Annotated in this window: 58 protein-coding genes and 1 pseudogene (1 of these 59 only partly in view); 47 read left to right on the forward strand and 12 right to left on the reverse strand. The window is 39.2% G+C overall.

The window, feature by feature from the left end:
• Nucleotides 1–89: 89 nt before the first annotated feature.
• Nucleotides 90–1,712: a di-heme oxidoredictase family protein gene (locus tag HJP15_RS00230; protein ID WP_054454078.1), complete on the forward strand. Its 1,623-nt coding sequence runs from the start codon at nt 90–92 to the stop codon at nt 1,710–1,712.
• A gap of 82 nt (nt 1,713–1,794) precedes the next feature.
• Here HJP15_RS00230 and HJP15_RS00235 read toward each other — a convergent pair whose 3' ends face one another.
• Nucleotides 1,795–2,763, reverse strand: a complete 969-nt coding sequence (locus HJP15_RS00235; RefSeq protein WP_235575749.1) for an ABC transporter substrate-binding protein — start codon at nt 2,761–2,763, stop codon at nt 1,795–1,797.
• A 415-nt stretch (nt 2,764–3,178) separates the two neighbouring features.
• On the opposite strand from HJP15_RS00235, the gene HJP15_RS00240 reads away from it, so the two are divergent.
• Nucleotides 3,179–3,568, forward strand: coding sequence for a cytochrome b562 (locus tag HJP15_RS00240; protein WP_170172792.1), 390 nt, complete (start codon nt 3,179–3,181; stop codon nt 3,566–3,568).
• A gap of 102 nt (nt 3,569–3,670) precedes the next feature.
• On the opposite strand, the gene ykgO is transcribed toward HJP15_RS00240, so the two are convergent.
• Together ykgO and HJP15_RS00250 are read right to left on the reverse strand one after the other, a co-directional pair.
• On the reverse strand, nt 3,671–3,811 hold the full coding sequence (gene ykgO / locus HJP15_RS00245) for a type B 50S ribosomal protein L36 (protein WP_054203874.1): 141 nt from the start codon (nt 3,809–3,811) through the stop codon (nt 3,671–3,673).
• A gap of 2 nt (nt 3,812–3,813) precedes the next feature.
• Nucleotides 3,814–4,065 (reverse strand): type B 50S ribosomal protein L31, encoded by a 252-nt coding sequence (locus HJP15_RS00250; RefSeq protein WP_054203873.1) that lies wholly within the window; start codon nt 4,063–4,065, stop codon nt 3,814–3,816.
• 256 nt (nt 4,066–4,321) lie between these two features.
• Here HJP15_RS00250 and HJP15_RS00255 point away from each other — a divergent pair, with 256 nt between their 5' ends.
• Entirely contained in the window at nt 4,322–4,606 is a 285-nt protein-coding gene (locus HJP15_RS00255) for a hypothetical protein (RefSeq protein WP_054203872.1), read from the forward strand.
• Nucleotides 4,607–4,617: 11 nt separating this feature from the next.
• On the opposite strand, the gene HJP15_RS00260 is transcribed toward HJP15_RS00255, so the two are convergent.
• Nucleotides 4,618–5,505, reverse strand: a complete 888-nt coding sequence (locus HJP15_RS00260) for a LysR family transcriptional regulator (protein ID WP_170172793.1) — start codon at nt 5,503–5,505, stop codon at nt 4,618–4,620.
• A gap of 125 nt (nt 5,506–5,630) precedes the next feature.
• Between HJP15_RS00260 and HJP15_RS00265 the strand changes: the two genes are divergently transcribed.
• The 8 genes from HJP15_RS00265 to HJP15_RS00300 all read left to right on the forward strand — a co-directional run bounded on the left by HJP15_RS00265 (nt 5,631) and on the right by HJP15_RS00300 (nt 14,778).
• The gene (locus HJP15_RS00265) at nt 5,631–6,797 is read left to right on the forward strand and encodes an MFS transporter (protein WP_054454084.1); all 1,167 of its coding nucleotides are present in this window, start codon (nt 5,631–5,633) and stop codon (nt 6,795–6,797) included.
• A gap of 483 nt (nt 6,798–7,280) precedes the next feature.
• Complete coding sequence (locus tag HJP15_RS00270; RefSeq protein WP_170172794.1) at nt 7,281–7,517, forward strand: hypothetical protein; 237 nt, start codon at nt 7,281–7,283, stop codon at nt 7,515–7,517.
• A 621-nt stretch (nt 7,518–8,138) separates the two neighbouring features.
• A complete protein-coding gene (locus HJP15_RS00275; protein WP_170172795.1) occupies nt 8,139–8,825 on the forward strand; it encodes a response regulator transcription factor in 687 nt (228 codons plus the stop codon).
• Complete coding sequence (locus HJP15_RS00280) at nt 8,822–10,159, forward strand: sensor histidine kinase (protein ID WP_170172796.1); 1,338 nt, start codon at nt 8,822–8,824, stop codon at nt 10,157–10,159. Before HJP15_RS00275 ends, HJP15_RS00280 begins: the two co-directional genes overlap by 4 nt.
• An 89-nt stretch (nt 10,160–10,248) precedes the next feature.
• Nucleotides 10,249–12,390, forward strand: coding sequence for a TonB-dependent receptor domain-containing protein (locus HJP15_RS00285; RefSeq protein ID WP_054203867.1), 2,142 nt, complete (start codon nt 10,249–10,251; stop codon nt 12,388–12,390).
• Between the two features lie 201 nt (nt 12,391–12,591).
• Nucleotides 12,592–12,888, forward strand: a complete 297-nt coding sequence (locus HJP15_RS00290; RefSeq protein WP_054203866.1) for a hypothetical protein — start codon at nt 12,592–12,594, stop codon at nt 12,886–12,888.
• Nucleotides 12,889–12,908: 20 nt separating this feature from the next.
• Nucleotides 12,909–14,423: a PepSY-associated TM helix domain-containing protein gene (locus tag HJP15_RS00295; protein WP_054203865.1), complete on the forward strand. Its 1,515-nt coding sequence runs from the start codon at nt 12,909–12,911 to the stop codon at nt 14,421–14,423.
• Between the two features lie 37 nt (nt 14,424–14,460).
• Nucleotides 14,461–14,778 (forward strand): DUF3325 domain-containing protein, encoded by a 318-nt coding sequence (locus HJP15_RS00300; RefSeq protein ID WP_170172797.1) that lies wholly within the window; start codon nt 14,461–14,463, stop codon nt 14,776–14,778.
• Between the two features lie 51 nt (nt 14,779–14,829).
• On the opposite strand, the pseudogene HJP15_RS00305 reads toward HJP15_RS00300, so the two are convergent.
• A pseudogene (locus HJP15_RS00305) lies at nt 14,830–15,236 on the reverse strand (cation diffusion facilitator family transporter); the annotation flags it as partial.
• 184 nt (nt 15,237–15,420) lie between these two features.
• Between HJP15_RS00305 and HJP15_RS00310 the strand changes: the two are divergent.
• From HJP15_RS00310 to HJP15_RS00345, 8 genes are all read left to right on the forward strand, one after another.
• A complete protein-coding gene (locus HJP15_RS00310; protein WP_157601466.1) occupies nt 15,421–15,801 on the forward strand; it encodes a hypothetical protein in 381 nt (126 codons plus the stop codon).
• 53 nt (nt 15,802–15,854) lie between these two features.
• Complete coding sequence (locus HJP15_RS00315) at nt 15,855–17,114, forward strand: TolC family protein (RefSeq protein WP_170172798.1); 1,260 nt, start codon at nt 15,855–15,857, stop codon at nt 17,112–17,114.
• Nucleotides 17,111–18,376 (forward strand): efflux RND transporter periplasmic adaptor subunit, encoded by a 1,266-nt coding sequence (locus HJP15_RS00320; RefSeq protein WP_170172799.1) that lies wholly within the window; start codon nt 17,111–17,113, stop codon nt 18,374–18,376. The genes HJP15_RS00315 and HJP15_RS00320 overlap by 4 nt, the downstream gene beginning before the upstream one ends.
• An 11-nt stretch (nt 18,377–18,387) precedes the next feature.
• The gene (locus HJP15_RS00325) at nt 18,388–21,534 is read left to right on the forward strand and encodes an efflux RND transporter permease subunit (protein WP_170172800.1); all 3,147 of its coding nucleotides are present in this window, start codon (nt 18,388–18,390) and stop codon (nt 21,532–21,534) included.
• Nucleotides 21,535–21,891: 357 nt separating this feature from the next.
• On the forward strand, nt 21,892–22,239 hold the full coding sequence (locus HJP15_RS00330; protein ID WP_231658974.1) for a hypothetical protein: 348 nt from the start codon (nt 21,892–21,894) through the stop codon (nt 22,237–22,239).
• A 549-nt stretch (nt 22,240–22,788) separates the two neighbouring features.
• Nucleotides 22,789–23,481, forward strand: coding sequence for a hypothetical protein (locus tag HJP15_RS00335; protein ID WP_170172801.1), 693 nt, complete (start codon nt 22,789–22,791; stop codon nt 23,479–23,481).
• A gap of 177 nt (nt 23,482–23,658) precedes the next feature.
• Entirely contained in the window at nt 23,659–24,177 is a 519-nt protein-coding gene (locus tag HJP15_RS00340) for an SEL1-like repeat protein (RefSeq protein ID WP_054203856.1), read from the forward strand.
• 475 nt (nt 24,178–24,652) lie between these two features.
• The gene (locus tag HJP15_RS00345) at nt 24,653–25,042 is read left to right on the forward strand and encodes a hypothetical protein (protein WP_170172802.1); all 390 of its coding nucleotides are present in this window, start codon (nt 24,653–24,655) and stop codon (nt 25,040–25,042) included.
• 81 nt (nt 25,043–25,123) lie between these two features.
• On the opposite strand, the gene HJP15_RS00350 is transcribed toward HJP15_RS00345, so the two are convergent.
• Nucleotides 25,124–27,178, reverse strand: coding sequence for a fused MFS/spermidine synthase (locus tag HJP15_RS00350; RefSeq protein WP_170172803.1), 2,055 nt, complete (start codon nt 27,176–27,178; stop codon nt 25,124–25,126).
• A gap of 283 nt (nt 27,179–27,461) precedes the next feature.
• Nucleotides 27,462–28,115 carry a DUF6058 family natural product biosynthesis protein gene (locus tag HJP15_RS00355; protein WP_170172804.1) on the reverse strand — a complete coding sequence of 218 codons (654 nt, stop codon included), beginning with the start codon at nt 28,113–28,115 and terminating at the stop codon, nt 27,462–27,464.
• Between the two features lie 170 nt (nt 28,116–28,285).
• Between HJP15_RS00355 and dapA the strand changes: the two genes are divergently transcribed.
• The gene (gene dapA / locus HJP15_RS00360) at nt 28,286–29,200 is read left to right on the forward strand and encodes a 4-hydroxy-tetrahydrodipicolinate synthase (RefSeq protein WP_054203852.1); all 915 of its coding nucleotides are present in this window, start codon (nt 28,286–28,288) and stop codon (nt 29,198–29,200) included.
• A gap of 50 nt (nt 29,201–29,250) precedes the next feature.
• Here the strand turns inward: dapA and darH are convergent, their stop codons facing one another.
• From darH to HJP15_RS00380, 4 genes are read right to left on the reverse strand one after another with little or no spacing between them, the layout of a single operon-like run.
• A complete protein-coding gene (gene darH / locus HJP15_RS00365; protein ID WP_054203851.1) occupies nt 29,251–30,255 on the reverse strand; it encodes a BtrH-related acyltransferase DarH in 1,005 nt (334 codons plus the stop codon).
• Between the two features lie 10 nt (nt 30,256–30,265).
• Nucleotides 30,266–30,667, reverse strand: a complete 402-nt coding sequence (locus HJP15_RS00370; RefSeq protein ID WP_170172805.1) for a DarG family dialkylresorcinol biosynthesis protein — start codon at nt 30,665–30,667, stop codon at nt 30,266–30,268.
• 13 nt (nt 30,668–30,680) lie between these two features.
• Nucleotides 30,681–31,835 carry a beta-ketoacyl-ACP synthase III gene (locus tag HJP15_RS00375; protein ID WP_054454717.1) on the reverse strand — a complete coding sequence of 385 codons (1,155 nt, stop codon included), beginning with the start codon at nt 31,833–31,835 and terminating at the stop codon, nt 30,681–30,683.
• Between the two features lie 9 nt (nt 31,836–31,844).
• Nucleotides 31,845–32,765, reverse strand: a complete 921-nt coding sequence (locus tag HJP15_RS00380) for a hypothetical protein (protein ID WP_054203848.1) — start codon at nt 32,763–32,765, stop codon at nt 31,845–31,847.
• Nucleotides 32,766–32,845: 80 nt separating this feature from the next.
• Here HJP15_RS00380 and HJP15_RS00385 point away from each other — a divergent pair, with 80 nt between their 5' ends.
• Nucleotides 32,846–33,295, forward strand: coding sequence for a DUF2141 domain-containing protein (locus tag HJP15_RS00385; protein WP_054203847.1), 450 nt, complete (start codon nt 32,846–32,848; stop codon nt 33,293–33,295).
• Between the two features lie 44 nt (nt 33,296–33,339).
• Here HJP15_RS00385 and HJP15_RS00390 read toward each other — a convergent pair whose 3' ends face one another.
• A complete protein-coding gene (locus HJP15_RS00390; RefSeq protein ID WP_170172806.1) occupies nt 33,340–34,158 on the reverse strand; it encodes a hypothetical protein in 819 nt (272 codons plus the stop codon).
• A 218-nt stretch (nt 34,159–34,376) separates the two neighbouring features.
• Here HJP15_RS00390 and HJP15_RS00395 point away from each other — a divergent pair, with 218 nt between their 5' ends.
• The 26 genes from HJP15_RS00395 to HJP15_RS00520 all read left to right on the forward strand — a co-directional run.
• Nucleotides 34,377–36,428: an NADPH-dependent 2,4-dienoyl-CoA reductase gene (locus tag HJP15_RS00395; protein WP_170172807.1), complete on the forward strand. Its 2,052-nt coding sequence runs from the start codon at nt 34,377–34,379 to the stop codon at nt 36,426–36,428.
• 68 nt (nt 36,429–36,496) lie between these two features.
• Nucleotides 36,497–37,420, forward strand: a complete 924-nt coding sequence (locus tag HJP15_RS00400; protein WP_170172808.1) for an ABC transporter ATP-binding protein — start codon at nt 36,497–36,499, stop codon at nt 37,418–37,420.
• The gene (locus tag HJP15_RS00405) at nt 37,414–38,577 is read left to right on the forward strand and encodes an ABC transporter permease (protein WP_170172809.1); all 1,164 of its coding nucleotides are present in this window, start codon (nt 37,414–37,416) and stop codon (nt 38,575–38,577) included. The genes HJP15_RS00400 and HJP15_RS00405 overlap by 7 nt, the downstream gene beginning before the upstream one ends.
• Complete coding sequence (locus HJP15_RS00410) at nt 38,568–38,840, forward strand: acyl carrier protein (protein ID WP_054203842.1); 273 nt, start codon at nt 38,568–38,570, stop codon at nt 38,838–38,840. Before HJP15_RS00405 ends, HJP15_RS00410 begins: the two co-directional genes overlap by 10 nt.
• On the forward strand, nt 38,840–39,958 hold the full coding sequence (locus HJP15_RS00415) for a beta-ketoacyl synthase N-terminal-like domain-containing protein (protein WP_054454712.1): 1,119 nt from the start codon (nt 38,840–38,842) through the stop codon (nt 39,956–39,958). The genes HJP15_RS00410 and HJP15_RS00415 overlap by 1 nt, the downstream gene beginning before the upstream one ends.
• Before the next feature lie 3 nt (nt 39,959–39,961).
• On the forward strand, nt 39,962–40,468 hold the full coding sequence (locus HJP15_RS00420) for a hypothetical protein (RefSeq protein WP_170172810.1): 507 nt from the start codon (nt 39,962–39,964) through the stop codon (nt 40,466–40,468).
• Nucleotides 40,469–40,564: 96 nt separating this feature from the next.
• Nucleotides 40,565–41,296 carry a beta-ketoacyl synthase chain length factor gene (locus HJP15_RS00425; RefSeq protein ID WP_054203839.1) on the forward strand — a complete coding sequence of 244 codons (732 nt, stop codon included), beginning with the start codon at nt 40,565–40,567 and terminating at the stop codon, nt 41,294–41,296.
• Entirely contained in the window at nt 41,293–42,069 is a 777-nt protein-coding gene (locus HJP15_RS00430) for a lysophospholipid acyltransferase family protein (protein WP_054203838.1), read from the forward strand. The genes HJP15_RS00425 and HJP15_RS00430 overlap by 4 nt, the downstream gene beginning before the upstream one ends.
• A complete protein-coding gene (locus HJP15_RS00435) occupies nt 42,062–42,319 on the forward strand; it encodes a phosphopantetheine-binding protein (RefSeq protein ID WP_054203837.1) in 258 nt (85 codons plus the stop codon). Before HJP15_RS00430 ends, HJP15_RS00435 begins: the two co-directional genes overlap by 8 nt.
• 54 nt (nt 42,320–42,373) lie before the next feature.
• Nucleotides 42,374–42,628: an acyl carrier protein gene (locus HJP15_RS00440; RefSeq protein WP_054203898.1), complete on the forward strand. Its 255-nt coding sequence runs from the start codon at nt 42,374–42,376 to the stop codon at nt 42,626–42,628.
• Nucleotides 42,628–43,194 carry a COG4648 family protein gene (locus tag HJP15_RS00445; protein ID WP_054203836.1) on the forward strand — a complete coding sequence of 189 codons (567 nt, stop codon included), beginning with the start codon at nt 42,628–42,630 and terminating at the stop codon, nt 43,192–43,194. The genes HJP15_RS00440 and HJP15_RS00445 overlap by 1 nt, the downstream gene beginning before the upstream one ends.
• On the forward strand, nt 43,178–44,518 hold the full coding sequence (locus tag HJP15_RS00450) for an AMP-binding protein (RefSeq protein ID WP_054203835.1): 1,341 nt from the start codon (nt 43,178–43,180) through the stop codon (nt 44,516–44,518). The genes HJP15_RS00445 and HJP15_RS00450 overlap by 17 nt, the downstream gene beginning before the upstream one ends.
• Nucleotides 44,511–44,867 (forward strand): ApeI family dehydratase, encoded by a 357-nt coding sequence (locus HJP15_RS00455; protein WP_170172811.1) that lies wholly within the window; start codon nt 44,511–44,513, stop codon nt 44,865–44,867. Before HJP15_RS00450 ends, HJP15_RS00455 begins: the two co-directional genes overlap by 8 nt.
• 12 nt (nt 44,868–44,879) lie before the next feature.
• Entirely contained in the window at nt 44,880–45,617 is a 738-nt protein-coding gene (locus HJP15_RS00460) for a glycosyltransferase family 2 protein (RefSeq protein ID WP_054203833.1), read from the forward strand.
• A gap of 9 nt (nt 45,618–45,626) precedes the next feature.
• Nucleotides 45,627–46,616, forward strand: a complete 990-nt coding sequence (locus tag HJP15_RS00465) for a lysophospholipid acyltransferase family protein (RefSeq protein WP_054203832.1) — start codon at nt 45,627–45,629, stop codon at nt 46,614–46,616.
• Between the two features lie 20 nt (nt 46,617–46,636).
• Nucleotides 46,637–48,199, forward strand: coding sequence for an HAL/PAL/TAL family ammonia-lyase (locus HJP15_RS00470; RefSeq protein ID WP_054203831.1), 1,563 nt, complete (start codon nt 46,637–46,639; stop codon nt 48,197–48,199).
• Nucleotides 48,200–48,201: 2 nt separating this feature from the next.
• Nucleotides 48,202–48,630: an acyl-CoA thioesterase gene (locus HJP15_RS00475; RefSeq protein WP_054203830.1), complete on the forward strand. Its 429-nt coding sequence runs from the start codon at nt 48,202–48,204 to the stop codon at nt 48,628–48,630.
• Entirely contained in the window at nt 48,620–49,186 is a 567-nt protein-coding gene (locus HJP15_RS00480) for a LolA-like protein (RefSeq protein WP_064435603.1), read from the forward strand. The genes HJP15_RS00475 and HJP15_RS00480 overlap by 11 nt, the downstream gene beginning before the upstream one ends.
• Nucleotides 49,164–51,509: an MMPL family transporter gene (locus HJP15_RS00485; RefSeq protein ID WP_170172812.1), complete on the forward strand. Its 2,346-nt coding sequence runs from the start codon at nt 49,164–49,166 to the stop codon at nt 51,507–51,509. The genes HJP15_RS00480 and HJP15_RS00485 overlap by 23 nt, the downstream gene beginning before the upstream one ends.
• Entirely contained in the window at nt 51,509–52,783 is a 1,275-nt protein-coding gene (locus HJP15_RS00490; RefSeq protein ID WP_064435602.1) for an NAD(P)/FAD-dependent oxidoreductase, read from the forward strand. Before HJP15_RS00485 ends, HJP15_RS00490 begins: the two co-directional genes overlap by 1 nt.
• An 84-nt stretch (nt 52,784–52,867) precedes the next feature.
• Nucleotides 52,868–53,359 (forward strand): DUF3261 domain-containing protein, encoded by a 492-nt coding sequence (locus HJP15_RS00495; RefSeq protein ID WP_054203826.1) that lies wholly within the window; start codon nt 52,868–52,870, stop codon nt 53,357–53,359.
• 1 nt (nt 53,360) lies between these two features.
• A complete protein-coding gene (locus tag HJP15_RS00500; protein ID WP_170172813.1) occupies nt 53,361–54,530 on the forward strand; it encodes a beta-ketoacyl-ACP synthase in 1,170 nt (389 codons plus the stop codon).
• Nucleotides 54,531–54,532: 2 nt separating this feature from the next.
• Nucleotides 54,533–54,988, forward strand: coding sequence for a hotdog family protein (locus tag HJP15_RS00505; RefSeq protein WP_170172814.1), 456 nt, complete (start codon nt 54,533–54,535; stop codon nt 54,986–54,988).
• Entirely contained in the window at nt 54,988–55,713 is a 726-nt protein-coding gene (gene fabG, locus HJP15_RS00510; RefSeq protein ID WP_064435599.1) for a 3-oxoacyl-ACP reductase FabG, read from the forward strand. Before HJP15_RS00505 ends, fabG begins: the two co-directional genes overlap by 1 nt.
• On the forward strand, nt 55,713–56,942 hold the full coding sequence (locus HJP15_RS00515) for a beta-ketoacyl-ACP synthase (RefSeq protein WP_064435598.1): 1,230 nt from the start codon (nt 55,713–55,715) through the stop codon (nt 56,940–56,942). The genes fabG and HJP15_RS00515 overlap by 1 nt, the downstream gene beginning before the upstream one ends.
• A gap of 1 nt (nt 56,943) precedes the next feature.
• Nucleotides 56,944–57,671 carry the 5' portion of a MipA/OmpV family protein gene (locus HJP15_RS00520; RefSeq protein ID WP_212760594.1) on the forward strand. Its footprint extends 76 nt past the window's final position, so only the first 728 of its 804 coding nucleotides appear in the window; its start codon is at nt 56,944–56,946; the stop codon falls past the right edge of the window.

The following is a 57,671-nucleotide window of genomic DNA, read 5'->3' on the forward strand; positions in this document are numbered from 1 at the left end:
CGCTCGCATCTTGAGGTGGCTTGTGTATAAATAAATGAAGAGGGAAGCAAATGCTTCCCTTTTTTGCTTAACATTAAAAAGAAACCGTCATGATAAAAGTAATTAAACCATATACACCTTTATTTTTCAGCTTAGCAATGCTGAGCGGGTGTGGTGGAGGTAGCAGTAGTAGTGATACAAATACTACTCCAGTAACCCCACCAATAGTTGAAGAGTTACCTTCGTACATAGATGTCAGCGCACTTGCCGGTGACGCAACAACGCATGATACAAATAATTCCGGGCATGGTTTTTCTACTCCTATGCCTAATTTATCGCCAGCAGAATTAAATTTACACCTTGATGGGGATACTGATTTTGAAACGGCGTTTACAACAGCACCAAATGATACGCACCCTGACTTAGATGGGGTGGGTCCGGTTTTTAATAATAATAACTGCAATGCCTGTCATCAACGTGATGGCCGCCCAAGTACCGTATTGCCAAGTACCCCCGATGGCAGAATTAAATTAGGCAGCGATGCCGGAATATTTTTACGTGTAAGCTTAGCTGATGGTGTATGCAATCAGCCAAATAGTACAAATGATTATTGTAAAAATACACCTGTCCCAGGTTTTGGCGATCAGCTGTTTCATCGCGGTGTATTACAAGCGCGAGAAGATTGGCAACAAAACCACTTTGGAGGCCAAGCAGATGTTTACTTAAGTTATAAATACACTGAATTCACATACCCAGATGGGCACACGGTGACTTTAAAGCAGCCAGTTTTTGAAGTCGATAATGCATGGGATTCACCAAGTAATTATTCATTGAGCGAATTAGCCAGTAGTGATGTTCAGTTTAGTGCACGCAACGGTATGCCGGTATTTGGTCTTGGCTTATTAGAAGCGATAACAGATGAAGATATTTTGGCATTAGAAGATCCAACAGATAGCAATAATGATGGCATTAAAGGTCAAGCCAATTGGGTATTTGATGCAGTAAAAGCACAGCAAGGAATTGATAATCCGGTGTCATTAGGGCGCTTTGGCTGGAAAGCCAGCACCCCCTCGGTACGTCAACAATCATTGGCGGCATTACGTGGCGATATGGGAGTAACAAATTCATTATTCGCACAAGAAAGTATTGCAAACACCTTGATGCATGACAGTTACCTATCACGTACTAACTATCAAGACACTGGCACAGATGCACAAGGTTTACCGGAAGCAAGTGATGAGTTTTCAAATGCGGTGGTTTTTTACGCACAAACACTGGCTGTACCTGCAAGACGCGATATAAGTAATCCTGATGTGAGAGCAGGCGCTAAGATTTTCTCTGAGATCAACTGCAATGGTTGCCACACACCAAGCTTTACGACTTCAACACAAAGTGATCTTATGCTCGGTGGTGTAAAAGCACCTGAAGGTATTAAAGGGCAAGTAATTTGGCCATTTACAGATATGCTTTTACACGATATGGGAGAGGGACTCGCTGATAATCGTCGTGACTTTTTAGCGTCTGGCAGACAATGGAAAACAAGGCCACTTTGGGGGATAGGGTTAACAAAAACAGTTAATCCAGGCGCTGGATTTTTACATGATGGGCGTGCAACAAGTCTTGAAGAAGCGATTCTATGGCATGGCGGTGAAGCGCAAACAAGTCGAGATAAATTCACTCAGTTGAATAAAGACAAGCGCCAGCAAGTGATCGTGTTTTTACAGTCACTTTAATTTAGTAGTTTTATTGGTTACACAGAATATAGATATCGTGTTAAAAACGACTTGAATATTTTAAACTCACTGTAAAGGGGCTTTACAGTGAGTTTTTTAGCTCATGGGCTAAATTTTCAACCGTGAAATCTAAATGGTTTTCCTGTGTTTGAGAAAAGAGTAAAAAATCAATCATCTTCAAATCACCACTATTTATTTTATTTATAAGTGCTTCATAGTCATCCGTTCTATTATTAAATGATGCAACTTGTTTATGTTGCAATGGAAATTGCTCAGGTTTTTTAGATGCATCATAGATGTTTAAAAGCGCGTGCGCCCCTAATAAAACATGCCCACCTATAGAAACATCAAGTGTTATATCTTTATTTTCAGGCGTGTCCCAATTAATACCGCCTACGACTACATGTTTTCTTAAGTTTAAAGTATTAAGAGCTTTAATTGCGCCAAATGCAATCGCATCATTGGCGCACCAAATAGCATTAATCTCAGGGGCATTTTGTAAAAACGCTAACGTTTTTGTATAACTTTCTTCAAGAGACCAATTAGCCACATCCTCAGCAAATAATGATGCTTCAGGGTATGAATTCAAATAATCAGTCAATCCAGCACGACGAGCAGTTGCAGCAGGTGTCGTGTAGTCACCAAGCAGGGCTAAAATTTTCATATTGGTGTTACTACTGTTGCGATGTTTGTTAAAAAGCGCTTCAGCTAACAAGCGCCCGCCCATACGGTTATCAGGGACCATACTGCCTACAATATTTGCATTATGTTGTATGAGATAATGTAATCGGGATGCATTTGGGCGATTTAAAAGAAAATACAATGGTACATTATCGGTATTTATTGATAACAAATAATTACTAATCACTTGTTTTTCATCAACTAAGATAAGTAAATCTGGCTTTGCTTTGAGTGCTTTAGATATAAGTTCTTTCATTAATATGTGATTACGATTGGCATAATAAACGGTTAAATTAATATCTAGATCGTCTGATGCTGCGTGCATTGCTGCTGATACTTTATACCAGAAATCGCCTGTGCTGTTATTCACGTCATCAGTACTTTTGTTAAAACCGGGATTAATAAATGTTATGTTCAACGCCAATACATTAAACGATGACAGTATAGCAACTAGTAATAAAGAACTTGTTAGAATCCGGGAAAATAAAATCAAAGTAATGCTCAAAATTCATCTATCAAATGAGGATAGACTTTACCAGAATGACAGTACGATTCATAATTAGACCATACTAATATTGGGGATAATTGACTGTTTTGCGCATTTATAGACATTGTGATGAGTGCTACAAAAGTGGTGCTAATACTAAAATTCGTATACATAAAGCAATTTATTGATAGCCAGCAGAAGCCGTTTATTATTCTTAATTCTAACTGAAACGCGTACCTTTAAGTTTTTTAAGTATATAATGTGCTTTATCGCTAGAAATTATATTACAAGGTTTAAAATGAAAGCGCTGCTATTTATAATTGTATTAATGTTAACGCCTACTTTGGTGTTTGCTGAAGAGCTAGATCTTGAAACCAATATGAAAAATATGGGGCTAGCTTATAAGCACAGTGTTCAAGCAACGCAATTAAGTGAGTTTAATACAGCGATTGATGAGTTTATCACTTTAGTTAAGCTCAGTAAGACAGCGACTTTTCATAAAGAAGCTGAAAGTTCGCGCCAGGGCTTAGATAAAGTAATCGCTAAGGCTGAAATTGCTAAAAAGTTAGCGAATGAAAAAGGGCTTGATGCTGCTAAAAAACCATTAAAATCAATAAATGAGTTACGACAGCAATACCATAAACTACATGAGCCGCCAAGTTTTTGGGAACTGTTATTTGGCAAGTGAAAAGCTATTTTTTATACTACGAAGACTGGTGTATGCTGGACAAGAGGTATATAACTGTAGAAGGTAAAAAGTGCGCCAATTTTCAGGCGCACAAAAGGGCGTTTACTTTCCTTTCTTTTTCATTCCTTGCACGGCTTTAAAGCGTGGGTTGTCTTTACAAATCACAAAAACACGACCTTTACGTTTAACGATTTGACACCCTGGGCGATTTTTAGCACTTTTAAGTGAACTTAAAACTTTCATTGCTACTTGCTCCCGATATTTTTGAAGCGACGATTAAACGCTGCAACACGGCCATCAGTCGCAACAGATTTTTGTTTACCTGTGTAAAACGGGTGAGAATCACTTGATACATCAATTGGCACGTAAGGGTAAGTTTTACCTTCTAATTCAATAGTTCGGCTCGTTTTTATTGTTGATCCAATAATAAAGTAGCTATCTGCTGCAGTATCGTGAAAAGCAACTGTTTGGTAATCTGGATGAATATTAGGTTTCATAAAATGCCTTTAATTATATCAATATTGTTATGTGATAGTATAACTATAATTTATAGTAAATAAGAATCCTTTGCAAACACTATTTTAAATCTAACTAAGTCATTACTTTTAGGTGCAATGGATGTAAAAGTAGTGAACATGGTTCTATTTCGCGCAAATCAACTAAAAAATAAGCAGTTAGATCAAAAAAGCTAGCAATTGCTAATTAGCCTGTTATAAATAATATGTAACCGAGCATTAAGGAGTACAGGTTAGTATGAGTGAATCAATTAAAGAGAGCATCAGTGAGCAAAGCCAAGAAATAGATCAAGGCGTGATGGACACATTACGTAGCAGAGATCACAGCGTACTTGCTCAACAAATAGATCCATTAAGCTGTACACATAACGATATTGTTGAATTGCTAGCGCAATATTTAGCGTTAAGTGAACAAGACGATGACGACGTTTTTGATAACTGGTTTGATAATCTAAATAAAGCGCAACACACCGTATTGAAAGTGTTTGAAGTGTACCGCGGTCAGTTTGAGCACCAAGAATAACGGGTTCATAATTAAAGTGTTAGACGTGGTTGTATAAAATCTAAAAAGGCAACTATACGCGACGATACTGCACTATTTTTGTAATACACAGCTTGTACAGATTCACGTTGGTTAGGCGTTTTTATTGCCTGTGGTAAGACTTTTATTAACCTATTGTGAGTGAGATCGTCTGCGATCATAAACTGTGAAAGTAGTGCAATGCCTTGTCCTGCAATGCATAAGTGACGAATGGTTTCGCCGCTACTGGCATTAAGAGAAAAATTAAGTGCACAGGCTTGTTGAAGTGGCCACTTATTTAACTTAGTAGTGCCTGTAAAGCCAATTAACTTATGGTTATATAAATCTAACTCCGTATTAAGTGCAGAGCTTTGTTTTAAATAAGCAGGACTCGCTACAAGGTGTAGTTGGCTAATACCTAATTTACGTGCGTGCAAGTTTGAATCTGGCAATTGGCCAATACGAATAGCTAAATCTGTTTTATGTTCAAGCAAATCAATTACGTTGTCATGAGATGTGATGTCTAATCTAATATCTGGATATAAATGACTAAATTGGGCTATTAAAGGTGTCAGCTGATGCAATACAAATGGACTCGCAGCATCTACACGTAGTTTCCCCGCGGGTGCATGTTTTAATAAACGTAACGACTCCTCCCCATGCTCTAGTAGATTTAATCCTTCTCTCGCGTATTCAATAAAGGTTTGGCCTTCTTCTGTCAGCTCCAAACGCCGTGTTGTGCGACTTAATAAAGCGCATTCTAAGCTTGTTTCAAGACGCGTTATCGCACGGGATACTTTAGCAATATGTTGATCTAATAAAACGGCTGCCCGAGAAAAACTGCCGCAATCAACCACAGTTACAAAAGCTTCTAGATCTTCAGTTTTTGATTTAACACTCATTGGGCTGCCTTATATTTGCAAATATAACAAATGTATTTTGCCACTAATGCTATTTTTCACAACTGTTAATTCGTTCACACTGGGCTCTTACTATTTATCTTCAATACCCGATAGGACATTACAGTATGCCACTAGCTTTATGGGCGCTTACGTTAAGCGCATTTGCAATTGGAACAACAGAATTCGTAATAGTAGGTTTAATCCCTATTATTGCAGACGATCTTGGTGTTAGTTTGCCATCTGCAGGGCTTTTAGTGAGCTTATACGCAGTGGGTGTCGCAATTGGCGCACCCGTGTTAACGGCAGTAACAGGTCGCTGGAAGCGAAAAACAGTACTTACGAGTTTGATGGCATTATTTGTCATAGGCAATATAGTTGCTTGGCAAGCCCCAAGCTATGAAACTTTAATCGCAGCGCGAGTTTTAACTGGTTTGGCTCATGGCGTATTTTTTTCGATAGGCTCTATGATGGCAACGAGCTTAGTGAGTAAAGAAAAACAAGCCAGCGCAATTGCTATTATGTTTACCGGATTAACGGTAGCATTAGTAACAGGGGTGCCTTTAGGGACGTGGGTAGGCCAAGTTTTTGGCTGGAGATCCACTTTTTTGATGGTCTCATTGTTGGGTTTGATTGCATTAATTGGTAGTGCAATTTTAGTCCCCAACACGCTTGATCAAGTAATACCAACAAAGGTAAAAGATCAACTACAAGTATTACTTAAGCCACGTTTACTACTGGCTTATACAATGACCATTTTAGGTTATGGTGGGACCTTTACTGCATTTACTTTTCTTGCCCCAATTTTACAACAACATGCTGGTTTTGCTGCCTCATATGTTGGTTTTATCATGCTGGGCTATGGTGTGTCGGTTGCTGTAGGGAATGTGTGGGGTGGTAAACTTGCAGATAAATATGGGCCTATTAAAGCACTTAAAGTTTTATTTTTAGGTTTAAGCATTACCTTATTAGCACTGACATTTACAATGAACTCCCCGTTGCTTGTTGTGATCACCGTATTAGTATGGGGCGCATTTGCTTTTGGTAATGTTCCTGGATTGCAATTGCATGTTGTAAAAATAGCGGAGCAAGATACACCAAAAGCGATTGATGTCGCTGTCGGTTTGAATATTTCCGCTTTTAACATTGGCATTGCTTTGGGCTCAGTTGTTGGTGGACACGTTGTTGAAACCCTAACATTGCAAGACACCGCATGGATCGGCGCAATAATTTGCAGTGCGGCGTTAGCGGCTACATGTTTAGCAGGGCACTTAGATAAACAACGTATTTGCTAAATAGCCTCAACTTCGGGTAATAAATTCATCCCCCAGCAATCATGATCTGAATCTAAGTGAGTAGTATTAAGTGAACTATCTTTTCATATAAATTGGTGGGTTAAGCTGTATGCAAACCGCTCGACAGAGCTGGATGTTTGAACGATTATGCAACTTTACTTGGTAGTTATCCTTGTTTTGTACAAGGTCCAAAGAGTCTATTTGCTCAAAGTGCAACCCAGATATGGCGTTTTATGCGCCGGTTGATTCAAAAAATGAGCCCAACATTATGGGGGGCGTAGGGCTTGTCTATTTTGTTGTTGTCCAGAACATAGAAATGAATGTCGATTTGAATTACAGCGCTACCAATAGCGCCATTAATTAATGGCTAATGCAGAATTATTATCAGGATTTGGTATGACTTCAGAAAAAATTGAACCACCAGATGGCGTGTAGGTAGAAGATTGGCATGCTTACCTCAAACATAAAAAAGAGTGGGAGGAAATGTTGATACAAAGATTCGAAAATGAATTGCAGTTTTCACCACCGCTACCGCCTTGGCTAAAATACTCTGAATATGCTGACTCAGACAGTTTATTTTGGAGAATGGGAGATGGGGAATCATACCTTTCTGATTACTTTGACGTTTACCTTAAGTATGCCAGTGAGTTTGATTTACACGAGTATAAGCAGAAGTACCCTGCGCCAAAAGATTGGGAAGCTTATTATCAAACAGATTAGTAAGCCTTTATTGTTAAATTTTAAGTGTACTTGCCAGTTCGCCGTGCTGTTGTCGGCCTGATCATAGTAATCGGTTGTTACTTTGTTTACGTCTTCTTGCATGCGCGATGACAGCTAATATACCCAAACCACCTCAAGATGCGAGCGTCGTTGGAATTAAAACCGATTTAGGCAAGGCATTGATTGCAAGTAATAGTGGTTCTATTGTTAAAATCAATAACGCAGTATAAATCGCTTTCAAACCAACCCGTTGGGCTTTTCACAGCGACTTACTCTCATCGTTGTTCCTTCTTAAAAGGGGCGGCCATTCCTACAAAGTAACGCCTTGATATTAAGCCTCTGTAAAACGCTGAATTCTGCACCTTGAGGTGGCTTGGGTATAAAGCTCTGTACAAGCATAAGAAGTACCACAATTAAAAAACGGTTTGAACGTATTACCTACCTAGACATCCATAAAAACGTATTTAACACAGCCGAGTATACCCAAGCGACCCCAAAATATAGCGCCGATTAGAATTAAAAGAATCGCCGATAGTTATACGGTGTGTTTACTTTATAGGGGCAGATAGCATACCATTTATAACACTAATTATTATCGTTACCATTTTAAACGGTGTGTTTATGGCAAAAATAAAAGTTTTATTAATAGAAGACGATAACACCTTAAGTAATTATTTGGCTGATCTACTCGAAAATTCAGGCTATTTAGTTGAACAATGCTTTGATGGCGAAACAGGGTTAAAGCTTGCGCAGTCACAACAGCATCAGCTGATATTGTTAGACAAAATGCTCCCCAAACTTGATGGTGTATCATTACTTAAAATTTTACGTGAGAGCAGCCAACAACCAGTGATCATGGTATCGGCAAAAGGCGCTGAAGAAGAGCGTATTTTAGGGCTAACTCATGGTGCCGATGACTATGTGGCTAAACCATTTAACACCCAAGAGTTATTACTGAGAATCGAAAGTATCCTCAGGCGTAGCTCGTCCTATACTCCTGCTAACAACCACTTTGAGATAAGTATTGATGGCCTCACACTTAATACGGCAAAACAAAGCATTTTTGTAAACGAGAACGAAATTGAATTTACGCCAATACAATTTAAGTTACTGTGGGAGCTGGTGTCGCAGCAAAACAAAATAGTCAGTAAAGCTGATTTGTATCAGGCAGTATTAAATAAAAAGTTAGGCGCATACGATCGCAGTATTGATATGCACTTAAGTCGCGTAAGGCGAAAACTCAACGAAGCAAATTGGCTTGGCGAGCGCTTACAAACGGTTCACGGAAAAGGGTATTGTTTTAAATGAATCGCAAAATTCTCTGGAAACTATGCCTTATTTTAGCAACCGGCTTGGTTGCTTTTTTTTACCTACTGCATGCACTGACTTTAAAAACAGAAGAGAGCATGAGTTTTATTGCCGAGCAACATCGCGAGCAGTTAAAACAGTGGAGTAAACAGGCTGAGCAGCTTTATTTATCAGATCAACATGAGAATTTAGTGCAATGGTTAGAAAATTTACAAGCACAAGAACAAACATGGGTATCTGTTGCTAGTTTTAATGCCGTGCATATAGCGGGAGAACAAATCGAAAAAGATATTGTAGGTGGCTACCACTTTGGAAGAAGCATTGATTGGAAAATACATTTGTATTTTGAAGTAAACCCAATCATGGAGCTACCTTTTAGCCAAACAAATGCGAGTTTGCTCATTAAACTGCCTGAGCGAATGCGCCCAGGAACTTACTGGCTTACAATAAAGTTTATACTGCAAGTTTTGATGCCTATGGCCGTTTTAGTTGTTTTATCCGTGATACTTTACCGACACATAATTACCCCATTACAGCAATTAGATAAAGCGACCTCGGCCTTTAGCAAGGGTAACTTTAAAGTCAGAGTTGGCAAGCATTTAGGACATCGTAAGGATGAACTATCTCACTTAGCGTCTACATTTGATCAAATGGCGAGCCAAATTGGTGAGCTTATTGCCAGTCAACGGCAATTAATATCGGACTTATCTCATGAATTACGCACCCCACTTACACGTTTAGATATTGCAGTAAATAGTTTTGATTTAAATAATGCTCAGCAGCACCTAGGGCGCATAACACGTGAGTCCCATCATATTCGTAAATTGGTTGAAGATACGCTCACACTCGCGTGGTTAGAAAACGAAAAACCGATTATTAAGCAAGAAGACGTTGATTTAGTTGATTTACTCGATGTACTTGTTGAAGACGCTAAGTTTGAATTTCCTGATCGTCGCATTATTGTAGAGTCGCCAAATAATGCGGTAGTTAACAACAGTAGTCATAGGGCTTTATGCCCTGCTATTGAGAATATCATCCGTAATGCGCTGCGCTTTACACCATCGGGTAAGCTCGTACAAATCAAGATAGCAAAAGAGGCGACTCATTATAGTATTGAAGTGATTGATCAAGGCCCCGGTATTGAAGAGCAATATTTGCAAAGAGTATTTGATCCTTTTTTTCGTATTGATAACTCACGCATGGCAGAAAATGACAGCTTTGGGTTAGGTTTAGCGCTTGCTAAGCGGCATTTAGCGAGTGTTAGAGCTGATGTGCGTTCAGAAAATCAATCACAAGGAGGTCTAAAGGTTTTGATAATGATTCCTATTTCTTAAATGTAACAATTGTAAAAGTCGTATCCTTACAACGCTTAAATGGTAATAATTCTTACTTAAGCATTCATCAGTTATTTGAGATATAAGTCATGTCATCTGTATCAACTAGAAAAGTACGTTTAAAAACCAGTATTGCCAGTGCCATTTTGGCTGCACTTTGTAGCGCTAATGTTTATGCTGAGGAAGCTCTTAGCGAGAAAAAAACCAAAAAGATTGAAAAAATTACAGTTGTTGGTGCAACAACAAATTCAGAGATCACACCTACTGAATTAGAAAACTACCAAGCAAATGATTTAGGTGACATTTTTCGTCATACCCCTTCCGTTACTATCGGTGGCTCATTAGGCATTGCCCAAAAAATATTTGTACGCGGTATGGAAGACTCAATGGTGAATGTAACAGTTGATGGCGCGCCACAAACGAGTACTTTATTTCATCATATAGGCCGTGTTGCCATAGAGCCTGAATTACTTCGCAGTGTACAAGTGCAAGCGGGCGCCGGTGAAGCTACATCGGGAACCGGCGCAGTGGGCGGTGCAATTCGCTTTAAAACCAAAAATGCTGACGACATGCTTGCCAATGGTGAGCAATTTGGTGGCATGATCAAAGCTAATTATTTCTCAAATGACGGGCATAAAGAAAGCGTTTCTTTATACGGCAAAGTAACGGATTCTATTGGTGTATTAGCGTCGTACGTTAATGTAAGCCGAAATAATATGGATGATGGCGATGGGGAAGAGCTTTATGGTACAGCATCAGATCAAGAGTTAGGTTTTATAAAAATTAGTGCTGATCTAACAGATAATCAAGACCTTACCCTTAGTTATGAAATTCGCAAAGAAGAAGGTGAATTTGGTAAGCAGACAAACTGGGCGCCATTAAAAGGCGATCCATTATTTGAATCATGGGGTGAGCGAGAAACCCTTGTTTTAAACCATGCTTGGTATTTAAACAGCCTTGTTAACCTTGAAACGACTTTGTACCAAACAGAGTCATCGTTTAAGCGAGAGCTTTTTACATGGGATGCATCAATACAAACCACCGGCTTTGATATCCGTAATACCAGTGACATAGGTGATCATTCAATTACGTATGGAGTTGAACAAAAAGTTGATAAAGTTCATTCATCCTCTTATGAAGAGTTTGGGGGTGTTTTTGATGAAAAAGGCACAGTAACAGGTGTATACGCGCAAGATCATTGGCAAATTAGCGACGAATTAATATTGAGTTTTGGTGCGCGTTACGATGCTTATGAACTTGATCACGATGGTATTGAAGCTAATTGGATAAAAGTAGAGGGTAAGTGGGTTGTTGAAACCGATGCCAATGGCAAGCCGGTTACATCAATTGATAGCTTTTCAACAGATAAACAAGATGGCTTTAGCGGTAATATTGGCTTTGAATACAGCTTTACAGATTCACTAAAACTGTCGGCGGGTTACGCACAAGCATTACGTGGCAGACAAGTTGCCGATGCCTTTACTGTGGGTGAGCTCAGTCATAATGAAAACCTATCAGCTGAAGATGTTGAGAACACCGAGTTGGGTTTAATTTATAACGACGGGACTTGGTTATTTGAAGCATCCGCTTATTTAAGCGTAATTAACGGTGTGGTATTTGATAAATTTAAAGGCCGAGAAGGTGTTTTCTATGAAAATATCGGTGATTTAGAAACAAATGGTATTGAGCTGGTGGCCGGTTATCAAGCGGGTGACTTTGACGTTATCGTTAGTTATAACCACAATAATGTTGAATTAAATAATGCCCCATTTGTTTGGCCTGATGCAAATGACCCATCAGGTTATAGCACAGTTGTGTTAGATGGTGTTGACATGTCAGCTTATGAATTTGGTGGCTTAGGTAACTCTGCTGCAGATTCATTTAACATAAATTTTAACTACGATCTGAGTGAGCAAATTAAACTCGGTATGAGCTATAACCATGTCGCTAGTTTGAATGATATTGACGTATTCTATCGGTCAATGGAATTAGAGTGGGTTACTCAGCTAGAGACAATCAATAAACCAGGCTACGACGTTGTTGATGCCTACATTACTTATGAGCCACTTAATAATCTTAGGTTTGATTTATCAGTACAAAATTTATTGGATGAATCTTACATAAGTCACGGCAGTGTTGCCGATTATGGAAGTATCACTGGTTATGAAAATGTTGTAGGAATTAAAGAGCGAGGGCGAGATATTCGTCTAAGCGTTTCATATAAATTTTAATTTTAGTGTAATTAGAACTTAAAGAGCGTAGCTATTTAAGTTCTTTATATACTCAAGCCACCTCAGATGTAAGTTTCAAGTGGAATTAAAGAGGGCGATTAAGGCAATGTATTGTTGCAAATTAACGCCTAGATTTTAAGCCCCTGTGAAAAGTTAAACTTACATCTTATCGTCACTTGAGTATACTTTTTTGGTCTTTATATGAACCTTACAACAAAACACCTTGCTGCCTTAAATATAACTTGTCGAGTGCTTATTGCCCTGGTTGGAGGTTATGTATTAGCAGCTTTGAGCGCAATACTCGTTGCACTTCTTTTACCTGGCGACATTATAAACTCCATTGTGAGCGCCTTAATGCTGAGTTTTATTATCTACACCGTAACCGTACTTTATGTATTTGCCACTAAAACAACCCTGCGTGCTGGTATCAGCGTATTTGCTCTTTGTATTTTAATGTACTGCTTTGTTCGTCATTTAAATGGGATTGCGGTGTTATGAAACCCAGGTTTAGGCAATCAATGAGTTGGTTACATACATGGGCGGGCTTTGCCTTTGGCTGGCTACTATTTTTTATATTTGTAACAGGCAGCGCTGGCTATTTCGAGAATGAAATCGATCGCTGGATGAAGCCTGAAATAGCCATTGTTAATACACCAATAGATGACTTTACTATACTCAATAAGGCACAACAGCAACTAAACTCGTTAGCAGGTGATGGAGCACAGTGGTATATCAGTTACCCATCCATACGTGATCCACATATCGACATTTCGTGGTTACAGTTAGCAAATACTGAGTTAGATATACCAAGGCAATGGCACGAAAAAAACCTTGATCCTTATACTAATAACGCTATTTCGAGTCGAGAAACAAGCGGGGGAGAAACCTTATACCGCTTGCATTATAACTTACATTACGTGCCCATTATGGTTGGCTATCTTGTGACCAGCTTAGCAACCTTGTTTATGTTGATAGCTTTAGTGACGGGAGTGATCATCCATAAAAAGATTTTTATTGAATTTTTTACCTTTCGAACAGGCAAAGGACTAAGAGCGTGGTTAGATATACATAATATTTTTAGTGTACTGCCATTACCTTTTCATTTAATGATCACTTACAGCGGGCTTGTTTTATTAATGGGCATATCGTTTGCGCCCGTGATTGATGCAACCTATGGGGAGGGTAAAAAAATACATCGTCAGTTTTATGATCTGTTTCAAGTAGAAGATCAGCAACAACAATTTATTGAATTAAATACAGCTGATTTATCCCTTGAAACAGCGCTAAAAGACGCCAAAGTACGTTATAAAAATCAAGCTATAAGTTATCTAGGGTTAATTGATCGACATACATCGCAACCAAGCTTTGAGGTATGGCTTGATGCGAATGAAGGGATCGAGTTTGCAACTCTGATCACCTATCGCATAGTTAATGAACGGGTACAAATAGCGCAATCAATAGGTAAAACTCATAGCGCTGCTCAAGTATATGACATATTAGAACATTTACATGAAGGACTATTTGCAGGTACTTACCTACGCTGGCTGTATTTTATATCAGGGCTATTAGGCGCAGGAATGATAGCAACAGGCATGATTATTTGGGTTAATAAGCGTAAAAAACAGCAAACGAGATTGATTAACGTAATAGATAAACTCAATGCCGCTGTGATTGTTGGCTTGCCCATTGCCATAGCCTGTTATTTTTTAAGTAATCGCTTATTACCGTCAGCAATGCCTGACCGCGCTGAATGGGAAATGCACAGTTTATTTATCGCTTTTGCATTGTGTGGGGTTTTTTGTGCCCTAAGAGTTGCAGATAAAGCTTGGCAAAATATGCTGTGGGTAGCGGCAGCGCTCTACGCATTTATACCCCTATGTAATATGTTAACTACAGAGCACAACTTGCTTTTAAGTGCACAAAAAGGAGATTGGCTAATGCTTGGTTTTGACTTAAGCATGCTGCTTTTTTCCGCGTGTTTCGCTTTTTCAGCCGTATTACTACAAAAACACACGAGTAAAATAGCCATTTAGATTGCATTTAAATATATAAAATAGAGGTTTTTTAAATATGTTGATTTTAGCACAAATACTGCTGCAACTAATTGGTTTTGCATTATTAAGCCTTTCAATCCCTCGGCATTTTAGTCAGGTATTTCAGCATACATCGCGCCCAACCAAGCGCACTGTTTTGGCACTTAGATGCGGTGGTTACGCTTTCGTTATTTTAGCCGTTATAATTGCAGTAAATAGTTGGGGAGTGTCACTAGGCTTGGTTTACAGCGTAGCAACCGCCACTCTTACGGCTACTACGTTAACTGTTTTATTGGCATACATTTCAAAGCTGCTTACTGTTATAGGTCGTGGATTTATCCCGACAACAAAGTAACATCCATAGAGTTATGATTTGCTGTAGGTCGTGGATTTATCACGATAACTAAGCAGCCACCCAAACCACAATCCAGCCATCGATAGGGCTGGGGTTAAAGTAATTTTCTATGGCTTTAATTATTAAAAAACCGCCGATGATAATTAACGTTGTGCTGTTTAGTAGCGTTGCTAATATTTCTGCGCGTTTATACCCAAGCCATCTTGAGGTGGTTTGGGTATATAGCCAAAGTGATATGAATTATTGGCGGGTTTATTACCAATTTTTCGGGCAACTAAGGCGATGAATATGGCGGCTGCATCGCTTAAGTTGTGAAGTGCATCAGCGATCAAAGATAAACTACCTGAGACAACCCCTCCAACAACTTGGGCAATAGTGAGTAGCACGTTAATGAAGACCGCTACACTTAGCTGACGATTACTTTTATCATCGTTATTATGAGCATGATTATGTGCCATACAAAATAGTACTCTATTTAAAATATTGTTGATATTCATAATATTGGTGATATTCATACTAAAATAGCATGTGAAAATTAGCTAGCAGTTGAAAGTCGTATTTGATTATAAAAAACTCATCTTGGCTTTGCGGTGTGGTTAAGTTCTGGTATGGTTACATTTAATTACTTTTTTGGGTATGTATTTGAAACAGTCAGTGTTGTTATTATTAGCCTTTTTACTACTTCAGCCATTGCTGGATAGTTTTGATGTGGCTGATTATAATCATGTGATTAAAAATGCAGCCCAGTTACTTAATCAACAAGCACAGTTAGATACTCATTGTATTGCTAACAATGATCATGAGTTACATCAAGAAGAGCACTTTCAATTAGAGCAAGCCATTGCTGATAACGCTGATGAATCGCACTGCCATGTTTGTCATATCCCAGTTTTGTTCTCACAAATATGGGAAAATAGTGCTTTATTACCAAGCTATGCTGCTATTACCTCAGTGCAAGACACATTCATTTCACGTTTAATCACCCCTGATTTACGTCCTCCAATTGTTCACTTACTAAGTTAATTTTTTCAGACCATGCGAGTTGGTCATCGATTTTTTTAGTATGAGTACAATTTATGAACTTAAAAAAACCACTTGGGTTTGCCTGCGTGTGTGTAGCTACTTTTGTTGCGCCTGTTGTTTTAGCAAGTCCGACCCAGAAATCTAATGATTTAAATTGGTTATTGAACCATCTAAATCAGCATCCAAAAATACAAGCTGCCTATCAACAATTACACAGTGGCGAAGCTGCTGTTCGCGCCGCACAGTATGGTATTTATAACCCAAGCTTTGATTCGAGTATCGAAAAGGAAGGGGACGATAACAATTTCAGTATTGGTTTTAGTCAAACGTTTGATATTAACGATCAACAAGAGGCCCAAGTAGCAGCCGCGGAGATATCTTTATTAGCTGAACAACAAAGTATGCAGCTAGTTTACCTTACACTTGTAGAGCAAGCGTTAACCGCATTAATTAATTGGCGAAGTAGTAAAGCTGCTTTTGAACTAGCACAAGAGCAAGAATTACAACTAGAACGTTTAGTTGCCATTATTAAACAGCGTCGAGAGTCAGGTGAAGTCGGCCAGCTTGATGAACAATTAGCTTTATATTCATGGTCTGAAATCCTTAATAAAACGGCTCAGCAAGCGAGTGCCTATGCTGATGCTAAATTAGCGATTAAAGCTATTTTACCTAATTGGAAAGAAGGAAATTCACTTTCACCTGAACGTTTATTAGCAGGTTTCAAACTCAATATAGAGAGTGATAGTGTGAACCTGCACCCACAATTGATGCTTGCTAAATTACAATGGCAACAGCAACGCCAGCAAGTGCAAGTTCTCAAAGCTGAGCGAGCTGTCAAACCTACAGTGGGTATTTCAGCCGGTAAAAATGGTGATGACAGTATTGTATCTTTAAACTTCTCAATGCCATTAAACATAGTCAATGACTTTAGTGATGAATATCAGTCTGTTGAATCATTAGCTCTGTCTAAAGAGGCTGAATATCGCGCAGTGCAACGCGCAATGACATTTCAAGCACAAGCCAGTAAAGAAGTTATGCAAGCATATTCGCAGCGTGTTAAACGTTGGCAAGCAATTAATCAAAATAATGCAGACAGTAGTCTAGTACTGATTGAGCAACAATGGCGTAGTGGAGATATTAGTACTGCCCAGTACCTAACTATGCGTCAACAACGTAGCTCAGGGTTACTTTCGGGTATTGAAATTGTTCAGCAAAGTCAATTAGCGAGCGTTAACTGGTTAACGCAAAGCGGCCAACTTAGTCAATTTATTACTACTTTCTCTCGTACTCTTACAAATGGAACAGCACTATGAAACGTTTAAATGTAACTTTTCCTGCCCTTGCGTTTATTTTTAGCAGTTTTGCTCAGGCAGCAACTGTTGAGCCTGAATACGTTGATCATACTAAATTAGGTCATAAGCATAGTGAAGCACAATTAAAAGAAATGCATGAGCATGCACCTGATAAAGCCAAACATAAGAATGAAGAGGAACATCAAGAAGACGCGGGTCATGAGCATGAAAAAAGTGAGGTTGAGCCAAGTGAAGGTGAAGAACACGAGCAAGAAGGCGCTGTGCGTTTAACATCAACGCAAATGCGTTTAGCCAATGTACGGGTGAGTACTTTAACTAAGCGCAGTTATCAGTCACAGCTTTATGCACCAGGCGAAATCAAAGCAAATGGTTATAGTAGTTATGTACTGTCACCAAGAGTAGATTCAATTGTGGTCAAACGCCATGCTACTTTAGGGCAGCATATTAAAGCTGGCGCACCGCTTGTCACTTTATTTAGTGCTGATGTTGCCAGTGCACAAACGACTTATCGGTTAACAAAAGCAGAATGGCAACGCGTTCAGAAAATGGGCAAAGGCACCGTAAGTGAGAAGCGTATGCTCACTGCTAAGGCTGAATTTGAAGTGGCTCACAGCCAATTAGTTGCATTTGGTTTGTCGAAACAAGCGATAGCAGAAAGTGCATCAATTCCTGCAAAAAAACTTGGTGAATATACGCTATATGCTGGTACATCAGGAGCGATACTGAGTGATAGCTTTTCTCAAGGACAACGTGTTGATGCTGGTATTGAGTTAATGCTTATAGCGGATGAAAGTTTACTTTGGGTAGAAGCGCAATTATCTGCAAATCAAGTCATTGAAATTGCAAAGGGAGCAATCGCTAAAGTGAAAGTTAATCAACGATCATACCCAGCAACAGTGATCCAAGAAGCTCATACTATCGATCAAGTCACTCGTTCACGAGTTGTACGTTTAAGTGTTCAAAATGGCCAACACGTATTACACCCGGGCATGTTCAGTGATGTGTATTTTTCATTCTCAACGGATCAAAAAGTATTGGCTGTGCCAGAGCAAGCACTGCTTAGAAACCCTGATGGTGATTGGGCGGTATTTGTGCAAGACGAAGATGGTGAGCTTATTTCAACAGAAGTTGAATTAGGCCAAAAGTTTGCTGACTTTCGTGAAATTAAAGGGTTGACAGAGGGCACCAAGGTAGTGACTGAAGGGGCATTTTTTGTTGCATCAGAGCAAGCTAAAGGCGGCTTTGATCCGCATAACCATTAGGAGCTAACAGTATGTTTAATAAAATAATAGATAGCGCTATCGCTAACAGGTTATTGGTATTGTTAGCACTGTGTGTGTTGATTGCCATGAGCGCATTAGTGATCCCAAAATTGAACCTTGATGCGTTTCCTGATGTTACTAATGTGCAAGTTGCTGTAAATACTGAAGCACCTGGTTTAGCGGCCGTTGAAGTCGAGCAGTTAATAACGTACCCAATAGAAGCAGTAATGTATGCATTACCCGATGTAGAGCAAGTTCGTTCTATTTCTAAAACGGGTTTATCGGGTGTGACTGTTGTATTTAAAGAAGGGGTAGATATTTATTTTGCTCGTCAATTAGTGTTCGAGCGTTTACAAGCTGCGAAAGAGTTAATCCCTGATGGTATAGGTTTGCCAGAAATGGGGCCGAATACTTCTGGACTTGGTCAAGTTTACCAATACTTATTAGCGGCATCTCCTGAATCAGGCCTTGATAGTATGGCGCTGCGAAGCTTAAACGATTGGATTGTAAAGTTACTAATATTACCGGTGGATGGGGTGACTGAAGTGTTGTCGTTCGGTGGTGATGTTCGTCAATATCAAGTAAATCTTAATCCAAATAAGTTGTTGGCTTACCAGTTAGAACAACAGCAAGTTGTTACAGCACTTGAAGAAAATAATACCAATGTGGGCGGTTGGTATATGAACCGCGGCCAAGAGCAACTCGTTATTCGTGGTACAGGGTGGTTTAATGCAGGCTCCAAAGGGCTGCAAGAAATTGCACAAACACCATTAAAAACCATTGATGGTAAAGTGATCACAATCGCAGATGTCGCACAGGTATCGCTAGGCAGTGAGATCCGCCAAGGTGCTGCAACAATGAGTAAAAAAGATGCTCAAGGAAATATTCAATCATTAGGTGAAGTTGTAACGGGGGTTGTATTAAAACGTATTGGTGCAAATACCAAACAAACAATTGATGGGATAAGTTCGCGTATTGAGTTGATTAATCAGGCATTACCAGAAGGGGTGACGTTTGAACCATTATACGACCAAGCTGATTTGATCACCAAAGCGGTTGATACAGTAGTTGATGCACTGTTACTCGCATTCATTTTTATTGTTGTGGTGTTGGCGTTGTTTTTGATGAACCTTCGCGCGACTCTGTTGGTGTTACTGTCGATCCCTATTTCAATTGGAATGGCATTGTGCGTTATGGCGTGGTTAGGCTTATCTGCGAATTTAATGTCACTAGGTGGCATTGCAGTGGCAATCGGTATGCTGGTGGATGGCTCTGTGGTTATGGTTGAAAATATTTTTCGCCATTTAACTAAGCATGCTGACGATACGCAAACGCAGCACTCAGCTGCCGATTTGATCACGCTAGCTGCTAAAGAAGTTGCAAGACCGGTATTTTTTGCGGCATTAATTATCTTAGTTGTTTTTATGCCACTGTTTAGCTTTGAAGGGGTGGAGGCTAAGTTATTCCAGCCAATGGCGATAAGCATTATGTTAGCAATTATTGCAGCTGTAATAGTCGCGCTTGTTATCGTTCCTGCTATGGCTGTGTATTTATTTTCTAAAGGCGTGACCGTTAGGCGTAGTGTAATACTTGAGCCATTAGATAACGCTTATAAAGTAAGCTTACGTTGGGCGATGAGTGCTCGTAAAACAGTTATATGTGCTGCGGCTGGGTTAGTTGTCATTGCAGCCGTGTTGATACCACAATTAGGGACTGAATTTGTGCCTGAATTAGAAGAAGGCACTATCAACTTACGCGTTACGCTTGCGCCTTCAGCCAGTCTTGAAACTGCACTTATGGTTGCTCCAAAGCTTGAAGCAATACTGTTAGAGTTTCCTGAAGTTGAGTATGCCTTAAGCCGAGTGGGTCGCCCTGAAGTGGGAGGTGATCCGGAGCCTGTAAACAATATAGAAATTTATCTTGGCTTAAAACCGGTGAGTGAATGGCAATCGGCTAGTAACCGTGCGCAATTACAAGTGCTTATGGAGCAAAAATTAGAGCAGTTCCCAGGTTTACTCTTTAACTTCTCACAGCCAATTGCAACCCGTGTTGATGAGCTACTATCTGGTGTTAAAGCGCAATTAGCGATCAAGCTATTTGGGGCCGATTTAGATGTGCTCGTGACGAAAGGGCAAGAAATAGAACAAGCAGTAAAAGGTGTTGCTGGTGCAAAAGATGTGGCAATGGAACAAATTGCAGGTGAAGCGCAGTTAGTGATCAAACCAAACCGCCAAGCGTTGTCTCGTTATGGGTTATCTGTAGGCAATTTAATGTCGATCGTGCAGCAGGGGATTGGTGGCACATCGGCAGGACAAATTATCAATGCTAATGAACGCTATGATATTTATGTACGGATTGCTAAGCAATTTCGTGATTCGCCAGAATCAATAGAAGATTTACGCTTGTCATCACCTAGTGGCGCTATCGTCAGAGTGGGTGATGTTGCAAGCGTTCAAATTGAATCTGGCCCACCACAAGTTCGCCGAGATGATGTACAACGCCGCGTAGTTATTCAAGCCAATGTACTAGGGCGCGATATGGGCTCGGTAGTTGAAGATATTCGCAGTGTTATTGCACAGCAAGTTGAACTTCCTCCCGGTTATGGGGTGAATATTGGTGGCCAATTTGAAAATCAGCAACGAGCACAACAGCGTTTATCAATAGTTGTGCCTATTTCTTTGGCATTAATTGCTTTACTGCTTTATTTTGCTTTTGGTTCAATCAGCCAAGCTTTACTGATCTTAGTTAACGTACCTTTAGCTGTTATTGGTGGCGTTGTTGCTTTATATATTTCAGGGCAATATTTGTCTGTACCAAGCTCTGTAGGCTTTATAACCTTGTTTGGAGTTGCAGTACTTAATGGTGTCGTGATGGTCGAAAGCATTAATAACCGTGTTAAAGCGGGAGATAGCTTAAACGAGGCTGCGTTTAATGGTGCATTATCGCGATTACGCCCAGTATTAATGACGGCATTAACATCAGCTCTAGGGTTGATCCCAATGTTGTTATCGACAGGGATTGGGGCTGAAATTCAAAAACCATTAGCGACGGTGATTGTAGGTGGTTTATTTACGGCAACGTTTTTAACATTATTTGTGTTGCCGGTATTATACGCGAAGTTTAGCCAGCAGCAATTACTACTAAGCAGTGAATCATAGAGTGCATTATGAAAATTATTGCTCAGAGAATGAGTTATAAAATTGCTTTGTATGATCAACGTTTATTTTAAAGTCATAACACAAGGCGTGTAAACTTACGTCTTGTGTTACACATAAAACGACGAGCGAATATAGGTAACTGTGAAAGCTGCTGGTATAAAGTTAAAAGCCCTTAGTTAAAAGTTAACACTGCAATTACGCAGTCATTTTCATGCGCGTAATTTAGGCTTAAAAGTAAAAATAGCTCATTTAATGGGTGAAATGAAAGTAACGCAGTAGTAAAAGATAAATTCATAACCTAAAAAGTAAATTTAGTGGAACGGTTGTGTTTGTTAAATTTAGATGGCTGTCTTGTTTTTGTTGATCATTGGTGTTGTTCACTCTTATTTAGGTGAAAAGTATTTATTAACTCGTTTGTTTCGAAGAGGTAACTTACCTAAATTATTAGGCAGTGATTGGTTCACGAAACGGGTTTTAAGGTTCGCTTGGCATTTAACTACGTTAGCTTGGTGGGGATTTGCTGGTATTTTGTATGTTTTATCAAACCCAAGTGTAAATATTAATAATGAAATCCTTACAATAATTGCTACTGTATTTGCTTTAAGCGGTATTGTTTCACTTTTATTTACTCGAGGTAAACACTTGTCATGGCTGTTCTTTTTTATAATAGCAGCAATAAGTTATAGTGCAGCATACAACCACTAACACGCCCTGAGCTGGACAGCAAACACAAAAATTCACTTTCCACCGCAAATTTTAACAGCGCTAATCCCTTGTTTTTCAATGCCAGCGATCTGATGACTGTCGTTTTTTATTTATAAGTGTGCTTTTCCTTGCAATAAATAATTAGCTGGGTATCACCTAAGTGACACTCTAAACTGTGTATGTAAGTTTCGATTTGCCCAATAGATCTCGGTAAGGTTAGCAAAGCGTGAGACCTCTAAGCCTTTTATTTTATGCCTATTGCAGGTACAGTAAGCCGATGGATAGAAATTAATACCGTTTTCTCAGATCTTATAGATAATTGATTTTACGACAACCTCGGAGTCAGCGTATAAAAAAATTACTTTTGGTGATCAACAAACACGATTATTTTGGCTCACATATTCGTGATCAACATAAGTATCTTCCATGATCAAGAGTGATGAGTAAATACATTAATTTATAGTACGGAATAACTATAAGTTGCTTAAAGTTAGTGCTAAAAGGTTTGTTTTTCAAGGTACGGCAATAAATTTAACTAAAGGATAAATTGTGGTAAAAAAAGTAATAGGATGTTCATTTTTGACTCTCGCTTTATTAGGCTGTGGAAATGATAAAGAGAGTAATAATAAATATTCAGGAATTTGGCATGAAGCAGGGAACCAAGAAAGCATTATTAAAATAATGAATAATGGTGATGTAATTCGATATGAATGCTCACTTAGTGGCAGCTATAGTCAAATATCTGATGATAATAGTATGAAAGTTGTTGGGAATAATTTAATTATAACTTCCAATGGTCAGACTTTCACTTTTTCTTTAGATATTAAGAATGGCATTTTAACTACAACGAGTGAGACTGATGGGCCAGAATCTTTAGAGCGACTAAACTCCATTCCTGATACATGTAATGGAAATGCTATGAAAATAGTATACATATCCTCTACAGATATATACGAAGGTCAAGACACCTCTTTTACAATTGACTTGAACTATAGGTTATTGGAGCCTTCAGCTACTATGAATGTGTTCTTTTCAGGAGAAAATGATGTATATTTTTCTCCTGATGAACCCTCAATAGACATCACACAAGCTGCTAATGGGAGTAGTTCAATTACTGTGAATCATGAGCCTATAGATTTAGAAGGTGCATCGCCATATTATTTAAATGTTTTAATGCAGCCATCTGACTCTGATTCAACGGCTATTTTTGACAGGAAATTATTAACAATACATTCTAATTGATCGTAATAAATATATAAAAACACGCCCTGAGGTCGGCAGTGAGCACTAAAGCTGACTGTTCAACATTTAAATAGGATCTCGGGTATGGTTGATATATCAATTAAAATACTATAAAAAGAGTAATTCGACAAACTTGTTTGAATGCTATAAATTTTTGAGTATTTATAAAGGAACGGTATGAGAATAAAGCAAACCATAATAATAACTATACTTTCTTTTCTACTTTTGTCATGTGAATCAACAAGCACAATAAGAAAGTCATCACTCTCACTTGAAGTTAAAGAAATGACAGGAATAACTGAATATAAAAAAGGAAATTATGAACAAGCATTTAATTTGCTTAAGGAGCCCGCTGCATGGGGTTACAAAGGCTCGCAGTACGTATTAGCTTATATGTTTTTAAAAGGTCAATATGTTGAACAGTCAATTCTGCTTGGAATGGGGTGGTTAGGTGTAGCCAAAGAGGCAAATGTAAAAGAGTGGAACACAGAGTATGAATATTTTTATTCATACGCCACAGCTGAACAAAAACAAAATATAAATGAAATAGTCAATGAATACATTAAAAGGTACGGGTTAAAGGCTCAGCATGTTACTTGTCAAAAGTCTCTTAATACGTCTACAAATAAAGTTGATGTAAAATGTCATAAATATGAAAGTCTCAGCACGCTATATGAAGTTGATATGATTGAGTAGTTAACGTAGCCAAAGATAGACCTTGAGCTAGAATGCAAAGAGCTAAAATTCATTTTTCGCTGTAAGTTTTAATTACGATGATTTCTGACTGTATGCCCAAATCATTAACTCTGGTCTAACAGCACAAAGCAATCTAATTTCTAGATCTATTATTTATATATTTTTATGTCTTCTTAAGCGCTGAGCCTCTTTGTGAATAATTCAATTAATTTTATCACCAAGAGGTTATTTCTTAAAAAGTGTACTAACCGAAGTGCGGGATAAACGCACGTCCTAGCTTCTGTAACCAAGCTTTTAGTATTAAAATAACCCCAAGCTTTCTTTTTATATTTTACGCGAAATAAAAGTAACCGATTGAAGTAAAGTAGGGGGCTAAGCTATTGTAAATCATCAATAAAAATAAATTTTAAATGAGTTGTTCTTTTACAAGCTCGTTATGTGTTTTTATCATCGCAGAATGATTTAAGGAGCCAAATTGAGAAGAGCAATCGTTAGAATATTTAATCCGTCTGTAGTGAAATTATCTGGTGACATAATTGATATTGAATCTTTGGAAATTCCGAAAATAGAGAAAGAATTATTGCAAGACTTTAAAACTCGTATACTTAAATATAACTACGAGTTATGTTCTGAAAAAAAAGGTATCACTGAATATACATCTACCAAGAGTAAAAGTTGGAGCTTGAAAGTAGTCGTAACGGAGAATGAAATATCCTTTACATGCCCAGAAACAAAGATGTTTAATTCATCACTTTTGTTTGAATCATTTCAAACAGCCTCTGAGCTATGTGATCACGATCGCCTTGCTTTACTCGATTGTAGTAGAGATAAGCAATGGATGAACCTAGCGCATTTACACAGATAAAAAATGAAGTTGCTTGGTGCCTAAACATATAAAAGCAGGCCCTGAGGGCCACACCAAGCATTACTGCTCATCTTCCAACACTTAAAATTTAATGATAGAAATAAGATTAGAATATGAGTCAGTCCATAAAATACGCTGCTCTTTATTCAAACTAAAATAAGTGGCGCGTTTTTTAATCGAATTATCAAGATAAAAGTCTTGGTTATTGGTAACCACTACCCATTCTGCCGTATGTTCATTTTCATCATCGGAGGCGGAATAAAAATGCTGCATTTGCATGCCCGCTTTTTCAGATAAGGTGGCTACTAATGGTAATAAATCAAGGTGGTTATTAGAAATATGCAGCACCAGTAAACCGTCGTTCTCTAAGTGCTGCCAATACAGTTCAAAGGCCTCTAAGGTCAGTAAGTGAACTGGAATAGAGTCACTGGAAAATGCATCAACGATTAAAATTTGATATTGCTGGCTACCTTGTTGTTTAAGTTCGTTTTGTAATGTGATCCTCGCATCGCCCAAGCGCACAGAGACATCTGCTTTGGAGGCTGATAAGTAACTAAAATAGCGATTTGCTGCAATCTCAACATGCGGGTTTAATTCGTAAAATACATATTCATCACCCGCATTTCCGTAGCTTGCTAGTGTGCCCGTACCTAGCCCAATAATGCCAACTTTTGTAGTCTCATTCTTGAAGTGCTGCAATGCTAATGATACACCGGTATTCTCGCGGTAATAACTAGTAGGGATTGTGTTATCTGTTGATAATAACTGTGTGCCATGTGATGTAGAGCCATCAAACAGCATGCGTACTGGCTGCTCAGTGTTTGTAAAATCTTTAACCGTTAATGTGCCGTAAAAATTACGGCTCGTATATATATCTTCTTGGTTATACAGGTTATTGAGTTTTAAAAAGTATCCACCAAATAAGGTCAAAGCAATCGCAGCCATTAGCATAAGGTGCATATTGTGCTTTTTTAGTTGCTTACTTAATGAAGCCGTATTTTGCTGTGAATAAACAGACCAACAAAAAAGCAGATAAACAAGTACGATTGCAATGAGAAACTCGTAGTATTGAGTAAACAAATACTCAGCAATAATGGAGGTGAATGCGCTGCCTACAACTCCACCTAGCGCCATAATTAAGTAAAACCAAGTAAGCGCGTGCTTTTTTGGTTTTAGGCTAAATAACTCACCATGGCATAGCATACAAGCAGAGAATAAAATTAAAGTATAAATAACAATTTGAGTAATAATATTAAATTGTGTGCCAATAAAAAACATCAATAATGACGCGATTGAACAACCACAAAATAAGGTTAACCAGTACTTACGTACATACCATTTTTCGGTATTAAAACAAATTATATAACTAAGCAAATAAATACACAGGGGAAGTATCCATAGAAAAGGCGTTGGCGGTATATTGATAGTCATTGCGTTAGTTGTTGAGACCATCACTGTCACACTCGTAGCAGATAGCAACAACCATAACAGTATTCTACTTACCTTAATTGGTTTTTCGACGGCGGTATTTTTAGCTGTATTTTCACTGTTAGTAGTCTGTGTATTGTAAAGCCGATACCCACTTAAAAGCATAAATACTGCAAATAAGGTGTACAAGGTCGACCATATGTTTGCTTGTAATGTTGTATTAAATATTGGCTCAATAACAAATGGGTATGATAACAGTGCTAATAATGACGCTAAGTTAGACAATGAATACAGTCGATACGGCTCTTTATTAATTTCTATTGTGCTATACCATTTTTGAATTAATGGCGCTGTCGCTGACAATAAAAAATAGGGAAACCCAATACTAAGCAATAATGAAAATATGATCTCAAGCTGTGGGGTTTGCCATTCAAAAATTGTGCTTTTTGTAAATGAAGTAATGGGTAACAAAAGTAAACTAAGGGCAATTAAAGTACAGTGAATGCTCACTTGATGATTTAATTTAGATAACCGAGTTAAACAGTGTGAATATAGATAACCTAAAAGCAGGAAAAGCTGGAAAAACAGCATGCAAGCTGTCCAAATTGCCGCTCCTCCACCAAAAATTGGCAATGCCATTTTTGCTAAGATTGGCTGAATTTGAAAGAGTAAAAAAGAACTAAGAAAAATCGTAATTAAAAAAGCCATAAATAAACACTAACCCACATTAAAGTAGGCCGCTTTTAAGTTAAACAGCGCTACTAATATCCATTTTATTAAAAGCATGATCATGCTAGTGAATTAAATAACTCATAAACTGCGTTATTTAATAATGGCTCACTAATTTAATGAAATGGGTATAACTCCCTGATGTATTGAGATTATTACATACTTAGCTATTCAATTAATACTTTGTTTGAAAATGCTGTAGTCGAATGAGCCTCATATAGTATTTATGCGTGTTTGATTTGATTGTCGTAAGTGTTAATCGTTACTTGACTGATAAATCATATTTAAGTACCAAAGTATCAATATACCGTGTGCGCAATGTTTGTTGCTTTTCGTGATCAGCGCCGTGGCTCAGGGCACGGTTAAGTAACTTTAATGCAGGGTGTAGTTTTATGCGCTCATCTTGTGTTAAGTTTGCTTTAGTACGCAGCTCAGTTATGTCGTCTACGATTAGGCGGCCTATATCGACTGCGGCCATTTCGTCGATTAATCCGTTTTGTGTTAATACGCCGTATTTACTACATAAAAACTGTTGCCATACTTGCTGCAAATGTTCTTCAAGTTCACAGCCAAACAACTCTTCGTTAAACTCAAATCCTTGTTGCGCTAATTTAGTTAAGCTTGCTGTGTACTGTTGTGCAAAATAATTAAAAGCATGGCTAGATGATTCTATTTTTTGTTTTGCTAAACCTTGCCCCCAATTAACACAACCTCGTGGGTAATAATCGTCATATTCTTCACATTCATATAACCCTGAATAGGAACTGCAACTAAGCTGATTTTTTATACAATAACTAGGTTTTGGGAATAACCCATTTTGTTGCCAATCGCCAAGGGTGTCTTCATCGATTGCTAAAGCATGGCAAAGCTCTTCGCTATGGTAAAAGTGGGTTGCTAAAAATCGTGATAAACGCATAAAAGTGCACTCAAGGTTAAAAAATAAATATACTGTCTATTTATACAGTTGTTTATTTTGGCCTATGCACCTGAATAACACAAGTTATTTAATAAATTAGTGCCCCAATACTCGGAAAATGCCCGCTTTTATGATACAAATACGGCAAGTTTTTTTAAGAATATTTTTTTATGCGCTCCCTAGAACAAATTAAGCAAGCAAGTCTTATTACAGCAATTAAAACGCCGTATCTTCGTACTGGTGAAATTGATTTAGCCACGTACGATTTTTTAGTTGAACAGCAAATAGCTGCCGGTGTTGATGGTATTGTTGTTGGTGGCACAACGGGCGAAGGCCAGTTAATGAACTGGGAAGAGCATTTAATGCTGATTGCACACAGCGTTAATAAGTACTCAGGTAAGTTGATTATAGTGGGCAATACAGGCAGCAATAATACCCGTGAGGCAGTTAAAGCTACTGAATATGGCTTTGCAAGTGGTATGGATGCTGCATTGCAAATTAACCCTTATTACGGGCGTACATCACTGGCTGGCGTAAAAGAGCACTTTAAACGTGTATTAGCGATTGGACCTGCGTTTATTTATAACGTAGCCGGTCGCACAGGGCAAGATTTAACGCCTGACATTATGGAGCCTTTAGCTCAACACGAAAACTTTATTGGTGTAAAAGAGTGTGGTGGTAATGAGCGTGTTAGCCATTATGAACAGCAAGGTATTGCATGTTGGTCTGGTAATGATGATGAAGCACATGACGCTCGCCATAAGTTTGGTGCACATGGCGTTATTTCAGTAACTTCTAATTTGATCCCTGGTTTGTTCCGAGAATTAATGGATACCCAAAACGACAATTTAAATCAATCATTACAGCCTTTGATCGACTGGTTATTCTGTGAGCCAAACCCAATAGCGATTAATACGGCATTGATGATGACAGGGGCGGTTAAACCTGTATTTAGATTACCGTATGTACCACTTAATGACGAGCAACAAACGCAGGGCGTTACTCTTATAAATGCATTATCAGTTGACGATTTTGTTGGTGATATCGCGGTACCATTAGTTACTAAGGATTTAGTGATAGGCTAAAACAGTCTATTACTGAGTTTAAAAAGTCACCTTTGGGTGACTTTTTTGTTTTAGGCTACTGCTCCAATGAGTAATTTACTCAGCTTAGCTTCTTGCTCAGCGACTTGTTCGAGCTTATTGGCTATATCGTCTAAGCTGATGTCACCCCGTTTTTTACAATATTTAACGGCATCCATAGCGAACTCTCGCCATAAGTCACCTACTAATGTTGTGTGTTCAGCGCATTGATTAAGAGCAGGGGTTTGAGTGAGCTGTGCGGCTTGCTCTAAAAAGCTCGCATACATAAATCTAAATCCAGCACCACCGGTGCCTATCTCTTCTTGCATACGCACAATGTGAGCTAGATAAAGGCGGGCATATTTAGGTGGCTTTTTATCTAACTGACGAATTTGTTTCGCCATATGACGAATGCCTTTTAGACCAAAATAAGGCAATACTAAGCCGTTCATCATTTTTGCGGTTTTTTTAATGGCTGGTTTAATAACGTGTTCAAGCTGTGTGTGAGTTGGCGTGCTGCGGATCACATACATGAGTCCTTTGGCTGCCAAAGCCCCTTTGGCGAAACGGGCATTTTTTAAATCCTCTGCAGCGCAGGTGACAGGGTGTTCAAATACAGGATCGCTGATCAAGTATTCACCTTGTTCATTTTTACCGTATACCACTAAGTTATGCGCATTAAAATGAAAACGCATATCTTCAGGGAAATAGGGCAACCAATAAACAGAACTCTGCAGGCCAACTAAGTTACCTTTGGCAAGTTCGTCATCGAGTGCTTGCATTCCTACATCTGGGTTTGAAAATTTTCGTGTTTCAAGATCAATATTTAGTTTTTTACATACCTTTTTTATGATTGTTTTTGGTGGCATGCGATAAGCAATAAGCGGCATACCACTTATTTTTACAAAAGGTAAATAAGCAAAAGTGAGGGCCGAAGCGAGGCCAAAAGCCATTGGCTCGCTCATATCAATGCCTTTACTTTGTAAAAGAGTGGCTACAACACCAGTTTCACAATGTGATGATTGCTGGTGGTTAATCGGTAAAATAATGTCAGGCATGAAGAGTTCGTTATTGTGAAGGCAATGAAAGTAAGGCGTCACGGCTAATTTTTAGCGTATCGCAATAGCGGTTTATGTTTTTATCAGACAATTTGGCAAAAATTGCGGGGCGTAAATGGCGTTTGATTTGCCATTGGAAAAAACCACTGGCGCCAGCAAGGGTCGCAATATCAAAGCGCCTTGCTAGCATATGATATGCCAGTGGTGAAATTTCACCGTGCAATGCTTGCTCAAGAGCTTGCGCGGTTTGTTCATTTAAATCATCAACAGCTAACTGGGTTGCAAAACTTTCGATTTCCCAACCAGATGATTTAACCCCTTGATAATGACCGCTATCATCTACAGCGTAAAGTAACTTGTTTTGGCCTTGGTAGCTTTTACTATTATCTTGAGGTACGTCATCTTTTTTCATAAAGTGCTCTTAACTATCGACTAACTACGGTTAATTGCATAAATGCACTTGAAAAACGCCCACTTTCTGGCACGTAACACAGTAATTTTTGACCGTCAGTCAATCGCCCTGACTTAAATAACTCGTCCAGCATAATGAAAATTGACGCAGAGCCCGTATTACCCTTTTCAGTTAAATTCGTAAACCATTTTTCAAATGGAATTTGAAAGTCGATGTTACTTAGGCCATCAAATAAACGCTCACGAAAGTAACCTGAAGAATAGTGCGGTAAGAAAAAGTCGTAATCAGTGGCCGTAAGTGCACGTTTTTTAGCTATTTTACTTAGGGCATCTTCAACAGTGTATTTTACAATGTTTTCGTTAAGTAGTTTTACATCTTGTTTGACTGATAAAATTGACTGCTGTTCTCGTTCTTTAGAGTCATAACGGGTCCAGCTTTTAAGTTGCCCATCGATTTTTTCAGCGCCAGCGTACATACACGCTTCTAGCTGATCTGCATAGGAGATAATATCAATCCAATCGATGCGCAAAGATAAACCGGTAGGATTTGCTTGGTTACTTAATAATGCAGCACCTGCACCATCAGAAAGCATCCAACGTAGAAAGTCTTTTTCAAAAGCAATTTCAGGTTTTTGATCCAGCATGTCTACTTTGTAATCACTCTCAGCACTAAAATTTCGGGAATGCATTACATTTGATGCTAATTCACTTGCAACAACGGCGCTGTGTTGGCTTTCGCCTGCTTTAACATTTAGGTAGGCGTATTTAAGTGCAGTCATACCACACAAACAAATCCCCGCAGTTGAGACAACCTCAAGGCTTGGGTTTTTAAGTTCACCATGGACCATAACACCGTGATTAGGCATGATTTGATCGGCCATCGAGGTACTTGCAACTAAACAGTCCAGTTGCTCTAGTCGGGTACCATCAATTGAAAATAAACCACGTACTGCGTCTGCAGCTAAAGAGGCATTGGTATAATTATACTCGCCTGTTTGAGGGTCGATGGCGTAGTAGCGGTTTTTAATTTGATTACTACGTAAAATGACTGGTTTAGCGCGTGAGCGCTGCCCTCCAACTTCACCTAATACAACTTCCATTTCTTTATTACTAACAGCTTCATTAGGCAATACAGCATGCAAGTTGTTTATGTATACAGCATTTTCCATAACGTACAACTACTCTCCTGATGGCTCGGCAAAATAGGCTTTTTGCTTGGCAATTCTTTTTCTAGTTAAGGGGGTGATTAATTTTTTTATTATTGCAGTAATTGGTACTACAGTAATAATTAAGGTCAGCAAAAATAACACATAGATCAATAGCCCACAACTGCGCCGCGTTGAGTGCATTGGGCCAAGCGTACTGAGGATTTTACTCCAAATGCGAAAGCTGTGTTGGCCAACACGCTCACTTGCAATAAACTTTTCATTTACTTTAACGGCGCCAAGGCCTTTTAATACAGGTTGTTGTAAGTATTGTTTATCTTGCAGTGCGTGTAATGCATTTTCTATCGCAACACCAAAACGACTGGCAGCTTTAATTTCATGCTCCGCTACCCCTGCTGCAGGTACCCACGAAACTGACTTTTTCTTGCCGGAGAACATCCAAAGAGGCGTTGCTAAGAAGCTAAAACCAGTTCCGCATTCATCGCTAAGCACGACATTATCGATTAAATTGGCATTTACATTTTTTAGTAGCTGCTTCATTTTTTCTTGTGCACTTAACCACATACCACGACAGCCAATGACGGTAATGACAGGTTTATTGTTAAGTAGTCGTTGTGCTTGCTCTGACTGCATAAATGATGAAATAGGTAATGATGGAGATAAAAACCAGACTTGGTAAGTTAAAATAATTAAATCATAGTCATCATGTGCAGGCTCAACGACTTCCATAGGCTGGGGAGTCATTTTTACGCATTCAGGAAATATATGAAAAAATGTCAAAAAAGGCCATGGGAATGGGAATGGGGTACTTGGTTTTAAATTCAAATAATCAACAGTTATAGCTTCATTGGCACGTAAAGGAGTGACAATTGATTCTGTAATATTAGTCAGTTGACCCGTTTGTGAATAATGAATAACGAGGACCTTGCGCATCCTTTTACCTTTCCTAACGTCCTAAAAGTTCGCTATTATACATAACTATCAAAAATCAAACCATATAAATGGATGTTTACATGATGAAAATAATGGTTATTTTAATGATGCCTATGCTGTTTTCTGGTCAGCTTTTAGCTAATTCAGACCGTATCTCGCTGGCTATTTCATTCGCTAAATTCAAACAGCAAGAAGGTAACCTTCATTATCAAGTTCTTGATTGTAATGATAGCGAGGGTTCTTGGGATACGTTGGCGGTGATCACAACACAGCAACTACCAGTGTCCGCGGCTGTACACGATGTTACGGTTGAAGATTTACCCGTGGGAAAGTATTGCGTTCGTTTTTTTCAAGATTTAAATGCTAATGGGGAACTAGACCTTGCTGCAAACTCGGTGCCGCGTGAGCCTGTAGGCTTTTCAAATAATCCAAGTTTAATGATGGGCCAACCAGAACCTGAAGATTGTGTACTCCAATTGACACAAGATGAAGCGATTAAGGTAAAAGTTAATAATAAAAGACGCCGCTAATTCGCGCGTCTTTTATGTTTGGTATTATTTAACCTGAGGTAAGGTTAGTTAAATTGCTTTGCTATTTCTTCTAAATTAAGTGTGCCTACTTGGTAATAGGGGCCTTTTCCTTTGATATGTGCTGGGCAATGTTTGCGTAATGCACGTACTGAGCTATTTTGCGCAGCGTCTTCAATTAGTCTTTTATAGCGACCATCTGTGTTTCTTGCTAATCCTTTACATACCCACGCTAATGTATCGTATTGTTGTTTACGAGCTTGCTGGTAATTTTGCGCAAAATACTCAGCTAAAGTATCGGTTACCTGTTGTGATGCATCACTTCTTATTGCGTAATCTTGAGCTAAACGTTTTATTTCAAGAACATTACCATGAGAAATGTCTAGTAAAGCTTGTTCTTCAATACTTCGGGATTGTGTCGCTTTTTTTGGAAGGGCTTGGAGTTGCTCTAAATTAATACTGCCGATGGTGTATTGTTCAACATGACTTTTTGGGAGGCGTTTATACGACTTTTTAGCGTGTTTACGTACCTTCTTATGAGCGTCACTTTTAATTACACGATAAAGTAAATCACGGTATCGGGCACTATTAGACTCCCCAAGCGCTCTACATGCCCATGCTATTGAGTCTAGCTGATAATCAGGTGCGCTAAGGTAATTTTGTGCAACAAACTCTGCCAGTACATCAAGCACTTGCGTATTTGAAATATTGTTTGCAACTATAGATTGTGCTGCCATTGTCAGCTGGCTTAAATCACCTGATATTAGGCGATCGTAATCACGTAGCTCAGTGGAAGTTAAAGCAAAGGCAGAACTTGATAATGTAACTAAACTTAATCCTATTAATAACGACTTTAATGAAAACATAATCATTCCTTGTTTAAAAGAAGAAAATGCAGATTAGATGTCATCTGCGTGGCTATAATGATAATCGCCGAAGAAGGGGACAACAAGGCCTATTTTTCATTTATGGATATAAAGTATGCTGATTTTGCTGCGAATGTTAAAATATAACAGTAAATTTTGCAGTCATAATTAAAGCTTGTTACTCTAGCGCGGTTTTGTACCACAATTGTGTTGTTTTCATGTTATATAGCCATTTATTTACGCCTTTCAAATTAGGTTCCACTACACTGAAAAATCGTGTAGTGATGGGTTCTATGCATACTAATCTAGAAGAGCTTCCTCAGGGATTTGAGCGTTTAGCCGCTTTTTATGGCGAGCGGGCACACGGGCAAGTTGGACTAATTATCACTGGTGGAATTTCACCAAATCCAGAAGGTATTTTAGCACCAAATCGCAGTGTCTTAGATTCATCAACTGCGGTTGCACATCATCAGCTTATTACCGAGGCTGTTAAGTCCCACGGTACTAAAATTTGCATGCAAATATTGCATGCAGGACGCTATGGTTATCATCCTAAACAAGTTGCGCCTTCAGCTATCCAAGCGCCTATTAGCCCTTATACACCTGCAGAATTAACACATGAACAAATTGAAAAACAAATTGATGATTTTGTACTGTGCGCCAAGCTTGCAAAACAAGCAGGGTATGATGGTGTTGAAATTATGGGATCGGAAGGATATTTAATCAATCAGTTCATAGTCAAAGCGACTAACCATCGTGATGATCAATGGGGTGGGTGTTATGAAAACCGTATTCGTTTTGCTGTTTGCATAGTCGCGCGCGTTCGTGCTGCGCTTGGTGATGATTTTATTCTAATCTTTCGTTTATCATTACTTGATTTAGTGGCCGATGGCAGTACGTTTAACGAAGTGCTGCAATTAGCACACGCATTAGAAAGTGCAGGTGTTGATATGCTTAATTCGGGTATCGGTTGGCACGAGTCACGTATTCCTACAATTGCAACCAGTGTACCAAGAGCGCTATTTTCATCATTAAGCCAACGCCTAAAAGCTGCGGTGTCAGTGCCTGTTATTACGAGTAATCGAATTAACACACCTGAAGTTGCAGAACAATTGTTAGTGGATGGACACGCTGACTTTATCTCGATGGCGCGGCCATTTTTAGCGGATAGTCAATTTGTGGCTAAAGCCTTTGCAGGGCAAAGCGAACAAATAAATACATGCATAGCATGTAATCAGGCTTGTTTAGATAATATTTTTGTTAACTTGCCTGCTTCTTGTATTGTGAATCCACGGGCTTGCAATGAAACATTAATGCCTATAAAACCAGCCAAGATGATAAAAAATATAGCTATCGTTGGTGGCGGAGCTGCTGGTATGGCTTGTGCTATATATAGTGCGGAGCGAGGACATCAGGTTACATTATTTGAACAAACCGCCCAATTGGGCGGGCAGCTATTATTAGCAGCGAATGTACCAGGCAAAGAAGAGTTTAAAGAAACCCTGCGTTATTTTAAAAGTCGCTTAGCAAATCTCAATGTTGTAATTCATTTGCAAAACAGTGCCGATATAGCAACTTTATCTGAATTTGACCACTGTGTGATTGCCACTGGTGTTAAAGGAGCTACGCCGAATATTGAGGGAATTGAACAGTCAAACGTTGTAGGTTATCAGCAAGTACTTAATGGTGAAGTCAAACTGGGCTCAAAAGTCGCCATTATTGGTGCCGGTGGCATTGGATTTGATGTAGCGACATTTATAACTGCAAATCATATGGTTACAAACACGAAGCTGTTACCTCTTCATGAAAGTGATACGACGGATGCTGATCAATTTACTCATCAGTGGGGGATCGATCTTAGTGTTACTTACCCAGGCGGGATAAAAGATAAAGCAGGCAAATCTACAGCGGCTAATGAGGTTTACTTACTGCAGCGTAAGCTACGCAAACACGGTGCTGATTTAGGTAAAACCACAGGGTGGATCCATCGTGAGCATTTAAAGCAACAAGGTGTAAAAATGCTTGCTGCGGTGAATTATCAAAAGATAAATGCTCAAGGGCTACACTTAAGTGTGCGTAAACGTGAGCGACTATTGGACGTTGACCATATTGTTAATTGCAGTGGTCAGCAATCTGTACTCCCTGAATATCAACAACAGCTTAGCCAGTTATTGATTCCAGTTAGCTTTATTGGTGGTGCATTAAAAGCTGAAAAATTGGATTTACAACGGGCAATAGGCGAAGCGTTCTCGCTGGCACAAAGTTTATAATAAATGATAACGATGTTTAAAGTGGTCAAAAATAATAACAAGGATGTGACAATGGAGCAGGTAAAGTTATGGCGCATGTAAAACCGGTTATGTTGACGTTAGAAAACGTTAGCTTTGGTTATAAGCAAAATGCTCCTTTGAGTATCGATAACGTGTCGCTTAGTTTAATTAAAGGCAGTTGTACTGCTATTTTAGGGCCAAATGGTGCAGGTAAATCGACTTTAATTTCTTTAATGACGGGTTTATTAATGGCACAAACAGGGGCTATAAACTACCCATTTTATAAACAGTACGGTTTGACTCAAGCAATTGCACAAAAAGTAGCTTTAGTGCCGCAAGATTTTGCGTTTTATCATGAGTTAAGTGTGTATGATAATTTAGCTTTCTTTGTTTCTATTAGCGAAAAAAACCGCCACTTACATGCCGAACAGATTGCAGCAGCTATTAAATTATGTAACCTTGAAGAGGTTGTTAATAAAACCGCAGGTACGTTATCGGGGGGATATAAACGTCGTTTAAATATTGCCATAGCTTTGAGTAAACAGCCTGATATTATCTTTTTAGATGAACCTACCGTAGGGATAGACCCATTATCTCGAGATGCAATAATTACGCTTTTACTCGATTTAAAACGCCAAGGGAAAACGTTAGTGTATACATCCCACTTATTGCATGAGGTGGCTCAGTTATGCGATGACGTGGTATTTTTACGCGGTGGAAAAGTTGTTGCCTGTGAAGCATTAAATAGCGAGAAGCTCTCTTTGAGTTTTTCTACATTTAAGCCGTTATTAAACACTCAAAGCACGCTTTTTAGTCAGCAGCTAGTGACGCTTGAAGGTAATTACTATCAGTTGGTTATTAATAATAGTGAACAACTCGGCGCTGCGTTTAGTGCACTCGGCCAATTAAGTGATGATATTAAAGCATTGTCGTTTTCAGACAATCATATTGAGCAGCTTTATCGCGACCTATTTGCGGAGCCATTATGCTAATCCATACAGTAAAAAAAGAAGCACGCTTAATTGCAAATGATCTGCATAGTTTAGCCGTGTTGTTACTGATGCCGATTTTATTTATGGTGATAATGACGATGGCAAGTAGTCAATCACAACAGAATATGCAGTCTAATTTATCGTTAAGTATCATTGGAAAAGCCTACAGCAAACATAGCAATGTTTTAATTGAACTATTAAAAGCACAGGGTTTTATAGTGCCAAGTTCACCTATTACTCAAACTAAACAAAGCACACTGACGATTGCTCCTAAATTTGATCAGTTAATTTTAATGAGACAAGGCACGAGCCAACTAACGCTGGAAATTAGTGATGAGCTCGCGCCACAAACTCGCATGCTGATGACTGAAAAAGTAAAAGCCAGCTTAGCGCAATTAAAATTGTATCTGTATATGTTAGATACTGGTGATTTAGATGTCGATTTGCCCCTCAATGAGCAAATAAGTCAGATTATAACTGCTTCAGATGTCAGCTATTTATTAGCGCAACAATCTATCAAGGCACTCGATAACCCCGCATTAAATAGTGTGCCCGCATGGTGGGTATTTGGTATCTACTTCATTGTGCTGCCCATTTCATTGACGTTTATTAATGAACGCAATAATGGGACTTTAGTTAGATTAAAAACTTACCCTATTAGTATGGCTCGTTACTTTTATAATAAGGCGTGTGCATATGTGTTGGTGAGTATAGTACAAGGAGGGTTACTCGCGCTGATTGGCTGTATTGTGATCCCGTATTGTTTAGATTTACCACTTTTATCTTTGCATGGGCTGCTTTATAGCATATTGACCTTTATAACCGTCAGTTGTACGGCCATCGCATTTGCCTTGCTATTGGCAAGTTTGGTATCGAGTTACGAGCAAGCAATTGTTGTAGGCGGAGGGGTAAATATTATTTTAGCCGCATTGAGTGGTTTTATGGTACCGCTGGAAATTATGCCAGATAATTTAGCCGCACTTGCTAATGGCTCGCCTATGTACTGGTCAGCGCAATTATTGCGACAGCTTATGAGTGAATCGATTGATCACACTTTTTGGCAATATAGTGCATCACTTTGGGGTTTTTCATTGTTATGCTTTACTGCCGCATTATGGACATTTAATAAAAAAATGAGGAATTTGACATGGAATTAGCAGAGCTAAAACTACAATTGAAACAGTTAATCATTACTGAGTGCGATAAGGAAGATGATTTTGAACCCGCAGATATTATTGACTCAGAGCCATTGTTTGGTAGTCAATCACGTATCAATTTAGATTCACTTGATGCTCTGCAACTATCGCTTGTGCTTAAACAGCATTTTGGAATTAAAGTTGAAGGCTCAAAAGAAACGCGAAAGCATTTACAATCTATTGATACTATAGCCGATTTTATTGTTCGTGAGCGTGAAAAGTAATGACTTTACGGGATGTGTATTTAAATGCCAGCGACGTGCTATCGGCGTCATTAGGCTGTGAAAAAAGTAGCCAAATAACCACGCAAGAAGGTACGCGTGTTGGATTTAAATCATTCCGTGATGAAATTAGCTGTAATGATTTCTTTGGTATTTTGGCGCATTTTGACACCTTGCTTTTACCACTTTTTAAGAAATTACAGTTGTCAGCTGACGAACTTGCAAAAACCAGTCTATTTTTGGGATCAACATCTCTTGATATTAGTGCCGTTGAGCTCGGAGCTGAAGATACATTATGGTTATCAAAAACTGATAAAATAAGCCAAGAGCTGGTCAAGCGTTATGGTTTGAACGAGCTTGAGTTTACTTTCAGTACAGCATGTACTGCCAGTGCTAATGCTTGTTTATATGCCACACGGTTAATAGCACAAGGAAAAATTGAGCACGCACTGGTTATTGGTTGCGAGTTTTACAATCCGCTTACGGTTGAAGGATTTAAATCGTTAGATTTGATCAGCGCGACAGGATTAGCTGCATTTGCAAAAGGGCGTTCCGGGCTCATTTTAGGTGAAGGCCTTGGTGCGTTATATTTATCCTCAACACCCACTGAACAATGTAATTTGCGAGTTCTTGGTGGTGCATCATCGTGTGATACATACAGCCTAACCATGACTAAAGAAGATGGTAGCCATATAGCGCATGTGATAAATGAGTGCTTAACGCAAACAAATATTACATGTGACGATATTGATTTAATTAAAGTGCATGGCACAGCGACGCTTGGGAATGATGAAGCAGAGTGTAATGCACTCTCATCGCTATTTATTCGTGATTCATTAACTACTGACCAAATATCAGCAAAACAATTACCGCCTATCATTGCGTTTAAACCTTATACAGGCCATACCCTTGGCGCATGCGGCGCGATAGAAATTGCGCTATTTGTTAAATGTTTAGAGCTAGGAAGTTATACGCCACCAAGTTATACGCATAGTGAAGATGAGCTAATGTGGCCGTTTTATCACGGCGCACACTTTAATAACGTGGATACTGTTTTGTTTAATTACTTTGGTTTTGGCGGTAATAATGCTGCATTAGTATTACAGCGTTACAAGGGTTAACGAATGAAAGAATTAGCAACGAGTCATATTAGCTTTGAAAAGAGTTTAGATATAAAAAGCTTACGACAACAAGTAAAGCAAGAAACCGGTTTAGTTGTACGTAGAATGGATGCGTTTACATTAATTGCTTTACTTGCTGTTTATCGAGCTAAAGGTGACATCCAGCTCAGTAAACGTTGTGGTTTATATAGTTGCGCTGATTATTTTTCAAGCGAACTAATGCAGTCAATGCTACGAGATATGCACAACGCGCACGCTATAAAACCATTAAGCTTTGTTGCAAGTGTGGGTAATGCAGCTAATTATTACCTTGCAAATACATTTGGGATAGATGGCCCCAATATATTTTTAGGCAGCAGTGAGCAGGCGATGGTCAAAAACCAGGTATTAGCTGAAGCTGATATGGGTTCAAACTTAATCGATCACGGTGTAGTCGTCGTGTGGCAAGAAGACGAGAAAGTACGCCAATGTTGGGTTAAAATCATAGAAAATGATGGTTTTTACAGCTAACGCGAACGTTTCTGCGGGTTTTCCTTGAATCAGCGGTAGCACAACTGTAGAATTTAGCCTCTTTTTGTCACCACCTTTGTAATAAGGACTGTTACGTTGAAATTTGCCATAAAAAAATGTATCGCTTGGGGCGATGGTAAAACTTGCCTTGAAGATTGGCAGGCTTTTGCAAACAACGTCAGTATACAGGCGCAAACGTTAACTCTTCCTGAATTAAAACAGATACCTGCAATGCAGCGTCGACGCTTAAGTGCGTTTGCCAAACTGACATTACACTGCGCTTTAACTGCAAGTGATACGTATCAACATGAAATTCCCAGTGTTTTTTCGTCTCGTCATGGTGACTTACATAAAACAAGTAAATTAATAGCAGATGTCGCGAGTAAAGAAGCACTTTCGCCAACGCACTTTGGCCTATCAGTCCATAATGCTGTGGGTGGTTTGTTTAGCATTTACACAGGTAATAAAGCCCCGTTAAGCGCTGTATCTGCGGGTGAAGATAGCTTTTTTATGGGCTTAGTAGATGCAGTTGCTAAACTACATACCCGTAAATATAAACGTATTTTATACGTATACAGTGATCAAGCCGTCCCTGAGCATTATCAGAATTACGTACAGCAACACGCTGATAATATTGCCGTCGGCTTATTAATTGAAGCTAGCGATAGTGTCGATAATTATAGTATTGAATGTGTTGGCCATGATAATGTGCAATCAGCCGAAAACCTACAACTACAGGCGCTGGATTTTTTAAAGTTTTACTTCTCACAACAGCAACAACTTTCTACTTGTTCTAAACGTTATAAGTGGCAGTTAACGCGTTCATGAAAGCAAAATTGATAAAAATATATCGCGTATTTGCCACAGGCAGTGCGTTTGCCTTATTTAGTGGCGGTGGTTTGGTGCTGTCTATTTTGGTGTTTTCAATCCAACGGTTAATTTATCGTGATATCAATCAGCGTAATCAAGCCGCACGCACTGCGGTACATTACTCATTTAAGTTTTTTGTAGGTTATATGCGCTTAGTCGGCATACTACGATTAGACATCGATAAGCTTGATGAAATAAAACACGCGAAAGGACAGTTGATTATTGCTAATCACCCATCCTTAATTGATGTGGTTGTGCTCATTTCTATTGTACGTCATGCTGATTGCGTGGTTAAAGCTGATTTATGGAAAAACCCTTTTCTCAAAGGCGTTGTTAAAGCCACCGGTTATATAAATAATGATGCAGATCCTGATTATTTTTTAGGGCAATGCCAACAAAGTTTTGCTCGCGGTAACAATCTTATTGTATTCCCTGAAGGGACGAGAAGTACCCCTGGAAATACATGGAAATTTAAACGTGGCGCAGCCAATATCGCGCTTCGTACTGAAGTAGATATGTTGCCAGTACTGATAGATGTCAGTCCAGTCACATTAACGAAAGGTCAAAAATGGTATCAGGTTACTGATCGCCGTTTTACTTTCAAAATGCGTGTACTGCCCCCTTATTTAATTGAACCTTATTTACACGGCGAACAATTATCTAATAGCGTCAGGCAGTTAACGCGTGATTTACAAGCTTATTTTAACGAGGAAAAATCAAAACATGAGTGATTTAAGCACTGAAGTAAAACAACTTATCATCGAAACGTTAGATCTTGAAGATATTGAAGCAACAGATATTAACGACGAAGAAGCATTATTTGTTGATGGCTTAGGACTAGATTCAATTGATGCATTGGAATTAGGTGTAGCTATTAAAAAAGCATACGATGTGAAAATCGATGGCAATACCGATGATAGTAAAAAACATTTTTACTCGGTTAAAACCTTGTGTGATTTTATTGCCTCAACACGGGCATAATTTATTGCAGTTCTAAAACTGTATTGTTTGGAAGTAACTATGAGTAATGAAAACATGAATAACGGTGATAAAATTTTCGCAATGTTAAGCGAAATTCTGCAAGAATATTTTGAAATTGACGCAGAAGACATTACCCGCACCGCAAACTTATATGAAGATTTAGATCTTGATAGTATTGATGCCGTTGATTTAGTAGTAAAACTACGTGAGCAAACAGGTAAAAAAATCGAACCTAACGATTTTAAACAAGTGCGTACTGTGCAAGATGTGATTGATGCTGTAGAAAAGCTAATGATAGCAGACGCTTAATGAAAAAAGCGCTACTGGCTGGGTTGCTGTTATTATACCCCTTAGTGGTGTATTTTGGTCTGCAATTTAGTGAGCCTGCATTGGTTGGCGGGGTGTTTGCAGTGGTATTACTGCTGCGACACTGGTTAGTAAAGGATAGCAAAGCAACAATCCCGCATTTTCATGTAATGACAATTAGTGGGCTTGGATTATTATTATTTGCCACGTTTGCCAATTCAGAATTAGCACTTAAGTTTTATCCCGTGGTGATCAATAGCTGCTTTTTAGCTGTATTTGCTTATTCACTTTATAAGCCACCAAGCGTTGTAGAAATTATTGCAGGAAAATTCGAAACCCTTGATGCACATGGCAAGAAGTATACGCGTGCAGTGACGAAAGTGTGGTGTGGCTTTTTTATCATTAACGGTGTGATCGCTACCGCAACGGTGTTTCACCCAGATCCGAAAGTATGGTTAACCTACAATGGTTTGATCTCGTATCTGTTAATGGGATTAGTCATGGCAATAGAATTAATAATAAGAAAATGGCAAAAGGCAAAAAATAAAGCAAATGAAATGGCCGACTAATAACTCCTATTTTTATGGTGAGAATCATGATTTCGCGATGTGGCAGCAACAGGTAATTGCACACGCTGAACAGTTTTCTGCGCAATCGGCACAAACCTGGCTGTTGTTTGATGCTGATAGTTATCAATTTAGTGTACTATTTTTTGCATTGTTGGTGGCAGATAAGTCGATTGTTTTACCGCAAAATGGCCAGCCAGAACAGCTTACACAATGCCTTAACCATGCTGATGAATTTACAGGAGATACACGTTTAGCACCTGCTAAAGTAACATTTTCTGGAGAAATAAAGAGTAAGCATATTGCTGATATTGAAATTAATGAAGACACTGTAATTCGTTTCTTTACTTCAGGATCATCAGGTAAGCCAAAAGCGATAGATAAGACCTTCAAGCAGTTGATACAAGAAGTGGATGTACTGCAAGCCCAGTTTGGCGAAACACTTAAAGATACTGTGATTGTAGCAACGGTATCACACCAACATATATATGGCTTATTATTTAAATTACTTTGGCCGTTATATTCAGGCCGAGATGTTTGTTTAAAAAGCTTTGAATACCCTGAGCACTTGCTTCACTTTATTGAACTTAATGGTAAAAGCGCAGATGTACAGGATTTTACTTTAATTAGCAGCCCCGCTTATTATCATCGTTTAGTACAAGACAATGTGCTTATACCCGTAAAAGAGAAATTGCGTAGTTGCTTTTCATCAGGTGGGCCTTTGCAAAGTGGTGCTGCGCAACTGTTACAAGAACAATTAACGCATGCGCCTATTGAAGTGCTCGGCAGTACCGAAACAGGAGGTATTGCTTGGCGGCAACAAAGTTTATCATCAATATGGCAAGCATTTAGCCCAATAAAAATAAAGCGTGATGATTTACAGCAGTTAATTATTTCATCACCTTATGTGGATGGCGGACAGTGGTACAAAACGGATGATCGAGTGGAGTTACTTGATAGTGGCCACTTTAATTTATTAGGCCGCGCTGACCGAGTTGTCAAAATTGAAGAAAAACGCTGTTCTTTAGATGAGATCACGCAACGCATTAATGAATATCAGTGGGTTGATGAATGCTATATATTGCTGCTTGAAAATACCCAACAACAAAAACGTAGTGAAATTGGTGCGGTGTTAGTGTTAACCGAACAAGGTGAAATTGCATTAGCAGAGCAAGGTAAGTTTAAATTTTCGCAGGCTTTAAAAAATCATTTAAAGGCCTTTTTTGAGCCACTAGTGATCCCGCGCAAGTTTCGCTATTTATCAGTTTTGCCTTACAACACACAAGGCAAACTTGAGAAAACGCAATTGGAGAAGTTGTTTGACTGATTTTGTATACAAACCGATTTGTGACGTAATAGAGCAAAGCCCTGAGCATGTGCAATTGCGTTTATTAATTCCTGAAAATTTATATTATTTTCAAGGTCACTTTACTCAAGCTGCTATTTTGCCAGGTGTTGCACAACTTGACTGGGTAATGCATTACTTAAACAAATATTTAAATGTAGATCCCCAAAAAGTGATCTCGGTTGATGCGTTGAAATTTCAAATTATTGTGCAGCCTAATTATCAAGTAGATTTACTACTTAAAAAAATTAAAGACACTAAATATAGCTTCAGTTACAGCTCAGTGCATGGCCAACATGCATCTGGTAAAGTTGTCCTTGCTGATGAATAAGAGTAACTGATAATGCCAAGCCAATATGGATTTGTGATCCCTAATTACAATCACGATTTAGTGATCCTCGATACGATCATTGCTTTAGCTAATTTTAAGTTGCCGATTATCTTGGTTGATGATGGAAGCAATGAAAAAACTCAGCGAATTCTTGAGCAAATTGATGCCCAGTTTGCGTTAGTAACTTTAGTACGCCGCACCGAAAATGGCGGTAAAGGGGCTGCAGTGCAAACCGGCTTAGCGCATGCGTATGAAGCTGGTTGGAGCCACGCAATCCAAGTTGATGCCGATGGCCAGCATGACTTAAATGATGTTGAACAGCTCATTGTTCGCTCGAAATTTCAGCCAAATGCATTGGTAAGTGGGCAGCCTATATACGATGAGTCTATTTCAAAAGGGCGCTACTATGGACGTTTTATTACTCACTTTTGGGTCTATATAGAAACTTTATCCTTTGCGCTCAAAGATACTATGTGTGGTTTTCGTATTTACCCACTCGCTGCCTATAGTCAGCTTATCAGTAGCACTAAGCTGGGGTATAAAATGGATTTTGACATAGAGGTGATGGTCAAACTGTTTTGGCAAGGCACACCGGTTGAATTTATTAAAACCAAGGTTCATTACCCTGAAAATGGCGTATCTCATTTTAATGTGTGGGACGATAACGTGTTGATTTCAAAAATGCACACGCGCTTGGTATGTGGCATGCTATGGCGTTTACCGCGATTAATAGCAAATAAATTTAAATAGGGATTATGCGTGTCTGAGCAAACAAAAATACCACAGAACAAAACGGAAAAACCATTTCATTGGTCACAGCTTAAAGAGCGTGGTTCAATGTTTGGTATTGAAGTACTGGTATTTATTTATAAAGTATTTGGTAAATGGCTGTTTAAAATTGTTTTAACACCCGTTATGTTTTATTTCTATGTCACAGGGCGTTTATCACGCCAAGCCATTTGGCATTATCTTGATAATCTCAATACCAGTATGGGTGAAAATAAACGCACTGGCTGGGCACGCTTTAAGCAAGGCTTTAAACTGTATTTTTCATTTGGAATGGCAATTTTAGATAAGTTTGATGCATGGCTTGGCAAAGTGAACATTAAAGACTTGGAAATAGCCACACCAGAAGGTTATCAGCAATTACTTGACGCTAAAGGTGCCGTGATTTTTAGTGCGCACTTAGGGAATATGGAAATTTGCCGTGCTATTTTCAGTATGGGGGATAATAAACGTCCACTCAATGTGATTACATATAACGAGCATACTCCATCATTCAACAATTTTTTGAAAAAAGTAAACCAAGATGCAGCAATTAATTTTATTCATATCAATAACTTTGGTCCAGATGATACAATTAAGTTAAAGCAAAAATTAGATGACGGTGAAGCGGTTATTATTTTTGCAGACCGTACTTCAGTTAATAATCCTAACAGTGTGCATCATGCTCCATTTTTAGGTGAAGAAGCCCCGTTTGCGGTGGGTCCTTTTGCATTAGCAAATATCATGGAATGCCCAGTGTTCTTAATGTTTTGTATTAACGAACAAGGGCGCTATAAAACGTATATAGAGAAGTTTGCTGACCCCATTAAAGTTAAACGTAAAGAGCGTCAAGCCTACTTTCAATCGATGGCGACTAAGTTCGCACAGCGTTTAGAGTTTTATTGTAAAAAAGCACCGTATCAATGGTACAATTTTTTTAATTTTTGGCAAAAAGCCACCGACAAAGATTCAAAGCCTAGCTAAATATCTGGAGAATGAAGTAAATGGAAAATAATAAATCAAACAACCTATTATTTGGCGCAGGCCGTTTAACAATTGAAGATATTATTAGTGTTGTTAAAGGTGATCGTGCCGTGGCGCTTTCAGGTGATAGTCATTTTGCAGAAAAAATTGATTCTGCAGTGGCCTTTTTAGACAAACTACTTGCTGAAGAAGGCCATATTTATGGTGTAACTACCGGTTATGGTGACTCTTGCACAGTGGAGATCCCATTGTCGTTAGTGCATGAATTACCAATGCATTTAACACGCTTTCATGGTTGTGGGCTAGGTGACTTTTTTACACCTGAGCAGGGTAAATTAATTTTAGCAGCGCGTTTAGCGTCATTATCGCAAGGGTATTCAGGTGTTAGCTGGGATTTACTAAAATTACTGGTTGAAATGATCAACCGAGATATTATACCTGTGATCCCACAAGAAGGTTCTGTAGGCGCAAGCGGCGATTTAACACCACTGTCATATGTTGCAGGCAGCTTAATAGGTGAGCGTGATACTTACTATAAAGATCAAGTTGTTAATTCGTTGGAGGCATTTGCAGCTGAAGGCTTAAAAGCAATTACACTGCGTCCTAAAGAAGGCTTGGCAATCATGAATGGTACGGCTGTTATGACCGCACTTGCATGTCAAGCATATGACCGCAGTGAGTACGCTAGCCGCTTAATGACGCGTATTACTGCCTTATCAAGCATTGCACTTAAAGGTAACAGTAATCATTTTGATGATATCTTATTTAGTGTTAAGCCTCACCCAGGTCAACAAAATGTTGCAAGTCGTATCCAACATGATTTAAACCATGTTGAGCATCCACGTAACTCGCATCGATTACAAGATCGTTACTCAATTCGCTGTGCACCACATGTAATAGGCGTGCTTGAAGATAGCCTGCCGTGGTTACGCAGCATGATCGAAAATGAACTAAATAGCGCCAATGACAATCCTATCATCGATGGTATTGGAGAGCATGTGCTGCATGGCGGTCATTTTTATGGTGGTCACATTGCGATGGCAATGGACTCAATGAAAAATTGCGTAGCAAACTTAGCTGATTTAGCGGATCGTCAAATAGCAACGTTAGTTGATGTGAAAATGAACCACGGTTTACCGTCTAATTTGAGTGCAGCATCTAGCGAACGCCGCTTTATCAACCATGGTTTTAAAGCAATACAAATTGGTTGTTCTGCATGGACTGCTGAAGCACTTAAGTTAACAATGCCTGCGAGTGTATTTTCTCGTTCTACTGAGTGTCACAATCAAGATAAAGTAAGTATGGGGACAATTGCAGCGCGTGATTGCTTACGTATTTTACAACTAACAGAGCAAGTATTAGCCGCAACATTACTGGCTGCCGTACAAGGTGTGCGCATTCGCATTTTAAATAACGAAATAGATGCCGCAGCACTTAATCCAGAGATCACCACAATGATTGATGATGTAGCTAGTTTTTGTGATTTACTAGAAGAAGATCGTCCAACTGATAAGTTACTTCGTCAAACGATTGAGTATATTCAGACGCAACGCTGGGCTTTGTATCCAACAGCTAAAGGTTAATTATGAAAAAATCCTACGCAATAGTCAGTGCTTATCTAGACATGGTTGTGCCGTTTTATGATGTTGATCCTATGCGCATTGTTTGGCACGGAAACTATGTAAAATATATTGAGGATGCACGCTGTGTATTACTCGATAAAATAGGTTACAACTACATTGCGATGGAAGAGTCAGGCTATATGTGGCCGATTGTTGATATGCGGTTAAAGTATGTTGCATCGGCTAAGTTTGGCTCACATATTCGTATCCATGCCGATTTGATGGAATTTGAAACGCGGATCAAAATAGATTACCGCATAGAATGTTTAGATACGAATAAGATACTCAATAAAGCGTATACAATCCAAGTTGCAGTTGATATAGAAACCCAAGAGCTGCAATTTGAATCCCCTGCAGCCCTGACTGATAAAGTGCTTACTTATGTTGGGTAAACTTACGCAATGCCTCTTGTTATGTGCTTTGTTACTGAGCGGACACACACTTGCTAACGACTTTAGTAACTTTGAAGTAAAGCAGGGCAAGGGGCAATTTAGTCAAGCGAAGCATTTTACATTTTTGAAGCGAGCAATTAAATCACAAGGTGAATTTGTTATTTATGAACAACATGTTTATTGGCACACAATAGACCCTGTGAGCAGTGAGATGTTATTATTGCCCAGTGGTATTTATCGCCGTTTAAACACTGAGAAAGCATATCAAACAGTTACTAAAGACAAACAGCTCAATCGTTTGCTTGCAAAATTACTCAGTGGTGAAATTGACGAACATGATTGGAAAATAACAGCGATTGAACAGTGCTATAAGTTAATACCTAAGCTTGATGATGTGGCTCTTTTATTTGCAGTGGTAGAGTTATGTTCGGCGGATGAGAATCATCGACGTATTGTGATCACTGATCAGCAGAAAAATGAAACTCACATTAGCATGCAGATCACAAGCAAGGAGCTTACCGAAGGTGACATGAATGCCGTCAAACTCACCCATTAAATCGATAAGTTCTCGTACAAAGTTAGTACTTTGGCTAATACAGTTACTGCTTCTTATCGCGGGCTTAATCTATTTGTGCTTGTTTAAGTCATTTTCTGTTGTTGCAGATATTAATCAGATTTTTACCGTTGAGCAAAGTGACGATATTCGCGTGGTCAGTGAGCGAATTGAACAACAGCATTTACGTCAGCACGTGTTACTCGTTGCTCATGAGAAGCGTGATAACGCAATTGAATATGCAGAGCAAGCAGCGGCATCACTTCGTACAATTAATGGCATTACTGTCAATCTTAGATTTGGATCATTACCCCAGCTCGACTCGATAGTAAAAGACTACATCCCTTATCAACATGCGTTTGTAAGTAATGCTTATAAAAATGTGCTCAGCAGTGGCAGTGCCGATGATGTCTTCACGTATCAATTTAGTTTACTAAATGAAATGGGATCCCCTTGGGTTGCCTCGACCCTTGAAATTGATCCAAGTTTGAGTTTAGCTGATTTTTTTAATCAACAAAATTTGCCCACGACGGGACTTAAAAATGATCAGGGCTATTTGATTGCCCAACAGACGAACCAAGCTGGCGCTTCTATTTATTATGTACTAGTTAATTTTGTGAGTGCGGGGACGGGCTTAGATCTAAATATTGCAAATGACATAGCGACAAAAATTGCAGAACTAAAGCAGCAAAACAAAGAGCATACAACTGGTGTTCACTATCTTGCGACGGGTGCTGCTTTTTTTACTGCTAATGCCAGTAACAGTGCTAAAACTGAGATGACGGTGTTTGGCGGCATTTCCATTATTGCAACCTTGCTATTGATTTTAGCAATCTATCGTAGCGCATTGAGTGTTTTATGTACGCTATTTGTGATTTCAGTCAGTATGTTATATGGCTATAGTGCATTGCGCTTATTTTTCACTGAAGTGAATATATTAACGTTAGTGTTTGCGGTCACTTTAATTGGTATTGCTGCGGATTACAGTTTTCATGCTTTAAGTGAATTACGCTTTAGCAAATTAAATCGCAGCAACCCATTATTAAGTATTCGCAGCTCGTTATTACTTGGTTTTATTACCACGACCGCAGGTTACTTAATTTTAGTTTTTACCCCATTGAGCTTATTTCAACAAATTGCCGTGTTTACTATGGCCGGTTTATTGGGAGCATTACTTACGGTATTACTTGTCTATCCGAGTTTGGCCGGTTTTATAGTAAAAAAACCAACCGCTATCCCAGGCTTTATTACACGGTTGAATCGTTGGCAGAAGATTCTGGTAAAAAAACGTGTAAATGGGCGTTGGCAAATCGCTTTATTAGTCCTGCTACTTGGGGGACTAAGTCTGGTCGAAAACGTGGACGATCCGCGTACGTTTTATCAAAGCTCAGCTGATTTAATATCACAGCAACAGCAAATCACAACAATATTAAATGCGCAGTGGGATAGCCCCTATATTTTAATTGCAGGTGATACACCTGAACAAACACTGCAACGCTCTGAGCAATTGATAGAGCCACTTACTCAGTTACAACAACAAGGAGTGTTGAGTGCTTACGCTAGTATTAGCCAGTGGCTACCTTCGATTGCTACGCAAATTCAATCACAGCAATTAGTAAAAAATGCACAGCAGTCAGGCTTATTCGAGCAGCTCAATACGGTGCTTGGGCTAGTCGTTGGTAGTACACCGAGTGATTATAAACAATTGGATTTTACGACATGGCAAAAAAGCCAAGTTGCAGCTTTATTTAATGACCAATGGTTACAAATTAATGGTCGATTTTACAGTATTATTAAGCTCAAAGGCATTAATGACTCTAAAGAAATTGACCGTATATTAAATAACTACAGCGAGGTTGTTTTTGTTGATAAAGTATCAGCCGTAGGTAAGAAAATAGGGCAGTTTAGGCATCATTTAATTCTTATTTACGCATTAGCTCTGATTGCTGCAATGTTGGTTTTTTGGCTACGCTATGGCGTTATTAATGCTATTACAGCGGTAAGCCGACCAGTAATAGCAATGATAATTGCGTTAGCTATGAGTGCCTTGTTTTTTGGTAGTTTAAGTGTGTTTAATTATGTAGCAGGGATACTGATCCTCGCCTTAGGCTTAGATTATTGTGTATTTTATGCGGAGCATGGTCATTGTGAAAAAATCACTTTGACCACGCTAATATCAGCACTGAGTTCACTGCTGGTCTTTGCAATTTTAATCGTTAGTTCAACGCCAGCTGTTAGTCAGTTTGGTTTTACAGTATTTATAGGCGTGGTGGTAGTGTTTACTATTTCTCCGCGTCTTGCTCTTGTTTCGAAAAGGAATATTTAATGACATCGACAGATTTTGATGTAACTATCATAGGTGCTGGCCCATCGGGGACAGTTGCCGCATGTTTATTAATGCAACATGGTTTGAGTGTGTGTTTAATTGAACGAGATGAATTTCCTCGTTTCTCTATTGGTGAAAGCTTATTACCTCAATCGATGGATTATTTACGCCAAGCTAATATGCTTGACGCGTTACTTGATAATGCAGATAAACTTGGCTTTCAATTTAAAAATGGGGCTGCCTTTTATCGCAGTGGTCACCACACTAACTTTAATTTTGAAGAAAAATTTAGTGAAGGCCCAGGCACGACTTATCAAGTTAAGCGAGCTGAATTTGATCATTTGCTCGCAGAAGAAGCAATAAAGCAAGGCGCAACCATTCGTTTTGGGCAAAATGTAACGAACTTTACTGCAGATGATAGTGGGACTTGTCTTGATGTTGTTGATTTAAAAACACAACAGCAGAGCAAAATAACCGCTCGCTTCACTTTAGATGGCAGTGGTTTTGGCCGTGTGCTTCCTCGTTTACTTGATCTAGAAGAGCCAAGCGAACTGTCACCACGAAAAGCAATCTTTACTCATTTTAAAGATAACATTGATTGCCCTAAGTTTGACCGCAATAAAATATTGATCACCGTCCATCCTGAGATCCCTGATATATGGTATTGGTTGATCCCATTTGGTGATAGTACTGTCAGTGTGGGTGTTGTAGGTGAAACAGCGCAAATAGAAAAACCAGATCAAAGCCTTGAGCAAACTTTACTTAACTTCATTCATGAAGACGATAACTTATCAACATTGTTAGCCGATGCTGAAATTATTGCTCAAGTGCGCACTATTGGTGGCTATTCCGCTAACGTAAAGCATTTACATGGTGATAAGTTTGCATTGCTAGGAAATGCTGGCGAGTTTTTGGACCCGGTCTTTTCATCTGGTGTAACAATTGCACTTCGTTCTGCGGTACAAGCAAGTGAATTAGTCGTAAAGCAATTACAAGGCGAAGACGTTGATTGGCAAAATGAATATGAAGTGCCGCTGCGTGAAGGGATCACGGTATTTAAATATTTTGTAAATTCGTGGTATGACACCAGTTTACAGTCTGTGATTTTTTTCGCGGATGGGCAACCTGATGTCAAAGCCATGATTTGCTCAATTTTAGCCGGTTATGCATGGGATAAAACAAACCCATTCGTTAAAAATACTGCACGGGGTTTACGTATTTTAGAACAAATATGTGAGCCAGATAACGCAGCACAAGACACTGCTGTCGTTTAAATGCGAGTGTTAAAAATACAGGTTAATAATCATTTGAAAATAGTACTTATAACCTCAGTAATATGGTTATTAAGTGCGTGTCAAATGGCGTATACACCAGTGCAAAATACGGCGATGTTTGAGCTAATGCCAGTCCCTACGGAACTTAATAATGGCGGGTGGTTAGAGAAATTTGAGTTCTCAGGCGTAGTTGAACAGTCGATGTTGGTATCTACAGAGTTTGTTAAACCAATGATCAGTGTTGCTGCTTTAAGTTTTGAGGGAGTGCCGCTTACACAGTTACAGTTTGATACGCATACTCAGCAATTAACAACGAGCAATACTTTAGAAATTGATCTTGATGGCAAAAAAATTATTTACGATATGCAAAGTGCATTTTGGCCATTAACTTCACTTGAACAATCGATAAATGAGCACTGTAGAGTCGTTGAGCTCACTGTTGATGGTCAAGTAACGCGCCGGTTCTATCGCAATGAAATCTTGGTTCGTGAAATAACGTATACTGGTGCTCTGACTCAGTTAATTGAGTTTGAGCAAAAGTACCGCTTAAAAATAGAAAGATTAGAAGAATATTAATATGCAGCAACCGCTATTTATCAGTCATTACGCCATGATCAATGCCTTAGGGCGAGATAATCAAAGTATCAAGCGTAACTTATTAGCTGGCAATCAGTCAGGAATTGTTAGTAATGATACTTTGTTAAACGAAGGCCCTATTTTTGTTGGGGCCGTGCAAGGTGAGTTACCAACATTGAATGATAGGGCGATCGAGTTTCAAACCCGTAATAACCAATTAGCAGCACTTGCCATCGCGCAACTCGCAGATCCAATTGCAGAGCTTAAACAGCAATATGGCGCCCAGCGTATTGCCGTTATTGTAGGTACGAGTACCTCAGGGATTGCTCAAGGTGAGCAGGCAATGAAAGCTCGTCACGCGCAGGGAGAATTTCCAAGCGAATATCATTATCAGCAGCAGGAAATGGATAACCTGGCACAGTTCATTTGTAGTGAACTGGGATTGCAAGGTATCGCGTTAACCCTTTCAACGGCGTGCTCTTCAAGTGCAAAGGCCTTTGCGACAGCTCAAGAAATGATTGCATCAGGCCTCGCGGATGCCGCTATTGTTGGTGGTGTTGACAGCTTATGCGGTATGACCGTCAACGGTTTTTCTGCTTTAGCATCAACTTCTGCGGGTGTATCTAATCCATCGAGCCGTAACCGCGATGGTATTAATTTAGGTGAAGCTGCGGCGTTGTGCATCGTACAAAAGCAAGGGCGAGTAAAATTATTAGGTGTAGGTGAGTCAAGTGATGCGCATCATATGTCAGCGCCGCACCCACAAGGGGAGGGCGCGGCGGCGGCGATGACCGCTGCACTTAATGCTGCATCTTATCAAGCGGGTGATGTTGATTATGTCAACTTACACGGTACAGCAACACCAAAAAATGATGAAATGGAAGCCATTGCTGTAGCGACAGTGTTTGGTAAAGATACGCCATGCAGTTCTTCAAAAGGAATGATTGGTCATACATTAGGCGCAGCAGGTGCAACTGAAGTTGGGCTATGTTGGCTATTAATAGGTGGTTCTGATTATGCACCTCATATATGGGATGCCCAACAAGATGAGAGTTTACCCGCAATCAACCTTGTTGCAGTAGGAACTCAACACCCAACTAAAATAACCACGTGCTTGTCAAACTCTTTTGCGTTTGGCGGCAATAACGTTAGTGTATTAATCGGATTATAGTTATGACCGTTCACCAAATTGAAGATGTATTACCGCACACCGCACCGATGATTTTAATTGATAGCTTAGATAGCTACGACGAAGAGAGTGGTCGTTGCTCGGTAACGATTACCCCAGACAGTAATTTTTATAATCCACAATCACAAACAGTGCCAAGTCATGTTGGTATTGAATATATGGCGCAATCGATTGCCGCATATGCTAATGCCAATCAAATAGATAGTGGTGCGACAGTCGCGATAGGCTTTTTAGTGAGTAGTCGCAAATATAAAATACATTGTAATGGTTTTAAACTAGGCAGTAAGCTTACAATTGATGTCACAAAACTTTATAGCGAACCCAATGGTTTAAGCGCGTTTGAATGTGTGATTCGAGAAGGCAATAGCATTTTAGTTGATGCCAAAATAAATGTTTTTCAACCTGAAAATCCAGAACAATTTTTAGCGGAGCAACTGTAATGTCACGACGTGTATTAGTCACAGGTTCAAGTAAAGGTATTGGTAAAGCGGTGGCTTTGCAACTGGCCAAAGATGGCTTTGATATTAGCTTACATTGTCGTTCAGGCATAGAGGCAGCGGAGCAAGTAAAAATTGAGATCAGCGCATTAGGTGTTAATGTTGATATTCTGCAATTCGATGTAGCCGATAGAGCGACTGCAAAAGCGGTACTTGATGATTATGTTGAGCAACATGGTGCTTTTTATGGTGTAGTCTGTAATGCAGGCATTACTGCGGATACGGCCTTTCCAGCAATGACTGATGATGAATGGGACAGTGTTATCCACACTAACCTAGATGGTTTTTATAATGTGCTTCATCCACTGGTTATGCCAATGGTCCGTACCCGTAAAGGTGGCCGTATTGTTGCTATGTCATCAGTCTCTGGTGTTGCAGGCAATCGTGGGCAAGTCAATTATAGTGCATCAAAAGCGGGCGTGATTGGTGCATCAAAAGCGTTGGCAGTTGAATTAGCAAAACGTAAAATTACCGTAAATTGTGTCGCGCCTGGTTTAATTGATACGGGTATGACTGATGACCTTCCAATTGCAGAAATGACTAAAATGATCCCAGCGAACCGCATGGGTAGCGCTGATGAAGTTGCAGCAGCTGTTGCATTTTTAATGTCTGATGGAGCAAGTTATATTACTCGTCAGGTACTTCAAGTTAATGGTGGAATGGCGTAATGAAACGTGTAGTAGTAACAGGTATGGCGTCAATCACTGCGCTTGGTGATAACTGGGATGAGTTTAAGGCTGCTTTAGTAAAAGGCGAAAATGCCGTTAAGCAGATGAAAAGCTGGGAATACATAGATGGTTTGAATACTAATCTCGCTGCCCCAGTTGAAAATTTTAGTCGCCCTGCACATTATTCACGTAAAAAAGTACGTTCGATGGGACGAGTATCGTTGATGTCGACCGTTGCGACAGAACGTGCACTTGAACAAGCTAAATTATTAGAACACCCCTCGCTTACTGATGGCTCAACCGGTGTATCGTATGGTTCGTCAATCGGCTCAACTGAACCGCTGGTGTCATTTGGTCGGATGATGGAAACTGGCTCTATGAATGGTGTAACGGCAACCAGTTATATTCAAATGATGGCGCATACGGCTCCTGTAAATGTAGGGGTGTTTTTTGGCCTTAAAGGACGTGTTATTACTACTAGTTCAGCGTGTACCTCTGGCTCACAAGGCATCGGTTATGCCTATGAAGCAATCAAGTTTGGTCGCCAAAAGCTAATGGTTGCTGGTGGTGCTGAGGAACTATGTGTTACTGAAGCTGCTGTATTTGATACACTTTATGCTACCAGCACGCAAAATGACACACCAAAAATGACACCACGTCCGTTTGATAAAAGCCGTGATGGGTTAGTTATAGGTGAAGGCGCGTCTACGCTTATTTTAGAAGAATATGAACATGCAAAAGCACGTGGTGCGACAATTTTAGCTGAAATAGTTGGCTTTGGTTGTAACTCTGACGGTCAGCATGTCACTCAGCCGACTGCATCTACAATGCAAGTAGCGATTGAAATGGCGTTACAGGATGCTGATTTATCTGCGGATGAAATTGGTTATGTAAGTGCCCATGGAACATCAACTGATCGAGGTGACATTGCAGAATCCCATGCAACTTTTAATGCTTTAGGTACAAAACCAATTAGCTCGCTTAAAAGTTACTTGGGGCATACTTTAGGTGCATGCGGCGCGATTGAAGCGTGGGCAAGTATTAATATGATGAGCGATAATTGGTTTGCCCCAACGATCAATTTAACAGAGATTGACAGTGAATGTGCCCCGCTTGATTACATCACTGAGCAAGGTCGTGAGATACACACTGATTATGTAATGAGTAATAACTTTGCATTTGGTGGGATTAATACATCACTTATTTTTAAGCGTTTTAGAGGTGAATAAAATGCGCTGGCTACTATTATTGTTTACTCTATTTAGTGGTGCTGTTTTATCCGCTTCTAAGCTGGAAATTGGTGGTGGCGTTTTTGCGGCTGATATTCCCCATTATTTAGGCTCAGATCAAAGTGAGCAATATATATTGCCAGTGCCCTATATCCGTTATCAAAGTGATGAGTTAGATTTAGATCGTAATAACCTAACAGGGTATTTATGGCAACATGATAAATTGCATTTAGATATTTCAGCAGGGGTTAGTTTAGCGGTTGATAGTAAAGATAACCAGGCACGAGAAGGGATGGAAGACCTTGATTGGGTCTTTGAACTCGGTCCTTCATTAAATTACTACTTACTAGGGTCACCTAAAGCCGAAGAACAGTTATATGTTGGTTTATTTACTCGTAAAGCAATGGCGACGGATTTTAGTTCACTGACAAATGCAGGGTGGCGGTATGGGCCGAGTGTTTATTTTGAAACCCTTTTGTTAACGGGTGATAATTATGAAATAACCACCACTATCCGAGCGAATGTAAACTTTGCTGATAGTCGTTATTTAAATTATTTCTATGGTATATCAGCGTTAAATAGCCGTATAAATCGCAGTGAATTTACCGTTGGTTCAGGATATTCAGGTACAGATTTATCTTTAGGGGTAAATTTTGATACTAAAAAATATTGGCTGGGTGGATTTGTGAAATATCACCACTTAGCAGATAGTAAACAGCAACGTAGTCC

It is taken from the genome of Pseudoalteromonas sp. NEC-BIFX-2020_002 (assembly GCF_013002825.1).
GTDB lineage: Bacteria > Pseudomonadota > Gammaproteobacteria > Enterobacterales > Alteromonadaceae > Pseudoalteromonas > Pseudoalteromonas neustonica.

Coding starts and splice junctions, on each gene's coding strand:
- HJP15_RS00430 (WP_054203838.1), top strand. CDS start 41,293: ATGAAAGCAAAATTGATAAAAATATATCGCGTATTTGCCACAGGCAGT.
- HJP15_RS00270 (WP_170172794.1), top strand. CDS start 7,281: ATGTTGATACAAAGATTCGAAAATGAATTGCAGTTTTCACCACCGCTA.
- HJP15_RS00395 (WP_170172807.1), top strand. CDS start 34,377: ATGTTATATAGCCATTTATTTACGCCTTTCAAATTAGGTTCCACTACA.
- HJP15_RS00295 (WP_054203865.1), top strand. CDS start 12,909: ATGAGTTGGTTACATACATGGGCGGGCTTTGCCTTTGGCTGGCTACTA.
- darH (WP_054203851.1), bottom strand. CDS start 30,255: ATGCCTGACATTATTTTACCGATTAACCACCAGCAATCATCACATTGT.
- HJP15_RS00475 (WP_054203830.1), top strand. CDS start 48,202: ATGAAAAAATCCTACGCAATAGTCAGTGCTTATCTAGACATGGTTGTG.
- HJP15_RS00410 (WP_054203842.1), top strand. CDS start 38,568: ATGGAATTAGCAGAGCTAAAACTACAATTGAAACAGTTAATCATTACT.
- HJP15_RS00445 (WP_054203836.1), top strand. CDS start 42,628: ATGAAAAAAGCGCTACTGGCTGGGTTGCTGTTATTATACCCCTTAGTG.
- HJP15_RS00495 (WP_054203826.1), top strand. CDS start 52,868: ATGGCGTATACACCAGTGCAAAATACGGCGATGTTTGAGCTAATGCCA.
- dapA (WP_054203852.1), top strand. CDS start 28,286: ATGCGCTCCCTAGAACAAATTAAGCAAGCAAGTCTTATTACAGCAATT.
- HJP15_RS00255 (WP_054203872.1), top strand. CDS start 4,322: ATGAGTGAATCAATTAAAGAGAGCATCAGTGAGCAAAGCCAAGAAATA.
- HJP15_RS00385 (WP_054203847.1), top strand. CDS start 32,846: ATGATGAAAATAATGGTTATTTTAATGATGCCTATGCTGTTTTCTGGT.
- HJP15_RS00390 (WP_170172806.1), bottom strand. CDS start 34,158: ATGTTTTCATTAAAGTCGTTATTAATAGGATTAAGTTTAGTTACATTA.
- HJP15_RS00380 (WP_054203848.1), bottom strand. CDS start 32,765: ATGCGCAAGGTCCTCGTTATTCATTATTCACAAACGGGTCAACTGACT.
- HJP15_RS00260 (WP_170172793.1), bottom strand. CDS start 5,505: ATGAGTGTTAAATCAAAAACTGAAGATCTAGAAGCTTTTGTAACTGTG.
- HJP15_RS00320 (WP_170172799.1), top strand. CDS start 17,111: ATGAAACGTTTAAATGTAACTTTTCCTGCCCTTGCGTTTATTTTTAGC.
- HJP15_RS00450 (WP_054203835.1), top strand. CDS start 43,178: ATGAAATGGCCGACTAATAACTCCTATTTTTATGGTGAGAATCATGAT.
- HJP15_RS00415 (WP_054454712.1), top strand. CDS start 38,840: ATGACTTTACGGGATGTGTATTTAAATGCCAGCGACGTGCTATCGGCG.
- HJP15_RS00515 (WP_064435598.1), top strand. CDS start 55,713: ATGAAACGTGTAGTAGTAACAGGTATGGCGTCAATCACTGCGCTTGGT.
- HJP15_RS00485 (WP_170172812.1), top strand. CDS start 49,164: ATGCCGTCAAACTCACCCATTAAATCGATAAGTTCTCGTACAAAGTTA.
- HJP15_RS00470 (WP_054203831.1), top strand. CDS start 46,637: ATGGAAAATAATAAATCAAACAACCTATTATTTGGCGCAGGCCGTTTA.
- HJP15_RS00460 (WP_054203833.1), top strand. CDS start 44,880: ATGCCAAGCCAATATGGATTTGTGATCCCTAATTACAATCACGATTTA.
- HJP15_RS00290 (WP_054203866.1), top strand. CDS start 12,592: ATGAACCTTACAACAAAACACCTTGCTGCCTTAAATATAACTTGTCGA.
- HJP15_RS00230 (WP_054454078.1), top strand. CDS start 90: ATGATAAAAGTAATTAAACCATATACACCTTTATTTTTCAGCTTAGCA.
- HJP15_RS00435 (WP_054203837.1), top strand. CDS start 42,062: ATGAGTGATTTAAGCACTGAAGTAAAACAACTTATCATCGAAACGTTA.
- HJP15_RS00250 (WP_054203873.1), bottom strand. CDS start 4,065: ATGAAACCTAATATTCATCCAGATTACCAAACAGTTGCTTTTCACGAT.
- HJP15_RS00340 (WP_054203856.1), top strand. CDS start 23,659: ATGAGAATAAAGCAAACCATAATAATAACTATACTTTCTTTTCTACTT.
- HJP15_RS00400 (WP_170172808.1), top strand. CDS start 36,497: ATGGCGCATGTAAAACCGGTTATGTTGACGTTAGAAAACGTTAGCTTT.
- HJP15_RS00440 (WP_054203898.1), top strand. CDS start 42,374: ATGAATAACGGTGATAAAATTTTCGCAATGTTAAGCGAAATTCTGCAA.
- HJP15_RS00405 (WP_170172809.1), top strand. CDS start 37,414: ATGCTAATCCATACAGTAAAAAAAGAAGCACGCTTAATTGCAAATGAT.
- HJP15_RS00370 (WP_170172805.1), bottom strand. CDS start 30,667: ATGAAAAAAGATGACGTACCTCAAGATAATAGTAAAAGCTACCAAGGC.
- HJP15_RS00315 (WP_170172798.1), top strand. CDS start 15,855: ATGAACTTAAAAAAACCACTTGGGTTTGCCTGCGTGTGTGTAGCTACT.
- HJP15_RS00420 (WP_170172810.1), top strand. CDS start 39,962: ATGAAAGAATTAGCAACGAGTCATATTAGCTTTGAAAAGAGTTTAGAT.
- HJP15_RS00300 (WP_170172797.1), top strand. CDS start 14,461: ATGTTGATTTTAGCACAAATACTGCTGCAACTAATTGGTTTTGCATTA.
- HJP15_RS00285 (WP_054203867.1), top strand. CDS start 10,249: ATGTCATCTGTATCAACTAGAAAAGTACGTTTAAAAACCAGTATTGCC.
- HJP15_RS00280 (WP_170172796.1), top strand. CDS start 8,822: ATGAATCGCAAAATTCTCTGGAAACTATGCCTTATTTTAGCAACCGGC.
- HJP15_RS00265 (WP_054454084.1), top strand. CDS start 5,631: ATGCCACTAGCTTTATGGGCGCTTACGTTAAGCGCATTTGCAATTGGA.
- HJP15_RS00500 (WP_170172813.1), top strand. CDS start 53,361: ATGCAGCAACCGCTATTTATCAGTCATTACGCCATGATCAATGCCTTA.
- HJP15_RS00325 (WP_170172800.1), top strand. CDS start 18,388: ATGTTTAATAAAATAATAGATAGCGCTATCGCTAACAGGTTATTGGTA.
- fabG (WP_064435599.1), top strand. CDS start 54,988: ATGTCACGACGTGTATTAGTCACAGGTTCAAGTAAAGGTATTGGTAAA.
- ykgO (WP_054203874.1), bottom strand. CDS start 3,811: ATGAAAGTTTTAAGTTCACTTAAAAGTGCTAAAAATCGCCCAGGGTGT.
- HJP15_RS00375 (WP_054454717.1), bottom strand. CDS start 31,835: ATGGAAAATGCTGTATACATAAACAACTTGCATGCTGTATTGCCTAAT.
- HJP15_RS00240 (WP_170172792.1), top strand. CDS start 3,179: ATGAAAGCGCTGCTATTTATAATTGTATTAATGTTAACGCCTACTTTG.
- HJP15_RS00350 (WP_170172803.1), bottom strand. CDS start 27,178: ATGGCTTTTTTAATTACGATTTTTCTTAGTTCTTTTTTACTCTTTCAA.
- HJP15_RS00505 (WP_170172814.1), top strand. CDS start 54,533: ATGACCGTTCACCAAATTGAAGATGTATTACCGCACACCGCACCGATG.
- HJP15_RS00480 (WP_064435603.1), top strand. CDS start 48,620: ATGTTGGGTAAACTTACGCAATGCCTCTTGTTATGTGCTTTGTTACTG.
- HJP15_RS00355 (WP_170172804.1), bottom strand. CDS start 28,115: ATGCGTTTATCACGATTTTTAGCAACCCACTTTTACCATAGCGAAGAG.
- HJP15_RS00275 (WP_170172795.1), top strand. CDS start 8,139: ATGGCAAAAATAAAAGTTTTATTAATAGAAGACGATAACACCTTAAGT.
- HJP15_RS00490 (WP_064435602.1), top strand. CDS start 51,509: ATGACATCGACAGATTTTGATGTAACTATCATAGGTGCTGGCCCATCG.